Source organism: Bacillus siamensis KCTC 13613, from assembly GCF_000262045.1.
GTDB classification, from domain to species: domain Bacteria; phylum Bacillota; class Bacilli; order Bacillales; family Bacillaceae; genus Bacillus; species Bacillus siamensis.
In genome coordinates this window covers 1-54,657 of sequence record NZ_AJVF01000001.1, presented here as the reverse complement: position 1 = coordinate 54,657, position 54,657 = coordinate 1, and the positions used below count along the sequence as shown (strand labels likewise).

Below are 54,657 nucleotides of genomic sequence, written 5' to 3'. Positions count from 1 at the left end.
TACATCAATTGAAACATCAGAAGAACCCCGTGTTCAAACCAAGCTCGAAGAATTTAACAGAGTGCTTGGCGGCGGCGTTGTAAAGGGCTCGTTAGTATTAATCGGCGGCGACCCCGGCATCGGGAAATCAACGCTCCTTCTTCAAGTATCCGCACAATTAGCAGACACGGCCGGCAGCGTGCTTTACATTTCCGGGGAAGAATCCGTGAAGCAAACGAAGCTGCGCGCTGACAGGCTTGGAATCAACAGCCAATTGTTACATGTTTTATCTGAAACCGATATGGAGTATATTTCGTCTGCTATACAAGAGATGAAACCCGCATTTGTTGTCGTAGACTCCATTCAGACCGTTTACCAAAGCGACATTACCTCAGCTCCCGGCAGTGTATCACAAGTAAGAGAGTGTACGGCTGAATTGATGAAAATCGCGAAAACAAACGGCATTCCGATTTTTATCGTCGGACACGTCACAAAAGAAGGATCGATCGCAGGGCCAAGATTGCTTGAGCATATGGTCGATACCGTTCTATACTTTGAAGGAGAGCGGCACCATACATTCCGTATTTTGCGGGCTGTAAAAAACCGTTTCGGCTCAACAAATGAAATGGGCATCTTTGAAATGCGGGAAGAGGGGCTTACAGAAGTGCTGAACCCTTCGGAAATTTTCTTGGAAGAGCGTTCTGCCGGGGCTTCGGGTTCGAGTATCGTTGCGTCAATGGAAGGAACGAGACCGATCCTGGTTGAAATTCAGGCGCTCATATCACCGACCAGCTTTGGAAACCCGCGCCGCATGGCTACAGGGATTGACCACAATAGGGTGTCGTTAATCATGGCTGTGCTTGAGAAGCGGGTGGGGCTTTTGCTTCAGAATCAAGATGCATATTTAAAAGTCGCCGGCGGGGTCAAACTGGATGAACCGGCGATTGATTTGGCAGTAGCCGTCAGCATTGCTTCAAGCTTCAGAGATACACCGCCGAATCCTGCAGATTGCTTTATCGGTGAAGTGGGTCTGACAGGAGAAGTCCGCAGGGTGTCAAGAATCGAACAGCGCGTAAAAGAAGCGGCGAAACTCGGCTTCAAGCGTATGGTCATACCTGAGGCGAATGCAGGCGGATGGACAATACCAAAAGGGATTGAGGTTGTCGGAGTAGCAAATGTTGCAGAAGCGCTTCGTACTTCATTAGGAGGATCATAATAGATGGAAAAAGAGAAAAAAGGGGCGAAACAAGAGCTTGACCTGTCTGCAATTCTGCAGTTCGTTGCACCGGGCACGCCGCTCAGAGCCGGGATAGAGAATGTACTGCGGGCAAATACAGGCGGCCTGATTGTTGTCGGATACAATGATAAGGTAAAGCAAGTCGTGGATGGCGGTTTTCATATTAATACATCATTTGCGCCCGCTCACCTATACGAGCTGGCCAAAATGGACGGTGCCATTATTTTAAGCGATTCCGGCCAGAAAATTCTTTATGCGAATACACAGCTTATGCCGGAAGCGACCATTTCTTCTTCAGAAACGGGAATGAGGCACCGTACGGCGGAACGGGTGGCGAAGCAGACCGGCTGTCTCGTCATCGCCATTTCTGAACGCAGAAATGTTATTACGTTATACCAGGACAGCATGAAATACACACTGAAGGACATAGGATTTATTTTAACAAAAGCAAACCAGGCGATTCAAACGCTTGAGAAGTATAAAACCATTTTAGACAAAACGATTACGGCTTTAAACGCTTTAGAGTTTGAGGAGCTCGTGACATTCAGTGACGTGCTGTCCGTCATGCACCGCTATGAAATGGTGCTCCGTATAAAAAATGAAATCAACATGTATATTAAAGAACTCGGAACGGAAGGCCACTTAATCCGTCTGCAGGTGATTGAGCTGATTACGGATATGGAAGAAGAAGCGGCTCTTTTCATCAAAGACTATGTGAAAGAAAAAATCAAAGATCCGTTCGTGCTGTTAAAAGAGCTTCAGGATATGTCCAGCTATGATCTGCTTGATGATTCCATTCTGTTTAAGCTGCTTGGATATCCCGCTTCTACCAACCTTGATGATTATGTGCTGCCGAGAGGGTACAGGCTGCTGAATAAAATTCCGCGTCTGCCGATGCCGATTGTTGAAAATGTAGTTGAGGCGTTCGGATTTTTACCAAGCATAACGGAAGCCACTGTTGAAGAGCTGGATGATGTTGAAGGCATCGGTGAGGTGCGCGCCCAAAAAATCAAAAAAGGTTTAAAACGTCTTCAAGAAAAACACTATATAGATAGACAGCTTTAAGTATCGCTTAAACCTGTCAGAATCCGGGTATATTATTGTTAGTTTTTGTTTATTCTGATATTTGTAGGCTTTGACAGCCTGCTGAAAAATGTTACTTAAAAGGAGGTGGAGGTATGTTAAAACGAATAGTTCAGGCGTTCTTCATTATTGTGGGCGGCGTTGTCGGTATCTTTTTAATACCTGAATTGTTTGTACTGTCAAATATACAGGACATACCTTTAATAACAAACGCATATACGTCTGCTGCAATTGGTGCTATTATCTTTTTTCTCATCAGTATATGGACGACAGAATATGTGATTAATTGGGTGAAATGGATTGAAGATTCTTTGCTGAGAGCTCCGGTGCCGGATCTGTTATTCGGAAGTCTCGGATTGGTTTTTGGACTTATCATCGCATATCTCATTGTAAACGTGATTCCGCTGGACAATATTCCGTACCGTATATTCAGCACCATCATCCCGGTCTTTCTGGCTTTCTTTCTCGGTTACCTGGGCTTCCAGGTCGGATTTAAGAAAAAGGATGAACTGATCGGTCTGTTCTCCATTTCTGCAAGAATGCAGAAGAAAAAAGGAAGTGCCGATGAGGAGCAGGAGGAACAGGAGAAAAGGCTGAAAATCTTGGATACAAGTGTTATTATTGATGGGAGAATTGCAGATATTTGTCAGACGGGCTTTTTAGAAGGAGTCATTGTAATTCCTCAATTTGTGCTTGAGGAATTACAGCATATCGCTGATTCTTCAGATGTTTTAAAACGCAACAGAGGACGCCGCGGACTGGATATTTTGAATCGCATTCAAAAGGAACTGGATATTACGGTTGAAATTTATGAAGGCGACTTCGAAGACATTCAAGAGGTTGACAGCAAGCTTGTCAAACTTGCGAAGCTGACATCCGGTGTCGTTGTGACGAATGATTTTAATTTAAATAAAGTATGTGAGCTTCAGAAGGTTGCGGTACTGAATATTAATGACCTTGCAAACGCGGTGAAGCCGGTTGTGCTCCCGGGTGAAGAAATGAATGTGCAGGTGATTAAGGACGGGAAAGAGCATAATCAAGGTGTGGCTTACTTGGATGACGGAACAATGATCGTTGTGGAAGAAGGCCGCAATTATATAGGGAAACATATTGATGTGCTCGTAACCAGCGTGCTGCAGACAGCGGCGGGGCGAATGATTTTTGCCAAGCCTAAGCTGCTTGAGAAGGCTCTTTAAGAGGGAGTTAATGATGGAGTATGTCGTAGTCATTCCGGCTGCCGGACAAGGGAAACGGATGAAAGCCGGGAAAAATAAGCTGTTCATCGGCTTAAAGGGTGCGCCTGTTATTATACACACACTGCGGGTTTTTGAAAGCCACGCGCCTTGTCAGAAAATAATCCTGGTGATAAACGAGAGTGAACGGGAAGATTTTCACCAGCTGCTTGCCCAGTTTCCGGTTAAAGCGGAAATTGAGCTTGTCATCGGCGGAGCGGAGCGTCAGCATAGTGTATACGAAGGACTGAAAGTGATTGATGAGGAGTCCGTCGTTCTTGTTCATGACGGGGCGCGCCCGTTTGTCACGCATCAGCATATCGATAAACTCGCTGAAACAGCAGAAGAGACGGGAGCGGCTGTCCTGGCTGTTCCTGTGAAAGACACGATAAAACGGGCGGAAGGCTCCCGGGTTGCGGAGACCTTTGACCGTTCAAGCTTGTGGGCCGTTCAAACGCCGCAGGCTTTTCGTCTTTCTTTATTGAAAAAGGCGCATAGGGAAGCGGCAAACAAAGGCTTCTTAGGTACAGATGACGCCAGTCTCGTTGAGCGTCTTGATGGCTATCAGGTGAGTATCGTTGAAGGCAGCTATACCAATATTAAGCTGACAACGCCCGATGATCTGATATCAGCGGAAGCAATCATGAAAGCGGAAAGTGGGAATCATAATGTTTAGAATCGGACAAGGATTTGACGTGCATCAACTAACGGAAGGCCGTCCTCTTATCATCGGCGGAATTGAAATTCCTTATGAAAAAGGGCTGCTCGGGCATTCCGATGCGGATGTATTGCTGCACACGGTTGCAGATGCGTGCCTCGGAGCGGTAGGTGAAGGAGATATCGGCAAGCATTTCCCGGATACTGATCCGGAATTCAAGGATGCGGATTCTTTTAAGCTGCTTCAGCATGTCTGGAACATTGTCAAAGAAAAAGGGTACGTACTCGGAAATATAGACTGCACGATTATTGCGCAAAAGCCGAAAATGGCGCCGCATATTGATGCGATGAGAAAACGAATAGCGGAAGGCCTTGAGGCAGACGTCTCCCAAGTAAATGTAAAAGCAACAACGACAGAAAAGCTCGGGTTTACCGGAAGAGCCGAAGGAATTGCCGCTCAGGCTACCGTTCTGATCCAAAAAGCCTGATCATTATTTTGATGCCCGGTCTATTTGGTGGTAGAATAGATACATATATTCGGCTAGAGGCTACAGACGAGATGAAAGGAAGTATTTGAACATGGGAAATGAAGTACGCGTCCGCTATGCACCGAGTCCGACCGGACATTTGCATATCGGTAACGCCAGAACGGCGCTTTTTAACTATTTATTTGCCCGCAGCCAAGGCGGAAAGTTTATTATCCGGATTGAGGATACGGACAAAAAGCGAAATATTGAAGGCGGAGAGCAAAGCCAGCTTAACTATCTGAAATGGCTCGGCATAGACTGGGATGAAAGTGTGGATGTCGGCGGAGAATACGGCCCGTACCGCCAGTCTGAACGGAATGACATTTACAAAGAGTACTATGAAGCGCTGCTTGAAAAAGGGCTTGCTTATAAATGTTTCTGTACGGAAGAAGAACTTGAGAAAGAACGTGAAGAGCAGATCGCCCGCGGGGAAATGCCGCGCTATTCAGGCAAACACAGAAACCTGACTCAGGAAGAGCAGGAGCAGTTTTTAGCCGAAGGAAGACAGCCGAGCATCCGTTTCCGCGTGCCGGAAGGAAAAATCATCACTTTTAACGATATCGTAAAAGGCGAGATTTCTTTTGAATCAGACGGTATCGGCGACTTCGTCATCGTTAAAAAAGACGGTACACCGACGTATAACTTTGCCGTCGCAATTGACGATTACCTAATGAAAATGACGCACGTGCTCCGCGGTGAGGACCATATTTCAAATACACCGAAACAAATCATGATTTTCCAGGCGTTCGGCTGGGATATTCCTGAATTCGGACATATGACGCTTATCGTGAACGAAAGCCGCAAAAAATTAAGTAAACGTGATGAATCAATTATCCAGTTTATTGAGCAGTATGATGAGCTGGGTTACCTGCCTGAAGCGCTGTTTAACTTTATCGGACTTCTCGGCTGGTCTCCTGTCGGTGAAGAAGAGCTCTTCACAAGAGAACAATTTATTGAAATTTTTGATGTGAATCGTTTATCTAAGTCACCGGCTCTGTTTGATATGCATAAACTGAAATGGGTCAACAACCAATATGTCAAAGCGCTGGATCTTGATCAAGTTGTTGAACTGACTCTGCCTCACCTGCAAAAAGCAGGAAAAGTCGGCACTGAGCTTTCTGCCGAAGAGCGGGAATGGGTGCGTAAGTTAATCTCTCTTTACCACGAGCAATTGAGCTACGGTGCTGAAATTGTCGAGCTGACTGATTTGTTCTTTAATGATGAAATCGAGTATAATCAAGAGGCAAAAGCCGTTCTGGCGGAAGAACAGGTGCCTGAAGTGCTCAGCGCATTTGCTGCGAAGCTTGAAGAGCTTGAAGAATTCACGCCAGAGCAGATCAAAGCCTCAATTAAAGCCGTTCAGAAAGAAACAGGCCATAAAGGCAAAAAGCTGTTCATGCCGATTCGTGTAGCGGTTACCGGCCAGACGCACGGTCCGGAGCTTCCGCAGGCTATTGAGCTGATCGGCAGAGAAACAGCCGTAAAACGCCTGAAAAGCATTTAAATATACGATTGTTGACAGGGAAGAGTATAAAACAATGACCATTACAGAAAGAATCTTCATCGGCTGAGAGAGATTCATGCGTTATGTTTTAGAAGTGCGCCCTTAAGACCTTTGAAGAACATTTCTGCGGAAATCAGTATTTAAAGGCGGCCGCCGCCGTTACCGGCTTTAAAGTTGGGAAAACACGTTTTGTTTTTCAAACAGAGTGGAACCGCGCGGTAAAAGCGTCTCTGTCATGTTTACATGCAGAGACGCTTTTTTTATAGGCGGAAAAACAGACTGGAGCGGGGAGAGAATGGGGGGAAGCATGTGTTTTTTAAAATGCTAAAAGAAGACATAGATACAGTGTTCGATCAAGATCCGGCAGCAAGAAGCTATTTTGAAGTTGTTTTAACTTATTCTGGTTTACATGCTATATGGGCGCATCGGATTGCACATGCTTTATATAAACGGAGATTTTTCTTCCTTGCGCGCCTGATATCACAGATTGCCCGTTTCTTTACCGGAATTGAAATCCATCCCGGCGCGACCATCGGGAGAAGGTTTTTCATTGATCACGGTATGGGGGTCGTCATAGGGGAAACATGTGAAATCGGCAATAACGTGACGGTATTCCAAGGTGTCACTCTCGGGGGAACGGGAAAAGAAAAGGGAAAGCGGCATCCGACCATTAAAGATGATGCTTTAATTGCAACGGGGGCGAAGGTGCTCGGCTCTATAACAGTCGGGCAAGGCTCTAAAGTAGGGGCCGGCTCCGTTGTGCTGCGTGATGTTCCCGACTTTTCAACCGTTGTCGGCATACCTGGAAAAGTCGTCATTCAGAACGGAAGAAAGATCAAACGCGATCTCAATCACCAAGACTTGCCCGATCCGGTTGCTGACCGGTTAAGAGCATTGGAGCAGCAGATTTTTGAGCTGCAGGCTGAACTGGAAGATAAAAAAGAAAGGATCAACCAAAAATGACCATTACACTTTATAATACATTGACACGGAAAAAGGAAACATTCGTTCCTCTTGAGGAAGGAAAAGTAAAAATGTACGTGTGCGGACCCACTGTATACAACTATATTCATATCGGAAACGCCCGTCCGGCGATTGTGTATGATACCGTACGCAACTATTTGGAGTATAAGGGATACGATGTTCAATACGTATCGAATTTCACAGATGTTGATGACAAATTGATTAAGGCGGCTAATGAGCTCGGCGAGGACGTTCCGACCGTTTCTGAGCGGTTTATTAAAGCTTATTTTGAAGATGTGGGCGCCCTCGGATGCCGGAAAGCGGATCTTCACCCTCGAGTCATGGAGAACATGGACGCCATTATTGAATTTGTCAGCGAGCTGATTAAAAAAGGCTACGCTTATGAATCGGAAGGCGACGTCTATTTCAAAACAAGAGCCTTCGAAGGCTACGGCAAGCTTTCACAGCAATCAATTGATGAACTCAGATCGGGCGCTCGTATCCGTGTCGGTGAGAAGAAAGAGGATGCGCTGGACTTTGCTCTTTGGAAAGCCGCCAAAGACGGAGAAATTTCATGGGATAGCCCTTGGGGAAAAGGCCGCCCGGGCTGGCACATTGAATGCTCCGCAATGGTGAAAAAATATTTGGGTGACGAAATCGATATTCATGCCGGCGGTCAGGACCTGACATTCCCGCACCATGAGAACGAAATCGCCCAATCTGAAGCATTAACAGGCAAGACATTCGCAAAATACTGGCTTCACAACGGTTACATCAATATAGATAATGAAAAAATGTCAAAATCGCTCGGCAACTTTGTTTTGGTGCACGATATCATTAAGCAGTATGACCCGCAGCTTTTGAGATTTTTCATGCTGTCCGTTCATTACCGCCACCCGATCAACTATTCGGAAGAGCTGCTTGAGAAAACAAAAAACGCGTTTAACCGCCTGAAGACGGCCTACAGTAATTTAAACCATCGTTTGATTAGCAGCACGAATCTGACTGACAATGATGATGAATGGCTCGCTAAAATAGAAGAGCACCGCGCTGCATTTGAAGAAGCGATGGATGATGATTTTAATACGGCGAATGCGATTTCCGTTTGGTTTGATTTGGCGAAGCTTGCCAACTACTACATGCAGGAGGACAATACGGCGGATCACGTCATTAAAGCCTTTATCAGCATGTTTGACCGAATCGGATCCGTTCTCGGACTTACGCTCGGCGAAGAAGAGCTTGTCGATGAAGAGATTGAAGAATTGATCGAGAAGAGAAATGAAGCCCGCCGCAATCGCGATTTTGCTTTGTCAGACCAAATTCGCGATCAGCTGAAAAGCATGAATATCATTCTTGAAGATACGGCTCAGGGAACTCGCTGGAAGCGGGGAGAGTAAGCGGATGCTTCAATTTGAACAAATCAAAGATTCAAAGCAGTTAAACGGTCTTGCGCTCGCTTATATGGGTGATGCCATTTTTGAAATATATGTCCGGCATCACCTGCTTAAGCAGGGCCATACGAAACCGAATGACCTTCATAAGAAGGCGAGCCGGATCGTATCGGCAAAATCACAGGCAGACATTCTGTTCCGCCTTCAGGAAGAATCCTTTTTCACGGAGGAAGAGGAAGCCGTGGTGAGAAGGGGAAGAAACGCGAAATCAGGGACGACGCCTAAAAACACAGATGTACAGACGTACCGCCATAGTACAGCTTTTGAGGCTTTGCTCGGATATCTTTTTCTTGAGAAAAGAGAAGAAAGACTGAATCAGCTGATTACAGAAGCTATACAAGTCGGGACGTCAGGGAGGAAAACAAATGAGTCAGCAACATGATTACGTCATAGGAAAAAACGCGGTAATTGAGACGTTAAAGTCGGATCGCAAACTCTATAAGTTATGGATGGCGGAAAACACAGTAAAAGGACAGGCGCAGCAAGTTATGGAGCTTGCTAAAAAGCGCGGCGTCACCATTCAATTTGTGCCGAGAAAAAAACTCGATCAGATGGTGGAGGGGCAGCATCAGGGAGTTGTCGCTCAGGTGGCGGCATATGAATATGCACAATTAGACGAATTATATAAAAGAGCGGAACAGAGAAACGAACAGCCTTTCTTTCTCATATTGGACGAGCTGGAAGACCCTCATAATCTCGGTTCCATCATGAGAACGGCTGACGCTGTCGGCGCGCATGGCATCGTGATTCCGAAACGCAGAGCGGTCGGACTGACTTCGACGGTCGCAAAAGCATCGACCGGTGCCATTGAACATATTCCCGTCGTGAAGGTGACCAATCTTGCCCGGACACTTGATGAAATGAAGGAGCGGGGCATTTGGGTCGTGGGAACGGATGCATCCGCCCGGGAAGACTACCGCTCTATGGACGGCAACATGCCTTTGGCGCTCGTTATCGGAAGCGAAGGCAAAGGAATGGGCCGTCTTGTGAAAGAGAAATGTGATTTTCTCATTAAACTTCCGATGGCCGGAAAAGTCACGTCTCTGAATGCATCGGTAGCGGCCGGCCTTCTGATGTATGAAGTCTACCGGAAACGCAATCCTTTAGGGGAATAAAGACAAATGGACATCCTATTAGTAGACGGATACAACATGATAGGAGCTTGGCCGCAGCTAAAGGATTTAAAAGCGAACAGTTTTGAAGAAGCGAGAGATGTGCTGATTCAGAAGATGGCGGAGTATCAGTCGTACACGGGAATTAAAGTCATTGTGGTGTTTGACGCACATCTGGTAAAAGGCATAGAGAAAAAACACACGAATCACAGAGTCGAAGTGATTTTCACACGGGAGAATGAAACGGCGGATGAGCGGATTGAGAAGCTTGCACAGGCGCTGAATAATATTGCGACACAGATTCATGTCGCAACCTCTGATTACACGGAGCAGTGGGCGATTTTCGGACAAGGGGCTCTCCGCAAATCCGCCCGGGAGCTGCTGAGGGAAGTGGATGCGATAGAACGACGGATTCAAAGACGGGTTTCGAAGATCACTTCCGAAAAACCCCCGGGTAAAATCGAGCTGTCCGAAGAGGTTTTGAAAACGTTTGAAAAGTGGCGGCGCGGCGGCCTGGATTAGGTTGACGCTTTTTCGCCCATTAATGTATAATATTTCTATCTACGTGCGCCGGGGGGATCGCAGTGAATCTACAGAACAGCAAGGGAAAATTCAACAAAGTGCAGTTTTGCCAGTTGGAGGACGAGCAGGTCATTGAAAAGGTTCATGTTGGGGATAGTGATGCGTTAGATTACTTGATTACGAAGTACCGTAATTTTGTACGGGCGAAAGCCAGGTCTTATTTTTTAATAGGGGCCGACAGAGAAGATATTGTACAGGAAGGGATGATAGGCTTATATAAGTCTATCCGAGACTTTAGGGAGGACAAGCTTACTTCATTTAAAGCTTTTGCAGAATTATGCATTACCCGCCAGATTATTACCGCAATAAAGACAGCTACCCGTCAGAAACACATTCCTTTAAATTCTTATGTTTCTTTAGACAAGCCAATTTTTGATGAAGAATCAGACAGAACACTGCTTGATGTCATTTCAGGCGCAAAAACGTTAAACCCTGAAGAAATGATTATTAATCAGGAAGAATTCGATGATATTGAGATGAAAATGGGAGAACTGCTGAGTGATCTGGAGAGAAAGGTGCTTGTTTTGTACTTGGACGGAAGAAGTTACCAAGAAATTTCAGATGACTTAAACCGACACGTAAAATCAATTGATAATGCCCTGCAGCGCGTGAAGCGCAAGCTTGAGAAGTATTTAGAAATAAGAGAAATCAGCCTGTAGCGGGTTTCTATGTCATATTGACAGAATTTTTCTGACTGTGCTATTTTATTAAGATAAATGAATGTCTATTTAGGAAAAGGTGTATCGACATGAGAAAAAAGATTACGCTGGCATGCAAAACATGCGGAAATCGTAATTATACGACAATGAAAAGCTCTGCATCAGCGGCTGAGCGGTTAGAAGTTAAGAAGTACTGCAGCACTTGCAATTCACATACAGCTCATTTAGAAACAAAATAGTGTTCGCTTTTTAAATTGTGGAGGTCTTTTACATGCGCATGATGAGTTTCTTTAAAGATGTTGGGAAAGAAATGAAAAAGGTTAGCTGGCCTAAAGGCAAAGAGTTAACGCGCTATACGATCACGGTGATTTCAACGGTTATCTTTTTTGTTATCTTTTTTGCCCTCCTTGATACAGGAATTTCTCAATTAATTCGTTTAATAGTTGAATAATGATCAGCAATACGTGCTATAATAGATCATAATATCGTTTGCCAAAACCCGTTCAGCGGGTTTTTTATTGTGTTGAAAAAAGGATTCATAGGCTCTGAGCCTATTTTTTGTTTTACACTTCATTTTTAAATGCGGGGAGGGAAGGACTGCAGAGTCCTGATAGAATGGAAAAGAATTGGTATGTTGTTCATACGTATTCCGGTTATGAAAACAAAGTAAAAGCAAACCTTGAAAAACGTGTGGAATCAATGGGAATGCAGGATAAAATTTTCCGCGTGGTCGTTCCTGAAGAAGAAGAGACTGATATTAAGAACGGCAAGAAAAAAGTAGTCAAAAAGAAAGTGTTCCCGGGTTATGTGCTTGTTGAAATCGTCATGACTGATGATTCTTGGTATGTAGTCCGCAACACGCCGGGCGTTACCGGTTTCGTCGGATCAGCCGGTTCAGGCTCAAAGCCGACTCCGCTTCTTCCTGGCGAAGCGGAAACCATTTTAAAACGGATGGGCATGGATGAGCGGAAAACCGACATTGATTTTGAATTGAATGAGACAGTCAAAGTCATAGACGGGCCATTCGCCAACTTTACAGGATCAATTGAAGAGATTGATTATGATAAGAGCAAAGTGAAGGTATTCGTTAACATGTTCGGCCGTGAAACGCCGGTTGAACTGGAATTTACCCAGATCGACAAATTGTAATGTGAAAAAACTTGAAATTGCTATATATTAATGATAATATAGCAAAGGTACGTCTTGGACTAATCCAAGGCAGCTAGCTTGATATTTCGTCATTCATATAAAGAATGAAACCTTGAGTGGGAGGGTTTACCCTATTACCACATCACGGACTTAAGGAGGTGTGTCTCGTGGCTAAAAAAGTAGTAAAAGTTGTAAAATTGCAAATTCCTGCTGGAAAAGCTAACCCAGCGCCGCCAGTTGGACCTGCACTAGGTCAAGCCGGTGTAAATATCATGGGATTCTGTAAGGAGTTTAACGCTCGTACAGCTGACCAAGCTGGTTTAATCATTCCTGTTGAAATTTCGGTTTACGAAGACCGTTCATTTACATTTATTACAAAAACTCCGCCTGCTGCAGTATTGCTTAAAAAAGCAGCTGGAATTGAGTCTGGTTCTGGTGAACCAAACCGTAATAAAGTGGCAACCGTTAAGCGCGATAAGGTTCGCGAAATCGCTGAAACGAAAATGCCTGACTTAAACGCAGCAGACGTTGAAGCGGCAATGCGCATGGTTGAAGGTACTGCCCGCAGTATGGGTATCGTTATCGAGGATTAATTTGTTTCTTGTCGGGTTGCGAGTTTTCACAAGTTCGCAACCCTTATTCGTGGGAGGTTATTCCGCTATAACCACATAAGGAGGAAATTTTAAAATGGCTAAAAAAGGTAAAAAGTACGTTGAAGCTGCGAAGCTTGTAGACCGTGCAAAAGCTTACGACGTCGCTGAAGCAGTGGCGCTTACTAAAAAAACAAACACAGCTAAATTCGACGCTACAGTTGAAGTTGCTTTTCGTTTAGGGGTTGACACTCGTAAAAACGATCAGCAAATCCGCGGAGCAGTCGTGCTTCCAAACGGAACTGGTAAAACTCAGCGCGTTCTCGTTTTCGCAAAAGGCGAAAAAGCGAAAGAAGCTGAAGCTGCTGGTGCAGATTTCGTTGGCGATACTGACTACATCAACAAAATTCAACAAGGCTGGTTCGATTTCGATGTAATCGTAGCTACACCTGACATGATGGGTGAGGTTGGTAAAATCGGTCGTGTACTTGGACCAAAAGGTTTAATGCCAAACCCTAAAACTGGTACAGTTACTTTCGAAGTTGAAAAAGCAATCGGCGAAATCAAAGCTGGTAAAGTTGAATACCGTGCTGATAAAGCTGGCAACATTCATGTTCCTATCGGTAAAGTTTCTTTCGAGGACGAAAAACTTGTTGAGAACTTCACAACAATGTACGATACAATCCTGAAAGCTAAACCTGCTGCAGCTAAAGGCGTTTACGTGAAAAACGTTGCTGTAACATCTACTATGGGACCTGGTGTCAAAGTAGACGCTTCAACTTTCAACGTAAAATAATATTTGACTTTAGATCAGCATTCTGATATAATTCAAAATGTTGTAAAATATAATATGTCATTTATACCGTAGACAGCAGGGGCCGCTGAGGCTTAATATCCTGCCGAGGTGTATATATATCACAGCTATTACGTTACGTATGCTTGTATATACAGCCTCCATGTCCACATGGAGGCTTTTTATATGAAATCGTCGTCACAGTCGTGATCACCTAGCGGTATAAGTGTTACACAAAATCTACAGGAGGTGTAACCATGAGCAGCGCAATTGATACAAAAAAAGTTGTTGTTGAAGAGATTGCTTCTAAACTGAAAGAAAGCAAATCAACGATCATCGTTGACTACCGCGGACTTAACGTTTCTGAAGTAACTGAACTCCGTAAACAGCTTCGCGAAGCTAACGTAGAGTTCAAAGTGTACAAAAACACAATGACTCGCCGTGCGGTTGAACAAGCTGAACTTGATGGTTTGAATGATGTCTTAACTGGACCGAATGCGATCGCATTCAGTACTGAAGATGTTGTCGCTCCGGCGAAAGTTCTTAACGAGTTCGCGAAAAACCACGAAGCTCTGGAAATCAAAGCGGGCGTTATCGAAGGTAAAGTATCTTCTGTTGAAGAAGTGAAAGCTCTTGCTGAACTTCCTTCACGCGATGGCTTACTTTCTATGTTGCTTAGCGTACTTCAAGCTCCAGTTCGCAACCTTGCACTTGCAGCTAAAGCAGTTGCAGACCAAAAGGAAGAACAAGGCGCTTAATCTGATTTTACCCTAAAATAAAACAAATGGAGGAATTTCAAATGGCTTTAAATATCGAAGAAATCATTGCTTCCGTTAAAGAAGCAACTGTACTTGAATTGAACGACCTAGTAAAAGCAATCGAAGAAGAATTTGGCGTAACTGCTGCTGCTCCTGTAGCTGTAGCTGGCGGAGCTGCTGCTGGCGGCGCTGCTGAAGAGCAAAGCGAATTCGACCTTATCCTTGCTGGTGCAGGTTCTCAGAAAATCAAAGTTATCAAAGTTGTTCGTGAAATCACTGGTCTTGGCTTGAAAGAAGCTAAAGAACTTGTTGACAACACTCCAAAACCACTTAAAGAAGGTATTGCGAAAGAAGAAGCTGAAGAGCTTAAAGCTAAACTTGAAGAAGTTGGCGCTTCTGTAGAAGTTAAGTAATCTTCACTTGCCTGTAGGGGAAGCTCGCTTTTATGAGGCGGGCTTTTTCTTTGCTTTTCTTTAAGCGCCATTAAAAAAGGAGGTTCTAATAATGAGTGAACACTATTATTCAGAAAAACCTTCAGTCAAAAGCGATAAACAGACATGGTCATTTACACTGCGGAACAGATCTTATACATTCACAAGTGACAGCGGCGTTTTCTCAAAAAAGGAAGTTGATTTCGGTTCGCGTGTCTTAATTGAAGCGTTTGAAGAGCCTGAGGTTGATGGTGACTTCCTGGATGCAGGCTGCGGCTACGGCCCGATCGGTCTGTCGCTCGCCGGTGAATTTACAGACCGGACCGTGCACATGATTGACGTGAATGAAAGAGCCGTAGAGCTGTCAAATGAAAATGCAGAAAAAAACGGAATAAAAAACGTTCGGATTTATCAGAGTGATTTATTTTCAAATATTGATTCTGCTCAAACATTTGCTTCTATTATTACAAACCCCCCAATCCGCGCCGGAAAAAAAGTTGTCCATGCCATTTTTGAAAAAAGCGCTGAGCATTTAAGGGCTTCAGGTGAGTTGTGGATCGTTATACAGAAAAAACAGGGCGGGCCTTCTGCCATTGAAAAACTGAAGGAGCTTTTTGACGAAGTTTCCGTCGTTCAAAAAAAGAAAGGCTATTATATCATAAAAGCAAAAAAAGTTTGACTTGAATTTTCAGCTATGTTAATATTGTAAAATGCCAATGTATATATTTTGCATGATATGCTGAATAATCATAGTGCATGTATAAATTATACAAACATGGAAATGCTAATAAAATCGGTATTTGTTTTTGGATGTGGTTTTCTTAATTAGAAACCCTTTTTTCTTTTGTCTTGTAAAAGTATTTCTTCATCGTAAGGAATGCTTATTACACATATAATACGCATGATTTGAGGGGTGAATCAGTTGACAGGTCAACTAGTTCAGTATGGACGACACCGCCAGCGCAGAAGCTATGCTCGCATTAGCGAAGTGTTAGAATTACCAAATCTCATTGAAATTCAAACCTCTTCTTATCAGTGGTTTCTTGATGAGGGTCTTAGAGAGATGTTTCAAGACATATCACCAATTGAGGATTTCACTGGTAACCTCTCTCTTGAGTTCATTGACTACAGTTTAGGAGATCCTAAGTATCCCGTTGAAGAGTCAAAAGAACGTGATGTGACTTACTCAGCTCCGCTAAGAGTGAAGGTTCGTTTAATTAACAAAGAAACTGGAGAGGTAAAAGACCAGGATGTCTTCATGGGTGATTTCCCTATTATGACAGATACCGGTACTTTTATCATCAACGGTGCAGAACGTGTTATCGTATCTCAGCTTGTTCGGTCTCCAAGTGTATATTTCAGTGGTAAAGTAGACAAAAACGGTAAGAAAGGTTTTACCGCGACTGTCATTCCAAACCGTGGCGCATGGTTAGAATACGAAACTGATGCGAAAGATGTTGTGTATGTCCGCATTGATCGCACACGTAAGTTGCCGGTTACGGTTCTTTTGCGTGCTCTCGGCTTCGGTTCCGACCAAGAGATTCTCGATCTCATTGGTGAGAACGAATATCTCCGCAATACACTGGATAAGGACAACACTGAAAACAGTGACAAAGCGCTTCTTGAAATCTATGAGCGCCTTCGTCCGGGAGAGCCGCCTACAGTAGAAAACGCAAAAAGTTTGCTGGATTCCCGTTTCTTTGATCCTAAGCGATACGACCTTGCGAATGTAGGACGCTATAAAATTAATAAAAAGCTTCATATCAAGAACCGTCTGTTTAACCAGCGCCTTGCAGAAACACTGGTGGATCCTGAAACAGGTGAAATCCTCGCTGAAAAAGGGCAGATTCTTGACAGAAGAACACTTGATAAAGTACTGCCATACTTAGAAAATGGAATCGGCTTCAGAAAACTTTATCCTAACGGCGGCGTTGTCGAGGATGAAGTGATGCTTCAATCCATTAAAATCTATGCTCCTACTGATGCAGAAGGAGAGCAGACGATCAATGTGATCGGCAATGCTTACATTGAAGAGGCGATTAAAAATATTACGCCTGCTGATATTATTTCTTCTATCAGCTACTTCTTCAATCTCCTGCACGGAGTGGGTGACACTGACGATATCGACCATCTCGGAAACCGCCGCCTGCGTTCTGTAGGAGAGCTCCTGCAAAACCAATTCCGTATCGGTTTAAGCCGGATGGAACGTGTCGTACGTGAAAGAATGTCTATTCAAGACACAAATACAATCACGCCGCAGCAGCTGATTAACATCAGACCTGTTATTGCGTCTATTAAAGAGTTCTTCGGAAGCTCACAGCTTTCTCAATTCATGGATCAGACGAACCCGCTTGCTGAATTGACGCACAAACGCCGTCTGTCAGCTCTCGGACCGGGCGGTTTGACGCGTGAGCGTGCAGGTATGGAAGTACGTGACGTTCACTACTCTCACTATGGCCGTATGTGTCCGATCGAAACGCCTGAGGGCCCGAACATCGGTTTGATCAACTCATTGTCATCATTTGCGAAAGTAAACCGCTTTGGTTTCATTGAGACGCCATACCGCCGCGTTGATCCTGAAACAGGAAAAGTAACGCCTAGAATCGACTACTTGACTGCTGATGAAGAGGATAACTATGTCGTAGCCCAAGCGAACGCTAAGCTGAGCGATGACGGTTCTTTCTTGGATGACAGCATTGTAGCCCGTTTCAGAGGGGAAAACACCGTTGTAGCCCGCAACCGCGTGGATTACATGGACGTATCTCCTAAACAGGTTGTATCTGCTGCGACAGCATGTATTCCGTTCTTGGAAAACGATGACTCGAACCGTGCCCTTATGGGAGCGAACATGCAGCGTCAGGCTGTGCCTTTGATGCAGCCGGAAGCTCCGATCGTCGGAACGGGTATGGAATACGTATCCGGTAAAGACTCCGGTGCAGCCGTTATTTGTAAACACCCTGGTATCGTTGAACGGGTGGAAGCGAAAAACGTATGGGTGCGCCGCTATGAAGAAATTGACGGCCAAAAAGTAAAAGGCAACCTGGATAAGTACAGCTTGCTGAAATTTGTCCGCTCCAACCAAGGTACGTGCTACAACCAGCGTCCGATCGTCAGTGTCGGCGATGAAGTAGTAAAAGGAGAAATCCTTGCTGACGGCCCTTCAATGGAGCTTGGTGAACTTGCTCTCGGCCGCAACGTAATGGTCGGCTTCATGACATGGGATGGCTACAACTATGAGGATGCCATCATCATGAGTGAACGCCTTGTGAAAGATGATGTATACACATCTATTCACATTGAAGAATATGAATCAGAAGCACGTGATACAAAGCTTGGACCGGAAGAGATCACCCGCGATATTCCAAACGTAGGGGAAGACGCGCTTCGCAACCTCGATGACCGCGGAATTATCCGTATCGGCGCGGAAGTCAACGACGGAGACCTTCTCGTGGGTAAAGTAACGCCTAAAGGCGTAACTGAGCTTACGGCTGAAGAACGCCTTCTGCACGCAATCTTTGGAGAAAAAGCGCGTGAAGTCCGTGATACTTCCCTCCGTGTGCCTCATGGCGGCGGCGGAATTATCCACGACGTAAAAGTCTTCAACCGTGAAGACGGAGACGAACTTCCTCCGGGAGTGAACCAGCTTGTACGCGTATATATCGTTCAGAAACGTAAGATTTCTGAAGGTGATAAAATGGCCGGACGTCACGGAAACAAAGGGGTTATCTCGAAGATTCTTCCTGAAGAAGATATGCCTTACCTTCCTGACGGCACGCCGATCGATATCATGCTTAACCCGCTGGGTGTACCATCACGTATGAATATCGGTCAGGTATTAGAACTTCACATGGGTATGGCTGCCCGCTACCTCGGCATTCACATCGCGTCACCTGTATTTGACGGCGCGCGTGAAGAAGATGTGTGGGAAACACTTGAAGAAGCAGGTATGTCAAGAGACGCTAAAACAGTTCTTTATGACGGCCGTACGGGAGAACCGTTCGACAACCGTGTATCTGTCGGAATCATGTACATGATCAAACTGGCACACATGGTTGATGATAAACTTCATGCCCGTTCTACAGGTCCTTACTCACTTGTTACGCAGCAGCCTCTCGGCGGTAAAGCCCAATTCGGCGGACAGCGTTTCGGTGAGATGGAGGTTTGGGCGCTTGAAGCTTACGGCGCAGCTTACACGCTTCAAGAAATCCTGACTGTGAAGTCCGATGACGTGGTCGGACGTGTGAAAACATATGAAGCCATCGTCAAAGGCGACAATGTTCCAGAGCCTGGTGTTCCGGAATCATTCAAAGTATTGATCAAAGAGCTTCAAAGCTTAGGTATGGACGTGAAAATCCTTTCAGGCGATGAAGAAGAAATAGAAATGAGAGATCTAGAAGACGAGGAAGATGCGAAACAAGCTGACGGCCTTGCATTATCAGGTGATGAAGCGCCGGAAGAAACAGCATCTCCAGACGTTGAACGTGACGCAGTAACGAAAGAATAGTCTGTGATTGATAAAGGCAAGTGACATCGGTTAATCCGAAGATAAAAAGGGAGGTAGGCCCCTTGCTAGATGTGAACAATTTTGAGTATATGAACATCGGTCTTGCTTCACCGGATAAAATCCGTTCATGGTCTTTTGGTGAAGTGAAAAAGCCTGAAACGATAAACTATCGTACATTGAAACCTGAAAAGGACGGCCTGTTCTGCGAACGCATTTTCGGACCGACTAAGGACTGGGAATGTCATTGCGGCAAGTACAAGCGGGTTCGTTATAAAGGCGTAGTTTGTGACCGTTGCGGAGTTGAAGTAACGCGGGCTAAAGTCCGTCGTGAGAGAATGGGGCATATTGAACTGGCTGCCCCGGTTTCTCACATTTGGTATTTCAAAGGTATTCCGAGCCGTATGGGTCTTGTATTGGATATGTCACCGCGTGCGCTGGAAGAAGTCATCTACTTTGCTTCTTACGTCGTAACTGACCCGGCCAATACACCGCTCGAAAAGAAACAGCTTTTATCCGAAAAGGAATACCGTGCGTATCTGGATAAGTACGGAAACAAATTCCAAGCCTCTATGGGTGCGGAAGCCATTAATAAACTTCTGCAGGACATCGACCTTGTCAAAGAAGTTGATATGTTAAAAGAAGAGCTGAAAACTTCTCAAGGCCAGCGCCGCACACGTGCGATCAAACGCCTTGAAGTGCTTGAAGCCTTCCGTAATTCAGGAAACAAGCCGTCTTGGATGATTCTCGACGTGCTTCCGGTTATTCCGCCTGAATTAAGACCGATGGTTCAGCTTGACGGCGGACGTTTCGCAACGTCTGACCTGAATGACCTTTACCGTCGTGTCATCAACCGTAACAACCGTTTGAAACGCCTTTTGGACCTTGGTGCGCCAAGCATCATCGTTCAGAACGAGAAACGTATGCTTCAAGAGGCTGTCGATGCTTTAATTGACAACGGCCGCCGCGGACGTCCTGTAACAGGTCCTGGTAACAGACCGTTAAAATCTCTTTCTCACATGCTGAAAGGGAAACAAGGACGTTTCCGTCAGAACCTTCTTGGTAAACGTGTAGACTACTCAGGACGTTCCGTTATCGTCGTAGGTCCGCATCTGAAAATGTATCAGTGCGGATTGCCGAAGGAAATGGCGCTTGAGCTCTTCAAGCCATTCGTTATGAAAGAGCTTGTTGAAAAAGGTCTCGCTCACAACATCAAGAGCGCAAAACGCAAAATCGAACGCGTGCAGCCAGAAGTATGGGATGTACTTGAATCTGTCATTAAGGAGCATCCGGTCTTACTGAACCGTGCCCCTACGCTTCACAGATTAGGTATCCAGGCTTTCGAACCTACGCTTGTTGAAGGACGCGCCATCCGTCTTCACCCGTTAGTATGTACAGCTTATAACGCTGACTTTGACGGTGACCAAATGGCGGTTCACGTACCTTTATCAGCTGAGGCTCAAGCTGAGGCCCGCATTCTGATGCTTGCGGCCCAAAACATCTTGAACCCTAAAGATGGTAAACCGGTTGTTACGCCGTCTCAGGATATGGTATTAGGAAACTACTACCTGACACTTGAGCGCGCCGGAGCAGTCGGCGAGGGTATGGTCTTCAAAAATACGGACGAAGCGCTTCTTGCTTATCAAAACGGTTATGTCCACCTTCATACGAGAGTAGCTGTTGCAGCGAACTCCCTGAAGAATGTGACATTTACGGATGAGCAGCGTTCAAAACTGTTAATTACAACAGTCGGTAAGTTGGTCTTCAATGAAATTCTTCCTGAGTCATTCCCTTACATGAATGAACCTACGAAGAGCAACATTGAAGAGAAAACACCTGACCGTTTCTTCTTAGATAAAGGTGCTGACGTAAAAGCTGTGATTGCAGAGCAGCCGATCAACGCACCGTTTAAAAAAGGTATTTTGGGTAAAATCATCGCGGAAATCTTTAAACGATTCCATATCACGGAAACGTCTAAGATGCTTGACCGCATGAAAAACCTCGGTTTCAGATATTCAACGAAAGCCGGTATCACGGTAGGGGTTTCTGATATCGTCGTTCTCGATGATAAGCAGGAAATCCTCGAAGAGGCACAAAGCAAAGTTGATAATGTCTTGAAACAGTTCAGACGCGGTTTAATCACCGAAGAAGAACGATATGAAAGAGTCATTTCAATTTGGAGTTCAGCGAAAGATGTTATCCAAGGCAAACTGATGAAATCATTAGACGAAGTCAACCCGATCTACATGATGAGTGACTCAGGAGCCCGTGGTAACGCATCTAACTTTACGCAGCTTGCGGGTATGCGCGGTCTGATGGCCAACCCGGCTGGACGAATCATTGAATTGCCTATCAAATCAAGTTTCCGTGAAGGTCTGACGGTATTGGAGTACTTTATCTCCACTCACGGTGCGCGTAAAGGTCTTGCCGATACCGCCCTGAAAACAGCTGACTCAGGTTACCTTACACGCCGTCTTGTTGATGTTGCGCAGGATGTTATCATTCGTGAAACAGATTGCGGAACTGACCGCGGTATTCTTGCAAAACCGCTTAAAGAAGGTACGGAAATCATCGAGCGTCTGGAAGAGCGTCTGATCGGACGTTTCGCCAGAAAACAGATCAAACATCCTGAAACGGGTGCTGTGCTCATTAACGAAAACGAATTGATCGATGAAGATAAAGCGCTGGAAATCGTTGAAGCCGGAATCGAAGAAGTGTGGATCCGTTCTGCGTTCACATGTAACACTCCTCATGGTGTATGTAAACGATGCTACGGACGAAACCTTGCAACCGGAACTGATGTTGAAGTCGGCGAAGCAGTAGGTATTATCGCTGCCCAATCTATCGGTGAGCCTGGAACACAGTTAACAATGCGTACGTTCCACACAGGCGGGGTTGCCGGAGACGATATCACACAAGGTCTTCCGCGTATCCAAGAGCTTTTCGAAGCGCGTAATCCTAAAGGTCAAGCGACGATTTCTGAGATTGACGGTACAATTGCCGAAATCAATGAAGTCCGCGACAAACAGCAGGAAATTGTTGTTCAAGGCGCTGTTGAGACACGTTCATACACAGCACCTTACAACTCACGTCTGAAAGTGGCTGAGGGTGATCAGATTACCCGCGGTCAAGTGCTGACAGAAGGTTCTATCGATCCGAAAGAACTTCTTAAAGTCACTGACCTGACAACGGTTCAAGAATATCTTCTGCACGAGGTTCAGAAGGTTTACCGTATGCAGGGGGTTGAAATCGGCGATAAACACGTAGAAGTAATGGTTCGCCAGATGCTTCGCAAAGTCCGTGTGATCGATGCCGGAGATACTGATGTTCTTCCTGGCACATTGCTTGATATTCACCAATTCACAGAAGCGAACAAAAAAGTGCTGCTTGAAGGCAACCGGCCTGCTACAGGGCGTCCTGTCCTTCTCGGTATCACGAAAGCTTCACTCGAGACAGATTCATTCTTGTCTGCCGCATCATTCCAAGAAACAACACGCGTTCTTACGGATGCTGCGATTAAAGGCAAGCGCGATGAGCTTCTCGGCCTGAAAGAAAATGTTATCATCGGTAAACTGGTTCCGGCCGGTACCGGTATGATGAATTACAGAAAAGTAAAACCTGTTTCAAACGTTCAGCCTTCGGAAGATATGGTTCCGGCTGAATAATAGAAACTGCTGCAGGAAAGGCTGTTTCGACAGCTTTTCCTCAGTATTACAATTATTCTGGCGGCGGACTGCACTAAAAAATGTCATACGATGTTGACATCCGTTCCGCGGAGTGATAATATAACCAAGGTGCTCGAAATAAAACCTGTTACTTTGGAGGATATGTTTATGTCTTATGATAAAGTATCACAGGCCAAATCAATTATTATTGGTACGAAGCAAACAGTGAAAGCTCTGAAACGAGGTTCAGTAAAGGAAGTCGTCGTGGCAAAAGACGCGGATACAGTTCTTACGGCTGGCGTTATCCAGCTTGCAAAGAACCGAGATATCGACGTCAGTATGGTAGATTCCATGAAAAAGCTCGGCAAAGCCTGCGGAATTGAAGTGGGAGCAGCAGCTGTTGCCATTATGTTATAGCGTACTTTTTGTTTTTATATAAGATTTCGATCTTGTGTAAAGACATTGTTTTTTGCCTAATGATGAACCACCTGGGTATGTGGGTTATAAAACGTAATGAAGGGAGGAACACAACATGCCTACAATTAATCAGCTAATTCGCAAGGGACGCGTGAGCAAAGTTGAAAACTCTAAGTCACCTGCACTAAACAAAGGATACAACAGCTTTAAAAAAGAGCACACTAACGTATCTTCTCCACAAAAACGCGGGGTATGTACTCGTGTGGGTACAATGACACCGAAAAAACCGAACTCAGCACTTCGTAAATATGCTCGTGTTCGTTTGACTAACGGAATCGAGGTTACTGCCTACATTCCTGGTATCGGCCACAACCTGCAAGAGCACAGCGTTGTACTGATCCGCGGCGGACGTGTAAAAGACTTACCGGGGGTACGCTACCACATCGTTCGTGGTGCGCTTGATACTGCCGGAGTTGAAAACCGTGCGCAAGGCCGTTCTAAGTACGGTACGAAACGCCCTAAAGCAAAGTAATTAAATAAATCATTAAAACTATGAAGGGAGGATATTCAGATGCCACGTAAAGGTCCTGTAGCAAAAAGAGATGTTTTACCTGATCCGCTTTACAACTCTAAGCTGGTATCCCGCCTGATCAACAAAATGATGATCGACGGTAAAAAAGGTAAATCTCAAACAATCCTATACAAGTCATTCGATATCATTAAAGAACGCACTGGCAATGATGCAATGGAGGTTTTCGAACAAGCATTGAAAAACATCATGCCTGTACTTGAAGTAAAAGCACGCCGTGTAGGTGGAGCTAACTACCAAGTGCCTGTAGAAGTTCGTCCAGAACGCCGTACAACTCTTGGTCTTCGCTGGTTGGTTAACTATGCGCGTCTTCGCGGAGAAAAAACAATGGAAGAGCGCCTGGCTAACGAAATTCTTGATGCAGCTAACAACACTGGTGCTGCCGTTAAGAAACGTGAAGACACTCACAAGATGGCAGAAGCGAACAAAGCATTTGCTCACTACCGCTGGTAGGATTCATATAATCAAAATAATAATTCCCTAATAAGGAAGGAGAAATTACCCAATGGCAAGAGAGTTCTCCTTAGAAAAAACTCGTAATATCGGGATCATGGCTCACATCGATGCCGGTAAAACGACGACTACAGAACGGATCTTGTTCTACACAGGCCGTATCCACAAAATTGGCGAAACTCACGAAGGTGCTTCGCAAATGGACTGGATGGAGCAGGAACAAGAACGCGGTATCACAATCACTTCTGCAGCAACAACTGCACAGTGGAAAGGTTACCGTGTAAACATCATCGATACACCGGGACACGTGGACTTCACAGTTGAAGTTGAACGTTCACTCCGTGTACTTGATGGTGCGGTTGCTGTACTTGATGCTCAATCAGGTGTTGAGCCTCAGACAGAAACTGTATGGCGCCAAGCAACAACTTACGGAGTGCCGCGTGTTGTATTTGTCAACAAAATGGACAAAATCGGCGCAGACTTCCTTTACTCTGTAGGAACTTTAAGAGACCGTCTTCAAGCTAACGCTCACGCAATTCAATTACCGATCGGTGCTGAAGACAACTTCGAAGGTATCATCGACTTAGTAGAAAACGTTGCGTATTTCTACGAAGATGACCTTGGAACTCGTTCAGATGCGAAAGAAATCCCTGAAGAGTACAAAGAACAAGCTGAAGAGCTTCGCAACAGCCTGATTGAAGCTGTAGCTGAGCTTGATGAAGAGCTTATGGAAAAGTACCTTGAAGGTGAAGAAATCACTATCCCTGAACTGAAAGCTGCAATCCGTAAAGGTACACTGAATGTTGAATTCTACCCTGTACTTGTTGGTTCTGCTTTCAAAAACAAAGGTGTTCAGCTTGTACTTGATGCTGTTCTTGACTACCTTCCTGCGCCAACTGATGTTGCTGCAATCAAAGGTGTACGTCCTGATACAGATGAAGAGATCGTTCGTCATTCTTCTGATGAAGAGCCATTCTCTGCACTTGCATTTAAAGTTATGACTGACCCTTATGTCGGTAAGCTGACGTTCTTCCGCGTATATTCCGGTACACTTGATTCCGGTTCATATGTAAAGAACTCTACAAAAGGCAAGCGTGAGCGCGTAGGACGTATCCTTCAAATGCACGCTAACAGCCGTGAAGAGATCTCTACTGTTTACGCTGGAGACATCGCAGCTGCTGTAGGTCTAAAAGATACTTCTACTGGAGATACTCTTTGTGATGAGAAGGATCTTGTAATCCTTGAATCCATGGAATTCCCAGAGCCAGTTATCGACGTAGCGATTGAGCCTAAATCAAAAGCTGACCAAGATAAAATGGGTATCGCTTTAGCAAAACTTGCTGAAGAAGATCCTACATTCCGTACACAAACAAACCCTGAAACGGGTCAAACAATCATCTCTGGTATGGGTGAGCTTCACCTTGATATCATTGTTGATCGTATGAAGCGTGAGTTCAAAGTTGAAGCTAACGTTGGTGCTCCTCAAGTTGCGTACCGTGAGACATTCCGTAGCGGTGCAAAAGTTGAAGGTAAATTCGTACGTCAATCAGGCGGACGCGGTCAGTTCGGTCACGTTTGGATCGAATTTGAACCGAACGAAGAAGGCGCAGGCTTTGAATTCGAAAACGCAATCGTCGGTGGTGTTGTTCCTCGTGAATACATCCCAGCCGTACAAGCAGGTCTCGAAGACTCTCTTGAAAATGGTGTCCTAGCAGGATTCCCGCTAATCGACATCAAGGCGAAACTTTTTGATGGATCTTACCATGATGTTGACTCAAACGAAATGGCGTTTAAAGTCGCTGCTTCTATGGCATTGAAAAATGCAGTCAGCAAATGTAACCCAGTTCTTCTTGAACCAGTCATGAAAGTTGAAGTGGTTATTCCTGAAGAATACATGGGAGACATCATGGGCGATATTACTTCTCGCCGCGGACGCGTAGAAGGTATGGAAGCGCGCGGTAACGCTCAAGTTGTGCGTGCGATGGTACCTCTTGCTGAAATGTTCGGTTACGCTACTGCCCTTCGTTCTAACACGCAAGGTCGCGGTACGTTCACTATGTTCATGGATCACTACGAAGAAGTGCCGAAGAGCATTGCTGAAGAAATTATCAAAAAAAATAAAGGCGAATAATTGATTTTGCCACTTAACTCAAGTATAACTACTATTGTAAGATGAGGAAGTGAAAGCTTGCTTTCACTTTCTATCACTCTATACATCACTAATTAAAAGCTCTTAAGGAGGATTTTAGAATGGCTAAAGAAAAATTCGACCGTTCCAAATCACATGCCAATATCGGTACAATTGGACACGTTGACCATGGTAAAACAACATTAACTGCTGCTATCTCAACAGTACTTCATAAGAAATCTGGTAAAGGTACAGCTATGGCGTACGATCAAATTGATGGTGCTCCAGAAGAACGTGAGCGCGGTATCACAATCTCTACTGCACACGTTGAGTACGAAACTGACACTCGTCACTATGCACACGTTGACTGCCCAGGACACGCTGACTATGTTAAAAACATGATCACTGGTGCTGCGCAAATGGACGGAGCTATCCTTGTAGTATCTGCTGCTGATGGCCCAATGCCACAAACTCGTGAGCACATCCTTCTTTCTAAAAACGTTGGTGTACCATACATCGTTGTATTCCTTAACAAATGCGACATGGTAGACGACGAAGAGCTTCTTGAGCTTGTTGAAATGGAAGTTCGCGATCTTCTTAGCGAATACGACTTCCCTGGTGACGATGTACCAGTTGTTAAAGGTTCTGCTCTTAAAGCTCTTGAAGGCGACGCTGAGTACGAAGAAAAAATTCTTGAACTTATGGCTGCAGTTGACGAGTACATCCCAACTCCAGAACGCGACACTGAAAAACCATTCATGATGCCAGTTGAGGACGTATTCTCAATCACTGGTCGTGGTACAGTTGCTACTGGCCGTGTAGAACGCGGACAAGTTAAAGTCGGTGACGAAGTTGAAATCATCGGTCTTCAAGAAGAAAACAGCAAAACAACTGTTACAGGTGTTGAAATGTTCCGTAAGCTTCTTGATTACGCTGAAGCTGGAGACAACATCGGTGCACTTCTTCGCGGTGTAGCTCGTGAAGACATCCAACGTGGGCAAGTACTTGCTAAACCAGGTACAATCACTCCACACAGCAAATTCAAAGCTGAAGTTTACGTTCTTTCTAAAGAAGAGGGTGGACGTCATACTCCATTCTTCTCTAACTACCGTCCTCAGTTCTACTTCCGTACAACTGACGTAACTGGTATCATCAATCTTCCAGAAGGCGTAGAAATGGTTATGCCTGGAGATAACACTGAAATGATCGTTGAACTTATCTCTACAATCGCTATCGAAGAAGGAACTCGTTTCTCTATTCGTGAAGGCGGACGTACAGTTGGTTCAGGCGTTGTTTCTACAATCACTGAGTAATCGACTCGTTCATACATGCGGGGTCCCTTATGGGGCCTCGTTTTTTTGTTTCCCGGCTGATTCAATGTATAATAGAGATTATACAAATTTTAGGAGCAGTGCGATGAATGATAACTTCAAGACAAACAAACGGATTTCAATGCTTCAGCAATTGCTGATTAACGACAGCGAACAGACCATTATGATTAATGGCGACGACAGGGATAATCCGCTGCTTCTGTTTTTGCATGGCGGCCCCGGCACCCCTCAAATCGGCTATGCGAGAAAATACCAAAACAAGCTGGAAAAGCATTTCACTGTTGTGAACTGGGATCAGAGAGGGGCGGGACTCTCGTATTCAAAAGATATTCCGGAATCATCTATGACTTTGGATCAGCTGACGGCCGACACCATTCATTTGACCGAACGTTTATGTAAGCAATTCGGCAGGCAAAAAGTATATATCGCAGGCTACTCGTGGGGATCAGTTTTGGCGCTTCACGCTCTCCAAAAGAGATCTGATTTGTATTATGCGTATATCGGTATCAGTCAAGTGGTTAATATTCAAAAAGAGGAAGCAGAAGCTTACCGGCAGCTGGCAGCATGGAGCAGGGAGCGTAAACACCGCCTGATGCAAAAGACACTGGAATTTATCGGTGCCCCTCCATGGAACGGACAGCTGCAGCGGTCGCTGTTTCTGCTTTGTATCGAGATGAAGGGAGGAGGCTTCACCCACAATCCGATCGGCGCTCTCAAAGCAGGCGGACGAATGCTGTTTGGGGAACCGTACGGTGTGAGAGGGAGCTTTTTGGCTGCGCGGGGACAAATGTTCAGCCTGAAACATCTGTGGGAGGATCTCATTTTCTTTGATGCCGGGGAATCAGTTTCTTCTATTGAAATACCATGCTGTTTTATGTCAGGCAAATTCGATTTGACGGTTCCGGGAACGACATCTTACGAATATTATCAGAAGGTTGAAGCGCCGTATAAAGAATGGCACTGGTTTGAAAACTCAGCCCATTCGCCTCACTTGGAGGAGCCTGACCGCTTTGCCGAAGTTCTCAGCCGGTTCGCATCTTTCCATCTCTGAAAGAAAACAGGCATATCCTTGATTAATCAAGACATCACCTGTATAATAATCAAAGTGTGAAAACCACAAGGTTCTTCAAATAAACCTTGCAACATACGTCTATTTTCTGTATAATAGTATATGTTGGTCTTTGACTGCGATGAAGTGAGAGGTTGCTGACACACCCGGCCGCTTTGCCATGGCAAGGTGATCAGGTTTTTCTCACGGAGAACTGTCTAACGTGATGTAGGCGAAAAGGAGGGAAAATAATGGCAAAACAAAAAATTCGTATTCGTTTAAAAGCATATGATCATAGAATCCTTGATCAATCTGCAGAGAAGATTGTTGAAACGGCAAAACGTTCTGGTGCCAGCGTATCTGGTCCGATTCCGTTGCCAACTGAAAAATCAGTTTACACAATCCTTCGTGCGGTGCACAAATACAAAGATTCTCGTGAGCAATTTGAAATGCGTACACATAAACGTTTAATCGACATTGTGAACCCAACACCACAAACTGTTGATGCTCTCATGCGATTAGACTTACCATCTGGTGTCGATATCGAAATCAAACTTTAATTCAAAAATATAGAATGATCTTAATAGGAGGTGTGACGAATGACCAAAGGAATCTTAGGAAGAAAAATTGGTATGACGCAAGTATTCGCAGAGAACGGTGATCTTATCCCGGTAACTGTTATTGAAGCAGCTCCAAACGTTGTTCTTCAAAAGAAAACAGCTGAAAACGATGGCTATGAAGCGATCCAGCTTGGTTTTGACGATAAGCGTGAAAAGCTTTCAAACAAACCGGAAAAAGGACACGTTGCAAAAGCGGAAACTGCTCCTAAGCGCTTCGTTAAAGAATTACGCGGCGTGGATATGGATGCGTATGAAATTGGTCAGGAAGTCAAGGTTGAAATTTTCTCTGCAGGAGAAATCGTAGATGTAACAGGAGTATCTAAAGGTAAAGGTTTCCAAGGTGCAATCAAGCGCCACGGACAATCTCGCGGACCTATGTCTCACGGTTCACGCTACCACCGTCGTCCTGGTTCAATGGGACCTGTAGATCCTAACCGTGTATTCAAAGGTAAACTATTACCTGGACGCATGGGCGGAGATCAAATCACTGTCCAAAACCTTGAAATCGTAAAAGTTGATGCTGAGCGCAATCTTCTTTTGATTAAAGGTAACGTACCTGGTGCGAGAAAAACTTTAATCACTGTAAAAAGTGCTGTTAAATCTAAATAAGTCTCTTAGGAAAGGAGGAAATTGATCATGCCAAAAGTAGCATTATACAACCAAAACGGTTCTACTGCTGGTGATATCGAATTAAACGCTTCTGTATTTGGAATTGAGCCAAATGAGAGCGTAGTATTCGACGCTATTCTTATGCAAAGAGCTTCCTTACGTCAAGGATCTCACAAAGTAAAAAATCGTTCTGAAGTACGCGGCGGAGGTCGCAAACCATGGCGTCAAAAAGGTACAGGTCGTGCCCGTCAAGGTTCAATCCGTTCACCGCAATGGCGCGGAGGTGGTGTCGTATTCGGCCCAACACCACGCAGCTATTCTTACAAATTACCTAAAAAAGTTCGCCGCTTGGCAATCAAATCAGTATTGTCTTCTAAAGTGAACGACAACAACATTATTGTTCTTGAAGATCTTACTCTTGATACGGTTAAAACAAAAGAAATGACAGCTATCCTTAAAGGATTGTCTGTTGAGAAAAAAGCTTTAATCGTAACTGCGGATGCAAACGAAGCAGTATCTCTTTCTGCACGCAACATCCCTGGAGTTACAGTTGTTCAAGCTAACGGAATCAACGTGTTAGACGTTGTCAACCACGAGAAGCTTCTGATTACAAAAGCTGCGGTTGAAAAAGTAGAGGAGGTGCTTGCATAATGAAAGATCCTCGTGATGTTCTTAAGCGCCCCGTCATTACTGAACGTTCTGCTGATTTAATGACTGAAAAGAAATATACTTTTGAAGTTGATGTAAGAGCTAATAAAACAGAAGTGAAAGATGCAGTTGAAAGTATCTTTGGAGTGAAAGTTGACAAAGTCAACATCATGAACTACAAAGGGAAATCAAAACGTGTCGGCCGCTATACTGGTATGACTAGCCGTCGCAGAAAAGCGATCGTAAAACTTACTGCAGACAGCAAAGAAATCGAAATTTTTGAAGCTTAATTATCTGTAAAAAGAAGGAGGGAAATTCAAAATGGCGATTAAAAAGTATAAACCGACCTCTAACGGACGTCGTGGCATGACAACTTCAGATTTTGCTGAAATCACGACTGACCAGCCGGAAAAATCCTTGCTTGCTCCCCTTCACAAAAAAGGCGGACGTAACAACCAAGGTAAATTGACTGTACGTCACCAAGGTGGCGGACACAAACGCCAATACCGTGTTATCGACTTCAAACGCGATAAAGATGGTATACCTGGACGCGTTGCTACAGTTGAATACGATCCAAACCGTTCAGCTAACATCGCACTAATCAACTATGTAGACGGAGAAAAACGTTACATTCTTGCACCAAAAGGAATTCAAGTAGGTACTGAAATCATGTCCGGCCCTGAAGCTGACATCAAAGTAGGTAACGCACTTCCGCTTATCAACATCCCTGTTGGTACTGTTGTGCATAACATTGAATTAAAACCTGGTAAAGGCGGACAGCTTGTACGTTCAGCTGGTACATCTGCTCAGGTTCTTGGTAAAGAAGGCAAATACGTTCTTGTACGTCTTAACTCTGGTGAAGTTCGCATGATCCTTTCTGCTTGCCGCGCTTCTATCGGTCAAGTAGGTAACGAGCAGCACGAACTTATCAACGTTGGTAAAGCAGGACGCTCTCGCTGGAAAGGCATCCGCCCTACAGTCCGCGGTTCTGTAATGAACCCTAACGATCACCCGCACGGTGGTGGTGAAGGTCGCGCGCCAATCGGACGTAAATCACCAATGTCTCCTTGGGGCAAACCGACTCTTGGATTCAAGACACGTAAGAAAAAGAACAAATCTGATAAATTTATCGTACGTCGTCGTAAAAATAAATAACGGGGTTGTCTACGGTTCATTTCGGACCGTAGTGCAATCACGAAGGGAGGTTCCAAAATGGCTCGCAGCTTGAAAAAAGGACCATTTGTCGATGGACACTTGATGACAAAAATCGAGAAATTAAATGAAACGGACAAGAAACAAGTTGTAAAAACTTGGTCTCGCCGTTCAACTATTTTCCCACAATTTATCGGTCACACAATCGCAGTATATGACGGACGTAAACACGTGCCTGTATTCATTTCTGAAGACATGGTAGGCCACAAGTTGGGCGAATTCGCACCGACTCGTACTTACAAAGGCCACGCCAGTGACGATAAAAAAACAAGACGCTAAGAGAGGAGGCTTTTAAATGCAAGCTAAAGCTGTTGCAAGAACAGTCCGTATTGCTCCTCGTAAAGCACGTCTAGTAATGGACCTGATTCGAGGTAAGCAAGTAGGCGAAGCAGTATCTATCTTGAACCTAACTCCGAGAGCTGCTTCTCCAATCATCGAAAAAGTTTTAAAATCTGCTATCGCAAATGCTGAGCACAACTACGAGATGGACGCTAACAATCTGGTTATTTCTCAGGCATTTGTTGACGAAGGCCCAACGTTAAAAAGATTCCGCCCGCGTGCTATGGGACGTGCGAGCCAAATCAACAAACGTACGAGCCACATTACAATCGTTGTATCAGAAAAGAAGGAGGGATAAGTAGTGGGTCAAAAGGTAAATCCAGTCGGTCTTCGTATCGGAGTCATTCGTGATTGGGAATCTAAGTGGTACGCTGGTAAAGATTACGCTGACTTCCTGCACGAAGATTTAAAAATTCGTGAATTCATTAGCAAACGCCTTTCTGACGCTTCTGTTTCTAAAGTAGAAATCGAGCGCGCAGCAAACCGCGTTAACATTACGATCCACACTGCTAAGCCTGGTATGGTAATCGGTAAAGGCGGTTCTGAAGTTGAAGCACTTCGTAAAGCCCTTAACAGCCTAACTGGCAAGCGTGTACACATTAACATTCTTGAAATCAAAAGAGCAGATCTTGATGCTCAGCTTGTAGCTGACAACATCGCTCGTCAACTAGAAAACCGTATTTCTTTCCGCCGTGCGCAGAAACAACAAATCCAACGCACTATGCGTGCTGGAGCACAAGGTGTGAAAACAATGGTTTCCGGCCGTCTTGGCGGAGCTGACATCGCTCGTTCTGAATACTACAGTGAAGGAACTGTTCCATTGCACACTTTACGTGCTGACATCGACTATGCAACATCTGAAGCTGACACAACTTACGGTAAGCTCGGTGTAAAAGTCTGGATCTATCGTGGAGAGGTTCTTCCTACTAAGAAGAAAACTGAGGAAGGAGGAAAATAATATGTTATTACCAAAACGCGTTAAATATCGCAGAGAGCATCGCGGAAAAATGCGCGGTCGCGCTAAAGGCGGTACTGAAGTACATTTTGGTGAGTACGGTATCCAGGCTCTTGAAGCTTCTTGGATCACGAACCGCCAAATCGAAGCTGCACGTATTGCGATGACTCGTTACATGAAACGTGGCGGTAAAGTTTGGATTAAAATTTTCCCTTCAAAACCTTACACTGCTAAACCGCTTGAGGTACGGATGGGTTCCGGTAAAGGGGCTCCTGAAGGCTGGGTAGCTGTTGTAAAACCGGGCAAAGTTTTATTTGAGATTTCTGGTGTGTCTGAAGAGGTAGCTCGTGAAGCGCTTCGTCTTGCATCTCACAAATTGCCAATTAAAACGAAGTTCGTAAAACGTGAAGAAATTGGTGGTGAATCAAATGAAAGCTAATGAAATTCGTGACCTTACCACTGCTGAAATTGAACAAAAAGTAAAGTCTCTTAAAGAAGAACTTTTCAATCTTCGCTTTCAATTAGCGACAGGACAACTTGAAAATACTGCTCGCATTCGTGAAGTGCGCAAAGCTATCGCGCGCATGAAAACTGTGATTCGTGAAAGAGAAATTGCTGCTAACAAATAATCACTGAGGGGAGGTCGTGAGCATGAGCGAACGTAACCAACGCAAGGTTTACCAAGGCCGTGTTGTTTCTGACAAAATGGATAAAACCATCACTGTTGTTGTTGAAACATACAAAAAGGATCCTATTTACGGTAAACGCGTAAAATACTCAAAGAAATTAAAAGCACATGATGAAAATAATCAAGCTAAAATCGGAGACATCGTGAAGATCATGGAAACTCGTCCATTATCTGCAACTAAACGTTTTCGTCTAGTAGAAGTTGTCGAAGAAGCTGTTATTATCTAATAAAGTTCGGAATTCTTTTTCCGAAGGGAGGTAACAAATAATGATTCAACAAGAGACTCGTTTAAAAGTTGCTGACAACTCCGGTGCGCGTGAGGTACTTACTATTAAAGTTCTTGGCGGTTCTGGACGTAAAACGGCTAACATTGGTGATGTAATTGTTTGCACGGTTAAACAAGCAACACCAGGAGGCGTTGTCAAAAAAGGTGAAGTCGTAAGAGCTGTTATCGTTCGCACAAAAAGCGGAGCACGCAGAACTGACGGATCATACATCAGCTTCGATGAGAATGCATGTGTTATCATCCGTGACGACAAGAGCCCGCGTGGAACTCGTATCTTCGGACCGGTTGCTCGTGAATTACGTGAAAACAACTTCATGAAAATTGTTTCTCTGGCTCCAGAAGTTATCTAATGAAATAAATGCCTTACTCAAGGAGGTGCGATCAGGATGCATGTGAAAAAAGGCGATAAAGTTATGGTTATCTCTGGTAAAGATAAAGGCAAACAAGGTACGATCCTTGCTGCTTTCCCTAAAAAGGACCGCGTTCTAGTTGAGGGCGTGAACATGGTGAAGAAACACTCTAAACCGACTCAAACAAACCCTCAAGGCGGTATTTCTAATCAAGAGGCGCCAATTCATGTATCAAACGTTATGCCGCTCGATCCTAAAACAGGTGAAGTGACTCGCGTAGGATACAAAGTGGAAGATGGCAAAAAAGTTCGTATTGCTAAAAAATCTGGGCAAGTTTTAGATAAATAGTAATTAAAGGAAGGGAGGTCTATCTCATGAACCGCCTTAAAGAAAAGTACAATAAAGAAATTTCACCTGCTTTAATGACGAAGTTCAACTACGACTCTGTTATGCAGGTGCCAAAAATCGAAAAAATCGTAATCAACATGGGTGTTGGTGATGCTGTTCAAAATGCGAAAGCAATTGACAGTGCTGTTGAAGAATTAACGTTTATCGCAGGTCAAAAACCTGTCGTTACTCGTGCGAAGAAATCAATTGCTGGATTCCGTCTTCGTGAGGGAATGCCTATCGGTGCGAAAGTAACTCTTCGCGGAGAGCGCATGTATGATTTCCTTGATAAACTTATTTCTGTATCTTTACCGCGTGTACGTGACTTCCGCGGGATTTCTAAGAAATCTTTCGACGGTCGCGGAAACTACACTCTTGGTATCAAAGAACAGTTAATCTTCCCTGAAATTGACTACGATAAAGTAACAAAGGTTCGCGGAATGGACATCGTTATCGTAACGACTGCTAACTCTGATGAAGAGGCTCGTGAGCTATTAACTCAAGTAGGTATGCCGTTCCAGAAATAATCAATGAAAGGGAGGCGAAATCGTGGCTAAAAAGTCAATGATTGCGAAACAACAACGTACACCAAAGTTTAAAGTGCAAGAGTACACTCGCTGTGAACGCTGCGGACGTCCGCACTCAGTCATTCGTAAATTTAAACTTTGCCGTATTTGTTTCCGTGAGCTTGCATATAAAGGACAAATTCCTGGCGTGAAAAAAGCCAGCTGGTAATCCCCAAGAATGGGAAGGAGGTAATTATATAATGGTTATGACAGATCCAATTGCAGATATGCTGACTCGTATTCGCAATGCAAACATGGTACGTCATGAGAAGCTTGAAATTCCTGCTTCTAAATTGAAAAGAGAAATTGCTGACATTTTAAAGCGTGAAGGTTTCATTCGTGACGTTGAGTTCGTAGAAGACAGCAAACAAGGTATCATCCGCGTTTTCTTGAAATACGGACAAAACAACGAGCGCGTTATCACTGGTCTTAAAAGAATCAGCAAACCAGGTTTGCGTGTATACGCTAAATCAAATGAAGTACCTCGCGTACTTAACGGTCTTGGAATCGCGATTATTTCTACATCACAAGGTGTTTTAACGGACAAAGAAGCCCGTGCAAAACAAGCTGGTGGAGAAGTTCTAGCATACGTTTGGTAAGAAGTTTAACAAGAATGGAGGTGTTTTAGTATGTCTCGTGTAGGTAAAAAACTGCTTGAGATTCCTTCTGGAGTTACAGTAACGCTGAACGAAGGCAACACTGTATCTGTAAAAGGACCAAAAGGAGAATTAACTCGTACTTTCCATCCTGATATGGAAATCAAAATTGAGGACAACGTGCTTACAGTCACTCGTCCATCTGATCATAAAGAGCACCGTGCATTGCATGGTACGACTCGCAGTCTGCTTGGAAACATGGTTGAAGGCGTATCTAAAGGATTTGAAAGAGGTTTGGAATTAGTCGGTGTCGGTTATCGTGCGGCTAAATCCGGTAACAAACTTGTTTTAAACGTTGGATACTCTCACCCTGTTGAGATGGTTCCTGAAGAGGGCATCGAAATCGAAGTTCCTTCTCAAACGAAAGTAGTTGTAAAAGGTACAGACAAAGAGCGTGTAGGAGCTACTGCTGCTAACATCCGCGCTGTACGTTCTCCAGAGCCTTACAAAGGTAAAGGAATCCGCTACGAAGGTGAAGTTGTTCGCCGTAAAGAAGGTAAATCTGCTAAGTAAGACCGCTTAAAGTGAAGAAAGGAGTGACCAAGGATGATTACGAAAACTAGCAAAAATGCTGCTCGTCAAAAAAGACATGCTCGTGTTCGTGCTAAACTTTCAGGCACAGCTGAAAGACCTCGTCTGAATGTGTTCCGTTCAAACAAACACATTTATGCTCAAATCATCGATGATGTAAATGGCGTTACACTTGTTAGTGCCTCTACTCTCGACAAAGATTTGAACGTGGAAAGCACTGGTGACAGCGCTGCTGCTGCTAAAGTCGGTGAACTCGTTGCGAAACGCGCTTCTGAGAAAGGTGTTTCTGACGTAGTATTTGACCGCGGCGGATACTTATACCATGGACGTGTAAAAGCTCTGGCCGATGCAGCTCGTGAAGCCGGACTGAAATTTTAATAAAAAAAGGAGGGACACATGATTATGCGTCGTATTGACCCAAGCAAATTAGAGTTAGAAGAACGCTTAGTTACGGTTAACCGCGTAGCGAAAGTTGTTAAAGGTGGTCGTCGTTTCCGTTTCGCAGCTCTAGTCGTTGTCGGTGACAAAAACGGTCACGTAGGTTTCGGTACTGGTAAAGCACAAGAAGTACCTGAAGCAATCCGCAAAGCTGTTGAAGATGCGAAAAAGAATTTGATTGAAGTACCAATGGTTGGAACTACGATTCCACACGAAATCATCGGACGTTTCGGTGCAGGCAATATCTTGTTGAAACCTGCTTCTGAAGGTACTGGAGTTATCGCTGGAGGCCCTGTACGTGCGGTACTTGAGCTTGCTGGCGTTGCTGATATCCTTTCTAAGTCTTTAGGTTCTAACACACCGATCAACATGATCCGTGCAACACTTCAAGGTTTAAGTGAGCTTAAACGTGCCGAAGATGTTGCGAAGCTTCGTGGAAAATCTGTAGAAGAACTGTTAGGATAAGGAGGGAACATTAATGGCTAAATTAGAAATTACCCTCAAACGCAGTGTAATCGGTCGCCCGGAAGATCAGCGCGTTACTGTCAGAACACTTGGTTTAAAGAAAACGAACCAAACTGTTGTTCATGAAGATAACGCTGCGATCCGCGGTATGATTAATAAAGTATCTCATCTAGTTTCTGTTAAAGAACAATAAAAATAAATTATAGGCTAAGGAGGTGTCCTAATGAAACTTCATGAATTAAAGCCTTCAGAAGGTTCACGCAAAGTGCGCAATCGCGTAGGTCGTGGTATTGGTTCTGGTAACGGTAAAACAGCTGGTAAAGGTCACAAAGGTCAAAACGCTCGTTCCGGCGGCGGTGTGCGCCCTGGATTCGAGGGGGGACAAATGCCTTTATTCCAACGTCTTCCTAAGCGTGGTTTTACAAACATCAACCGTAAGGAATACGCTATTGTGAACGTAGACAAATTGAACGGTTTTGCGGAAGGAACGGAAGTCACTCCTGAACTTCTTCTTGAGACTGGTGTTATTAGCAAACTAAATGCAGGAGTAAAGATTCTTGGCAACGGTAAATTAGAGAAAAAATTAACTGTAAAAGCCAATAAATTCTCTGCTTCTGCGAAAGAAGCTGTTGAAGCTGCTGGCGGTACAGCTGAGGTGATCTAACTTGTTTAAGACAATCTCCAACTTTATGCGTGTGAGTGATATTCGGAATAAAATCATTTTCACATTACTCATGCTTATCGTCTTTCGCATAGGTGCGTTTATCCCTGTGCCATATGTTAATGCTCAGGCGTTACAGACACAAAGTTCGATGGGGGTTTTTGATCTCCTTAATACATTTGGCGGCGGTGCGCTTTATCAGTTCTCCATCTTTGCGATGGGAATTACGCCTTACATCACTGCTTCGATCATCATTCAGCTGCTTCAGATGGATGTTGTGCCGAAGTTTACCGAGTGGTCTAAGCAAGGTGAAGTCGGCCGCCGTAAATTAGCTCAGTTCACGAGATATTCTACGATTGTGCTTGGTTTTATCCAGGCATTAGGTATGTCTTACGGGTTTAACAACCTGGCAAATGGTATGCTGATTGAGAAATCCGGCATATCGACATATCTGATTATTGCTTTAGTACTCACTGGAGGAACTGCTTTTTTAATGTGGCTGGGAGAACAAATTACTTCCAATGGAGTAGGAAACGGAATTTCGATCATCATCTTCGCGGGGATTGTGGCTAGTATTCCGAAAACTGTTGGGCAGATTTATGAGACTCAATTTGTCGGCAGCAGCGATCAGCTGTTTATTCATATTGTAAAAATCGCCTTACTGGTGATTGCGATTTTGGCCGTAATTGTTGGTGTTATTTTCATTCAGCAGGCCGTACGCAAAATCGCGATTCAATATGCAAAAGGGCAAGGTCGTTCACCTGCTGGCGGAGGCCAGTCAACTCACCTTCCGCTTAAAGTGAATCCGGCAGGGGTTATTCCGGTAATCTTTGCGGTTGCGTTTCTTATAACGCCGCGTACTATCGCGTCATTTTTCGGAACAAACGATGTGACAAAGTGGATTCAAGCCAACTTTGACAATACACATCCGGTGGGCATGACGGTTTATGTCGCATTAATTATCGCCTTTACGTACTTCTATGCTTTTGTGCAGGTAAACCCTGAACAAATGGCAGATAACCTTAAAAAACAGGGTGGCTATATCCCGGGGGTTCGTCCAGGGAAAATGACTCAAGATAGAATTACGAGCATTTTGTATCGACTTACGTTTGTGGGTTCTATATTCTTAGCCGTGATTTCCATTCTTCCTATCTTTTTCATTCAATTCGCTGGATTGCCTCAAAGTGCACAGATTGGCGGAACATCTTTGTTAATTGTCGTGGGGGTAGCCTTGGAGACAATGAAGCAGCTGGAGAGCCAGTTAGTGAAACGTAATTACCGAGGATTTATGAAAAATTAGAGGACTGGTTTTAACCATTCCTCTAAATAAGAGAGGACGGGGGAAATCCGAATGAACTTAGTCTTAATGGGACTTCCTGGAGCCGGTAAAGGCACACAGGGAGAACGAATTGTTGAGGATTATGGGATACCTCATATCTCAACGGGAGATATGTTCCGTGCTGCTATGAAAGAAGAAACACCACTCGGACTCGAAGCAAAGTCTTATATCGATAAAGGCGAGCTCGTACCGGACGAAGTCACAATCGGTATTGTCAAAGAAAGACTCGGCAAAGATGATTGTGAAAGAGGTTTTCTTCTGGACGGATTTCCGCGAACAGTCGCTCAGGCTGAAGCTCTTGAAAACATTCTTGAGGAATACGGCAAGCCGATTGATTATGTCATCAACATTAAAGTAGACAAAGACTCTTTAATGGAACGTTTGACTGGACGCAGAATTTGCAGTGTTTGCGGCACAACCTATCATTTGGTTTTCAATCCGCCGAAAACGCCGGGTGTTTGTGATAAAGACGGAGGAGACCTTTATCAACGGGCAGATGATAATGAGGAAACCGTCTCAAAACGGCTTGAGGTCAACATGAAGCAGACTCAGCCTTTACTGGATTTTTATTCCAGGAAAGGATATCTTGTCAACGTCAATGGCCAGCAGGACATTAATGACGTGTACAAAGATGTGAAAGAGCTTCTTGGAGGATTGAGCAAATGATTATCTGTAAGACCCCTCGTGAGCTTAGCATCATGCGGGAAGCAGGGCGAATCGTGGCTTTGACTCATGAAGAGATGAAAAAGCACATTAAACCAGGAATCTCGACAAAAGAATTGGATCAAATTGCCGAACGTTTTATTGAGAAGCAGGGTGCAATCCCATCTTTTAAGGGGTATAATGGGTTTCGCGGGAGCATCTGTGTATCAGTTAATGAAGAACTCGTTCATGGAATTCCCGGTAAAAGGGTTTTGCGTGACGGTGACATTATCAGCATTGATATCGGTGCTAAATTAAATGGTTATCATGGTGACTCTGCTTGGACATATCCGGTAGGAAACATCAGTGATGATGATAAACGACTGCTGGAAGTGACAGAGGAGTCTTTATATAAAGGCTTGAAGGAAGCAAAACCAGGTGAACGTTTGTCGAATATTTCCCACGCAATACAAACGTATGTCGAAAATGAGCAGTTTTCAGTTGTTAGGGAGTATGTCGGACATGGTGTTGGTCAAGACTTGCATGAGGATCCGCAAATTCCTCATTACGGTCCGCCAAACAAAGGACCTAGGCTGAAGCCTGGTATGGTTCTCGCTATAGAACCGATGGTTAACGCTGGAAGCCGGTATGTGAAAACATTGGCTGATAACTGGACGGTTGTAACGGTAGATGGGAAAAAGTGTGCTCATTTTGAACATACGATTGCGATTACGGAAACGGGTTTTGATATACTGACAAAAGTCTAGATGATGAAATGAATTTCGTGACACATGTTTTTCATTCCGCACCTGGGCAGATTGTAGGTTTACAATTGGTCGGAGGAAAAACCGGCTAGCTGCTGTTATCGGAATGACGATTCATCATCATGTACTAAAGCAGACGGAGAAAAGCGTACATTTCATTCTCCTTAGAAAAAGAATATCAATCATTCACCCTTTATGATTGCGTATCTCCGGAAGTTCAGAACAGTATAAACGAAACAGGGCGTGTGACAAACGGATAACTGAGATTTTCTCTTTTGAAATTTGTCAGAGAGCAAGTTACTGATTTGAAGAAGGGAGAACACTTGAATGGCGAAAGACGATGTAATTGAAGTGGAAGGTACGATAGTCGAAACTCTGCCAAACGCGATGTTCAAAGTTGAACTCGAAAATGGCCATACGGTTTTGGCTCACGTATCTGGTAAAATCCGCATGCACTTCATTCGCATTTTACCTGGAGACAAAGTTACGGTAGAATTATCTCCATATGACTTAACTCGTGGCAGGATTACGTACCGTTACAAATAAAGCACTCCGGAAACTGAAGGAGGTTGGAAACACATGAAAGTGAGACCATCAGTTAAACCAATCTGCGAGAAATGTAAAGTTATTCGCAGAAAAGGAAAAGTAATGGTGATCTGTGAAAATCCAAAGCATAAACAAAAACAAGGATAATTAATAAGGAGGTGCCCAGAGAATGGCTCGTATTGCTGGTGTAGATATCCCACGTGACAAACGTGTTGTTATTTCTTTAACATATGTCTTCGGAATTGGCCGCACAACGGCTCAGCAAGTCTTGAAAGAGGCTGGTGTTTCTGAAGATACTCGTGTGCGTGATCTTACTGAAGAAGAACTTGGTAAAATCCGTGATGTTATTGACAAACTGAAAGTAGAAGGTGACCTTCGCCGTGAAGTTTCTCTTAACATCAAGCGTCTGATCGAAATCGGAAGCTACCGCGGAATCCGCCATCGCAGAGGTTTGCCTGTTCGCGGACAAAACTCTAAAAACAATGCGCGTACTCGTAAAGGTCCGCGTCGTACTGTAGCTAACAAGAAAAAATAAGTAAGGGAGGTACCTAAACAATGGCTGCTGCTCGTAAACAAAACACGCGTAAACGTCGCGTGAAAAAGAATATTGAGTCAGGAATCGCTCATATTCGTTCAACTTTCAATAACACGATCGTTACGATCACTGATACTCATGGTAATGCTCTTTCTTGGTCAAGTGCCGGAGCTCTAGGATTCAGAGGTTCTCGTAAATCTACTCCTTTTGCTGCGCAAATGGCTGCTGAAACAGCTGCTAAAGGTTCAATCGAACACGGACTTAAAACTCTTGAAGTAACTGTTAAAGGACCAGGTTCTGGCCGTGAAGCTGCAATCCGCGCTTTACAAGCTGCCGGACTTGAAGTTACAGCTATCAGAGACGTAACTCCTGTTCCTCATAATGGATGCCGTCCACCAAAACGTCGCCGCGTGTAATTTGTTTGTATAGATTTTGTGTCCCTGTCAATAATGGGTTATGATACAGTTATTTATGAAACGAATGCACCGACTCGTTGCCTGAGCACATACGGGACTAAACAATGGGGAATTTCGGATGGAATCTCATATGATTCTATTCGAGGTTTCGACGTTTTGAAGGAGGGTTTTAAGTAATGATCGAGATTGAAAAACCAAAAATCGAAACGGTTGAAATCAGCGACGATGCCAAATTTGGTAAGTTTGTCGTAGAGCCGCTTGAGCGTGGATATGGTACAACTCTGGGTAACTCCTTACGTCGTATCCTCTTATCCTCACTCCCTGGTGCCGCTGTAACATCGATCCAGATAGATGGTGTACTGCACGAATTCTCGACAATCGAAGGCGTTGTGGAAGATGTTACAACGATAATCTTGCACATTAAAAAGCTTGCATTGAAAATCTACTCTGATGAAGAGAAGACGCTCGAAATTGATGTACAGGGTGAAGGAACTGTCACAGCAGCTGATATTACACACGACAGCGATGTTGAAATCCTTAATCCGGATCTTCATATCGCGACTCTTGGTGAGAATGCGAGTTTCCGAGTTCGCCTTACTGCACAAAGAGGACGTGGGTATACACCTGCTGATTCGAACAAAAGAGACGATCAGCCAATCGGCGTGATTCCGATCGATTCAATCTTTACGCCAGTTTCTCGTTTATCTTATCAGGTAGAAAACACTCGTGTAGGCCAGGTTGCAAACTATGACAAACTTACACTTGATGTTTGGACTGACGGAAGCACTGGACCGAAGGAAGCAATTGCTCTCGGTTCTAAGATTTTAACTGAACACCTTAATATATTCGTTGGTTTAACTGACGAAGCTCAGCATGCTGAAATCATGGTTGAAAAAGAAGAGGATCAAAAGGAAAAAGTTCTTGAAATGACGATTGAGGAACTTGATCTTTCTGTCCGTTCTTACAACTGCTTGAAGCGTGCGGGCATTAACACGGTTCAAGAACTTGCGAACAAGACGGAAGAAGATATGATGAAAGTTCGCAACCTGGGACGCAAATCACTTGAAGAAGTGAAAGCGAAACTAGAAGAACTTGGACTCGGCCTTCGCAAAGACGATTGATCTAGTTTCCATGTGAACTAGGATTTTCGTGTGTTTTTTATTTAGAAACAGCATTCCATTAAAGGAGGGGACATCACATGTCATACAGAAAACTAGGACGTACGAGTTCACAGCGTAAAGCTATGCTTCGTGATCTTACAACAGATTTGATCATCAACGAAAGAATTGAAACAACTGAAACACGTGCGAAAGAACTTCGCTCTGTTGTTGAAAAGATGATCACTCTTGGTAAGCGCGGTGACTTGCATGCTCGTCGTCAAGCTGCTGCATACATTCGCAACGAGGTTGCAAATGAAGAAAATAACCAAGATGCACTTCAAAAATTATTCTCTGACATTGCAACTCGTTACGAGGAGCGCCAAGGCGGATACACACGTATTATGAAGCTTGGTCCTCGCCGTGGTGACGGTGCACCAATGGCAATCATCGAATTGGTTTAATCACATATTTTTGTGTATCTAAAGAAGGGCGGGACAGTTTCTAACTGGATCTATGCCCTTTTTTTAGATATCAGAACTTTTTATTATGAGACAGAAAAGCAGAGCTATAGCTGAGAGGAGGCCAGGCACCCGTGGATCAAAAACAGCTTATATCCGTAAAAGACATCTTATTTCGATACCGCAAAGATGCAGAAAGACCGGCGCTGGACGGTGTGAGTCTGGAGGTATACGAAGGAGAATGGCTTGCTATCGTAGGCCACAATGGTTCAGGGAAGTCGACTTTGGCCAGAGCGCTGAACGGACTGATTTTGCCTGAGGCCGGAGATATTGAAGTCGGCGGCATCAAACTGACTGAAGATACCGTGTGGGATGTGCGAAAAAAAATAGGGATGGTCTTTCAGAATCCCGATAACCAATTTGTCGGAACAACGGTTCGCGATGATGTGGCTTTTGGTTTAGAAAACAATGGTGTTCCGCGCGAAGAAATGATCGAGAGAGTAGATTGGGCTGTCAAACAAGTCAATATGCAGGATTTTCTTGATCAAGAGCCGCACCATCTCTCCGGAGGTCAAAAACAAAGAGTGGCGATCGCAGGGATTATTGCTGCGCGTCCTGATATTATGATTTTGGATGAAGCGACATCCATGCTTGACCCAATCGGGAGAGAAGAAGTCCTTGATACTGTCAGACGCTTGAAAGATCAGGGCACGGCCACCGTCATTTCGATTACACATGACCTGGAAGAAGCCGCAAGGGCGGACAGAATCATTGTAATGAACGGCGGCAGGAAGTATGCAGAAGGCCCGCCTGAAGAGATCTTTAAATTAAATGAAGACTTGGTTCGCATCGGTCTTGATTTGCCTTTCTCATTCCAGCTCAGCCTGCTTTTGAAAGAAAGCGGACTGGCGTTAACGAAAAACCATCTGACTCAGGAAGGGCTGGTGAATGAGCTGTGGACATTAAAATCCAAGATGTAGAACACCGCTATCAAATGAAGACACCATTTGAACGGCTTGCTCTGTATGATATCAATGCCGTGATAAAAGAGGGCAGCTATGTGGCCGTCATCGGGCATACAGGGTCGGGCAAATCAACGCTCTTACAGCATTTAAACGGTTTGCTGAGACCTACTAAAGGACAGCTGGAACTCGGCAGCACGATTTTGGCAGCCGGTAAAAAGAATAAAAATCTTAAGATTTTGCGGAAAAAAGTCGGAATCGTTTTCCAATTTCCCGAACATCAGCTGTTTGAGGAGACTGTGCTGAAGGACATCTCATTCGGACCGATGAATTTCGGTGTGAAAAAAGAAGACGCTGAACGAAAGGCGAAAGAGATGCTGGAGCTTGTGGGCCTCCCGGAAGACATTTTGGATCGTTCGCCGTTTGAGCTCAGCGGCGGTCAGATGCGCAGAGTGGCGATTGCCGGCGTTCTCGCGATGGAGCCGGAAGTGCTGGTTTTGGATGAACCGACGGCCGGCCTTGATCCCAGAGGGCGCCAGGACATTATGGACATGTTCTATGCGCTTCATAAACGCGGGAACCTGACTACCGTTCTCGTCACTCACAGCATGGAGGATGCCGCCCGCTATGCCGACGAGATGATCGTCATGCACAAAGGAACCATTAAAGCGACGGGAAGTCCGCGCGACTTGTTTGCAAAAGGTGAAGAGATGGCCGAAATGGGCCTGGATCTTCCTGAATCGGTGAAGTTTCAGAGACGGCTTGAGGCGGCTCTCGGCGTCAAGTATGAGAAACCCATGCTGACCCTGCAGGATGCCGCCAGCGAAATTAAGGCTTTCTTTCAGGAGGAAAAGGACCAATGATGGACAGCATGATTATCGGAAAGTATGTTCCCGGTTCATCGCTTATTCACCGGTTGGACCCGCGAACAAAACTTGTCAGCATCTTTCTTTTTGTATGTATCGTCTTTTTGGCAAACAACGTGCAGACGTACGCTTTGCTCGGTTTATTTACATTCGGGGTGATCGCCTTAACGCGAGTGCCTTTCAGCTTTTTACTGAAGGGGCTTAAGCCGATTATCTGGATTGTGGCGTTTACGTTTTTACTGCACATCTTCATGACGCATGAAGGGTCTGTCATTTTTCAGCTTGGCTGGTTTAAAGTGTATGAGGGCGGACTTGTACAGGGGATTTTTATCTCTCTCCGTTTCGTCTACCTCATCTTTATGACGACGCTGCTGACGCTGACGACAACGCCGATTGAAATAACGGATGGAATGGAGCAGCTCTTGAATCCATTTAAAAAGGTGAAGCTGCCCGTACACGAACTCGCGTTGATGATGTCGATTTCGCTGCGCTTTATTCCGACGCTGATGGAGGAGACGGATAAAATCATGAAGGCGCAAATGGCGAGGGGGGCGGATTTTACAAGCGGCCCGGTGAAAGACAGAATCAAAGCTGTTGTTCCGCTGCTTGTTCCGCTGTTTGTCAGCGCCTTTAAACGCGCGGAAGAGCTCGCGGTCGCCATGGAGGCGAGAGGCTACCAGGGCGGTGAGGGGAGAACGAAATACAGAAAGCTTGTCTGGACCGGCAAGGATACCGGAGCTATTCTGCTCATCATCGTATTAGCCGTATTATTGTTTTTCTTAAGAAGTTAGAGGTGCTGCTGAATGAGAATGAAATGTACCATTGCTTATGACGGGCATTTGTTTAACGGATATCAGGTTCAGCCTGGAAAACGGACCGTTCAAAGTGAATTGGAAAAGGCGCTCGCCGTCATCCACAAAACGGACGGCAGGGTGCCTGTCATCTCATCGGGCCGCACTGACAGCGATGTTCATGCTGCCGGGCAGGTCATTCATTTTGATACGCCGCTGTCCATTCCGGCTGAAAAATGGCCGTTTGCGCTCAATGCCCTGCTGCCTGATGATATTGCCGTCAAAACAGCAGAGATTGCGGATGATGGGTTCCATGCACGATTTAGCGCAGTCCAAAAGGAATATCGCTACTTTGTATATACGGAGAAACACCCGGACGTATTTAAACGACATTACGCTTACCATTTTGCATATCAGCTTAATGTGCAGAAAATGAGGGAAGCTTCAAGGCACCTTATTGGGACACATGATTTCACAAGTTTTTGCGCGGCTGATACCGCGGTTCAGGATAAAGTCAGAACAGTTTACGAACTGGATTGGACTGAGACCGGAGACGGTCTGCAAATGCGGATCACCGGAAACGGATTTCTGTATAATATGGTCAGAATCATTGCCGGAACGTTATTGGACACAGGAACTGGAAAATTTTCTCCTGATGATGTAAAAGCAATGCTGGAAGCGAAGGATCGCGAAGCCGCGGGGCGCACCGCACCGGGGCACGGGCTGTATTTATGGAGCGTTTGCTATGACAACTAAACCAGGTGTAACATTTTCTTGACAGAGTCTGCATAAAGTTATAAGATATCATATGGTATGTATTTCAACCCCACGATAAGCCCCGGAACTTATTGTGTTGTGAAATAGAACGTAACAGAAGTTTATTGAAAATGACAGATCATTTAGGAGGGAATTAAATGCGTACAACACCTATGGCTAACGCAAGTACTATTGAACGCAAGTGGTTAGTTGTTGATGCAGCAGGCAAGACTTTAGGACGTCTTTCTACAGAAGTTGCATCTATCCTTCGCGGAAAACACAAACCGACTTACACACCGCACGTTGATACTGGAGATCATGTGATCATCATCAACGCTGAAAAAATCGAGTTAACTGGTAAAAAGTTAACTGATAAAATCTACTACCGTCACACAATGCACCCAGGCGGTCTGAAATCAAGAACTGCTCTTGAAATGCGTACAAACTACCCTGAGAAAATGCTTGAGCTTGCTATCAAAGGCATGCTTCCAAAAGGTTCTCTAGGTCGTCAAATGTTCAAAAAATTGAACGTATACCGTGGTTCTGAGCATCCACACCAAGCACAACAACCTGAAGTTTACGAACTTCGCGGTTAATTAAAAAGGAGGTTACCAATTTGGCACAGGTTCAATATTACGGTACTGGCCGTCGTAAAAGTTCTGTAGCGCGTGTGCGCTTAGTTCCAGGAGAAGGTCGTATCGTCGTTAATAATCGTGAAATCAGCGAGCACATTCCATCTCCAGCTCTAATCGAAGATATCAAACAACCATTAACTTTAACTGAAACAGCTGGTACTTATGATGTTTTAGTAAACGTACATGGAGGCGGCTTATCTGGTCAAGCTGGAGCAATCCGTCATGGTATCGCTCGTGCTTTGCTTGAAGCAGATCCAGAATACCGTGCAACACTTAAACGTGCTGGTCTTCTGACTCGTGACGCTCGTATGAAAGAACGTAAAAAATACGGTCTTAAAGGCGCTCGTCGTGCACCTCAGTTCTCAAAACGTTAATCGTTTTGGATTGCGCAAAAACCACAACTTCTTGGTTGTGGTTTTTTTGTATTTTTTTCTCATATCGAAGAGGTTATCCAATGTTTTTCTAGAATTGTTTTGTTATACTCTATTCATTACCAATAAGGAGCGCAGTTATAATGAATCAGTTAGCCATACATAACAGCAAGGCATGGGATAAAAAAGTTGAAACGGGCAATGAATGGACGGTTGCGGTTGATTCCCATACGATTGGTGAAGCGAAAAAAGGCAATTGGAGCATCAGAATGACCCCCGCAAAAGACGTGCCGGAGGATTGGTTCCCATCCATAGACGGTTTGAAGGTTCTTTGTCTCGCTTCAGGAGGAGGACAGCAAGGCCCGGTGCTGGCTGCTGCAGGAGCTGATGTCACCGTCTTTGACAATTCGGAAAAGCAGCTTGCGCAAGACAGAATGGTTGCAGAACGGGATCACCTTACACTTCGGACTGTCAAAGGCAGTATGAATGATCTGAGCTGTTTTGATGATGAGTCATTTGATTTTATCGTGCATCCGGTATCGAATTGCTTTGTTGATTCAGTTCTTCCGGTATGGAAAGAAGCCTATCGCGTATTAAAAAAGGGCGGATCGTTAGTCTCCGGTTTTGTAAATCCCGTCGTGTTCTTATTTGATATGGATTTAGAGCAGGAGGGCGTCCTAAAAGTAAAGTATTCCATTCCGTTTTCGGATGAAAAAGATCTGAGCAAGAAAAAAGTAAAGGAACTCATTGAGAATCATGAAGCATTTGAATTCGGCCATACGTTAGAGGATCAAATTAAAGGCCAGATTGACGCAGGCTTCATGGTTGCCGGCTTTTATGAGGACAAGGGCGGCCTCGTTCTGGATGAATACATTAATACATACTCCGTCACAAGAAGCATCAAAATATAAAAACAGCATCCCGTCACCGGTGCTGTTTTTTTGCGGCTTTTTACTGCGGGCGGCTGATCACATTAGCTGAAACCGGTTCTATTCCAATTTCTCTGGCCCAAACCGATAGTTGTCCCATATGGTGAATCTCATGCGCAAGGATGTGGCGGAGAATATCATCTTTATGAAAGGTTTGGTCCATCCAGCCCGGCTTAACAAGATCCGCTCCTTTGCCGGAGACCGCTTGAATGACATCCTCCCGATACTGTTCAGAGAGCTTCCGGAGATCCTGTATGCTGGCATAATCAGACTCAGCAGGCAAAACATCAGCTTTACCTAAAATGGCACGAGCCCAGCTGATCTCGACATCAATGATATGAAATAAAGTCCGCAAGATGCTCTCCATTCCGCCCGTCCGGGATTTCGTCAGTTCCTCTCGGCTCAGCTTCTCACATATCGCAAACCACTCATCACGCACCGTCCAATTGTATTGAAACAGCTTTTTCATAACGTCACCTCTGCTCTTTATTCTCCCAGTTAACATGAAACCCCTTCATTTGGGAGGATTTCCACTATCAACAAAGCATGCTTTTTCCTTATTCCTTTCAAAATAACAGTAAAAAGGAGAGTGAAATGGCAATGGCAGAGGTTTTATCTTTTTCAGACGTGAAACGGCAGAAGGATTATGAGCTTGAGAAAAATTTACTCAAGGAGCTGTCACTGACGCAAATCATTCAATCCGTAAAAGCGTGTCTTACCCCCTTGTTTCCCTTTTTTCAGGACGAAAACGGCATTCTCAGTGAAGGATGCATAGATTTTGCAATAGAAGCGTATTTATTAGGCGGCCGGTTCGGCGTCTTTGGCTATTATGGCGAGTCCCTGCAGAGGGCAAACGCGCGTTCGGCTGAAGAAGAGGAAGAACTGACGGTCGATTTTTTTGAATATCTTTGCAATTGGACGCATGAGCAATATTCTTCCGTAGAACAAAAAGAAATCTATGAAGCGTCCTGCCGGTTTATCAACAGCTGGTGGACGGAAGGATTCCTGCAAAGAGAAAAACAATGTAAGCTCCGCATGAGGTAATCATAATTTCTTCCCTTGTCCCATACTTATTAATAACGGGGACAAGCGGGAGGGAAAAGTATGAGAAAAAAACTGAAATGGCTCGGTTTTTTACTTGGCTTTATCATATTATTGTGTTTATTCCGGTTTCAGTTTCATAATGATGATTCCTGGCGGCCGTGGAGCCTGCCGCTGAGCGGGAAAATCATCTATCTCGATCCGGGACACGGCGGACCGGACGGCGGCGCCACGGGAGGCAGTCATCTTGAAAAAGATATTACTCTTGAGGTGGCCTCCAGGGTGAGAGACTATTTACAGGAGCAAGGGGCTTTGGTCATCATGACGCGGGAGACGGATACCGACTTGGCGCCTGAAGGGACGAAAGGCTACAGCAGACGCAAAGCGGAAGACCTTAGAAAGCGTGTGGAACTCATCAACCGTTCAGAGGCGGAGCTTTATATCAGCATTCATCTGAACGCCATACCGTCACCGAGATGGAGCGGCGCCCAAAGTTTCTACTATGGAAAATACGAAGAGAATGAAAAAGTGGCAAAGTATATACAAGATGAACTGAGAATTAACCTGGAGAATACGACGAGAAAGGCGAAACGGATACACGGCATATATTTAATGCAGAATGTAACCAAACCGGGCGCGCTGGTGGAGATCGGATTTTTATCCAATCCGGCAGAAGCGAAGAGGCTCGGCCAGCCTAAATATCAGGATATCATCGCTTCTTCCGTGTATAAGGGCGTATTGAGATACTTCACAGAGAAAGGCGACCCTCCCGAATAAGGAGGGTTTTTCGCCGATTCTATAATTAATATATGGTATAATACCACTTGTAAACGAATACACAAAGGGTGAGGGTTCGATGATAAGAGAAGATGAAGTAAGAAATATAATCGGAAAAATGCGCGAACCTTTTCTTCATAGACCGCTGGGAGAATTGGATGCCGTTAAGGAAGTAAAGATCAAGCCGGAAAAACGGCATGTCAGTGTGAAAATTGCATTGGCAAAAACGGGGACGGCTGAGCAAATGAGCATTCAGCAGGAAATGGTATCCGTTCTGAAAGAAGCAGGAGCGGAAACTGTCGGTCTTCGGTTTGAAGAGCTGCCGGAAGAGACATTGGCGAAATTCAGCCAGCCGGCGTCTGAAAGCGAAACCCTGCTGAATAGGAAACATCCGCCGGTCTTTCTGGCAGTGGCAAGCGGAAAAGGCGGGGTCGGCAAATCAACGGTTTCCGTCAATCTGGCCATTTCTCTTGCTCGGCTCGGCAAAAAAGTCGGCCTGATCGATGCGGATATATACGGATTCAGCGTGCCTGACATGATGGGTATTACAGTTCGTCCGACAGTAGAAGGAGAAAAACTGCTTCCTGTCGAAAGATTTGGAGTAAAGGTCATGTCTATGGGCTTTTTCGTCGAAGAGAACGCTCCGGTTGTTTGGAGAGGGCCTATGCTCGGTAAGATGCTGAACAACTTCTTCCATGAGGTTGACTGGGGAGAGGTTGACTATATCGTTCTTGATCTGCCGCCGGGCACGGGGGATGTTGCGCTCGATGTACATACGATGCTTCCGAGCTGCAAAGAGATTATCGTATCAACGCCGCATCCTACAGCTGCATTTGTAGCGGCGCGAGCGGGTTCTATGGCGATTAAGACAGATCATGAAGTGGTAGGGGTCATTGAAAATATGGCTTACTATGAAAGTGCAAAAACCGGCGAGAAAGAATACGTGTTCGGCCAAGGCGGAGGGGATAAGCTTGCAGAGGAATTGCAGGTGCCGCTGCTTGGCAGAATTCCTTTAAAACAGCCTGATTGGGACAAAGACCAGTTTGCGCCTTCTGTTTATGACAGAAGCCATCCGATCGGAGAAATTTATATGGGGATCGCCCAAAAAGTTATTGAAAAAAACGGCTGAATAAAAAAGGGGCCGGGATCAATACGGCCCGGCCTTTTATTAGCTTTCTTTTTCAGAGCTTGAAGCCGCTTTTTTCAGTTCATCCTCAAATTGCTTTTTGAAAAGCGGGCTGGAAAGTGTCTCTGTAATCACATCTTCTAAGTAACTGCGGAATTTTTGGCTTTTCACCAGCTCGTAGTATTTTTTATCCATGCCGGGATCCTGCATGATCTGCATAAAACTTTTCTGATAATCAGGGTCTTTCATCAGTTTTTTTATGATTTTTTCGTGCTCGGGCTGAAGTGTCTTTGCAAAGCTCTCGGCGAACTTTGAGTCTTCAAAGATGGTTTTCCAGAACTCCGCCCCTTTTTTAGAGGTGAGGGTTTTCTCTATTGTGCCTTTAATGGCATTCTGATCAATCACCAATGCCTCATTCATCGCATCGTCATTTAATATTTCCTTAATTGCTTTTTTTCCATCATCTGTTTTTAATATATCGACAACCATTTTTTTAGTCTGGTCATAATCCATATCCGCTGCTTGGTCTTTTGGAGCGCAAGCTGTTACAGATAATACAACAAAACAGCTTATCAATAGCGTTTTGGCTTTTGACATGCGTAAGCTCCTTCCTTACTTGTTCTTACTTTTAATATGATTCACCGGAATGGATTTATACATAACAAAATATCGCTGAACGCGATTGTCAGGAGGATGAATAAGAGATGAAAAGCCGCGGGCTTGTTCGATTTTTCTTTTCGATTTTAGCTGTGGGCGCTCTTATTACAAGCGTCGTGGGATTTGCACTGAAGTGGGGGGAGTACAAGGGGTTCTTTCTGAATTTTGAGGCCGGTCAGTTTTTCTCCGTTCTGATCTGGTTTATCGGAGTAGGCATGATCTTCAGTGTGATCAGTCAAATGGGATTTTTCGTATTTTTGACAGTGCACCGTTTCGCCCTTGAAATCCTCAGATCAAGCTCGCTTTGGAATCTGCTTCAGCTGTTTATCATTCTGTTTGTTGCTTTTGATTTAATGTATGTGAGATTTTTGTTTTTTGGTGAGCGGGATGACTCGATTGCAGGGTTTGTCTGGCTTCCGCTTGTCCTTCTTGCCGTCGGCCTGTTAACGGCATATATAAAACAAAAGCAGTCCTCAAAAAATACGTTCGTTTCATCGTTATTTTTAATGGTTGTTATTACAGCGCTTGAATGGGTTCCTGCGTTAAGGGTGAATAATGAGGACTGGCTTTATTTGATGCTGATTCCGCTGATGGGCTGCAACGCATTTCAGCTGTTAATGCTGCCGAAGTTTGCCCAGAGGTAGCCTATTTCACTTCTGATGACTTGACGTCAGTATTTGCGATCAGATCACCGACAGTCACGTTTTTAAGACCCTTTTGCTTTAAATTGTGAATGATGGCGGGGAGCGCTTCTTCCGTTTGTGTTGCTGAATCAGAGGCATGCAGCAGAACAATGTCGCCGCCTTTTATATGACTGTTTACATTTTCAATGATTTTATCAGGGCCGGGATTTCTCCAATCCTGTGAGTTAATGCTGTAATGAACCACTGAATAGCGGTACTGCTGTGCAATGGTAAGAACCTTTTTATTAAATTGTCCGGTCGGCGGGCGGAGTAAATGAACATTCTTCACACCCATTTTCTTAAATGCTGTCTGGGCTCTGAGGATATCCTTCTTGATGTCTTGATCCTCTAGACTGGTATAGTTCTTATACGCATAGCCCATGCTTCCGATTTGATGCCCGTCTTTAATCATACGTTCGACTGTGTCCGGGTGCCGTTCCGCCCAAGAAGCTGACAGAAAAAAAGTGGCGTTTTTAATGCCGTTTGCCTTCAGCGCGTTCAGAATCGGAACCGCCTTTTCATCACCCCAGCTGATATCGAATGTTAATGCCACTTCGTCTGATTTCGTCTCCCCTTTAGAAATCGCTTTTGGACCGTTATCAGTCAAAAATACAGGAAGGGGGACAGCTCTCTGTATATAAAAAAAGCTGGCTGCTGCAAATGCGGCAATAATAATAATAAGCAGCTGTTTTATCCTTTTGATGTGCCACACGTAGAAGTGGTTCACTGATGACGCCTCCTTATCTTGTCCATGCTTGATTACATCGTATGCCGCAGCGGAGATGAATATAACGAATTATAGTTTTAAAAAAAGATGAAAAAAACACTTGCTATATTTAGCGGATGCATGGTATATTATTATTCGTCGCTGATGAACAGCAGACAACAACAAAAAGCTTCGAAAACGACTTGAAAAAAGTTGTTGACATAAAAGAAGCTGAGTGGTAAGATAATAAAGCTGCTTCAACAAGCGGTAATGATCTTTGAAAACTAAACAAGACAAAACGTACCTG

The 54,657-nt window shown here is 44.6% G+C and carries 72 protein-coding genes, 1 pseudogene and 2 other annotated features (1 of these 75 only partly in view); of the genes and pseudogenes, 70 read left to right on the top strand and 3 right to left on the bottom strand.

Translation table 11 applies throughout. The features are described from left to right. The 66 genes and pseudogenes from radA to Y79_RS0100040 form a co-directional block, all read left to right on the top strand. Positions 1 to 1,195: the 3' portion of a DNA repair protein RadA gene (gene radA, locus Y79_RS0100360; RefSeq protein ID WP_016935915.1), read on the top strand. 185 nt of this gene lie to the left of the window's left edge; the window shows 1,195 of its 1,380 coding nt (coding positions 186-1,380); the start codon falls outside the window, past its left edge; the stop codon is at positions 1,193 to 1,195. 3 nt (positions 1,196 to 1,198) lie between these two features. Continuing rightward, positions 1,199 to 2,281, top strand: a complete 1,083-nt coding sequence (disA, locus tag Y79_RS0100355) for a DNA integrity scanning diadenylate cyclase DisA (protein ID WP_003156401.1) — start codon at positions 1,199 to 1,201, stop codon at positions 2,279 to 2,281. A 113-nt stretch (positions 2,282 to 2,394) separates the two neighbouring features. Beyond that, the gene (locus Y79_RS0100350) at positions 2,395 to 3,495 is read left to right on the top strand and encodes a PIN/TRAM domain-containing protein (RefSeq protein ID WP_016935914.1); all 1,101 of its coding nucleotides are present in this window, start codon (positions 2,395 to 2,397) and stop codon (positions 3,493 to 3,495) included. 13 nt (positions 3,496 to 3,508) lie between these two features. Continuing rightward, positions 3,509 to 4,207, top strand: a complete 699-nt coding sequence (ispD, locus tag Y79_RS0100345) for a 2-C-methyl-D-erythritol 4-phosphate cytidylyltransferase (RefSeq protein WP_029575199.1) — start codon at positions 3,509 to 3,511, stop codon at positions 4,205 to 4,207. Beyond that, on the top strand, positions 4,200 to 4,676 hold the full coding sequence (gene ispF, locus Y79_RS0100340) for a 2-C-methyl-D-erythritol 2,4-cyclodiphosphate synthase (protein WP_016935912.1): 477 nt from the start codon (positions 4,200 to 4,202) through the stop codon (positions 4,674 to 4,676). Before ispD ends, ispF begins: the two co-directional genes overlap by 8 nt. Positions 4,677 to 4,767: 91 nt before the next feature. Continuing rightward, positions 4,768 to 6,219: a glutamate--tRNA ligase gene (gltX, locus tag Y79_RS0100335; protein WP_016935911.1), complete on the top strand. Its 1,452-nt coding sequence runs from the start codon at positions 4,768 to 4,770 to the stop codon at positions 6,217 to 6,219. Between the two features lie 2 nt (positions 6,220 to 6,221). Next, positions 6,222 to 6,454 (top strand) — a binding site (T-box leader). A 74-nt stretch (positions 6,455 to 6,528) separates the two neighbouring features. Next, positions 6,529 to 7,182 (top strand): serine O-acetyltransferase, encoded by a 654-nt coding sequence (cysE, locus tag Y79_RS0100330; RefSeq protein WP_007410393.1) that lies wholly within the window; start codon positions 6,529 to 6,531, stop codon positions 7,180 to 7,182. Then, positions 7,179 to 8,579: a cysteine--tRNA ligase gene (gene cysS / locus Y79_RS0100325; protein WP_016935910.1), complete on the top strand. Its 1,401-nt coding sequence runs from the start codon at positions 7,179 to 7,181 to the stop codon at positions 8,577 to 8,579. Before cysE ends, cysS begins: the two co-directional genes overlap by 4 nt. Before the next feature lie 4 nt (positions 8,580 to 8,583). Continuing rightward, on the top strand, positions 8,584 to 9,015 hold the full coding sequence (locus tag Y79_RS0100320) for a Mini-ribonuclease 3 (protein WP_016935909.1): 432 nt from the start codon (positions 8,584 to 8,586) through the stop codon (positions 9,013 to 9,015). Next, entirely contained in the window at positions 8,999 to 9,748 is a 750-nt protein-coding gene (gene rlmB / locus Y79_RS0100315) for a 23S rRNA (guanosine(2251)-2'-O)-methyltransferase RlmB (protein WP_016935908.1), read from the top strand. The genes Y79_RS0100320 and rlmB overlap by 17 nt, the downstream gene beginning before the upstream one ends. Positions 9,749 to 9,754: 6 nt before the next feature. Beyond that, on the top strand, positions 9,755 to 10,267 hold the full coding sequence (gene rae1, locus Y79_RS0100310) for a ribosome-dependent mRNA decay endonuclease Rae1/YacP (RefSeq protein WP_013350802.1): 513 nt from the start codon (positions 9,755 to 9,757) through the stop codon (positions 10,265 to 10,267). Positions 10,268 to 10,329: 62 nt separating this feature from the next. Next, entirely contained in the window at positions 10,330 to 10,986 is a 657-nt protein-coding gene (gene sigH, locus Y79_RS0100305; RefSeq protein ID WP_003156415.1) for an RNA polymerase sporulation sigma factor SigH, read from the top strand. Positions 10,987 to 11,075: 89 nt separating this feature from the next. Then, on the top strand, positions 11,076 to 11,225 hold the full coding sequence (rpmG, locus tag Y79_RS0100300; protein ID WP_003156421.1) for a 50S ribosomal protein L33: 150 nt from the start codon (positions 11,076 to 11,078) through the stop codon (positions 11,223 to 11,225). A gap of 32 nt (positions 11,226 to 11,257) precedes the next feature. Beyond that, a complete protein-coding gene (secE, locus tag Y79_RS0100295) occupies positions 11,258 to 11,437 on the top strand; it encodes a preprotein translocase subunit SecE (RefSeq protein ID WP_003156422.1) in 180 nt (59 codons plus the stop codon). 164 nt (positions 11,438 to 11,601) lie between these two features. After that, positions 11,602 to 12,135 (top strand): transcription termination/antitermination protein NusG, encoded by a 534-nt coding sequence (gene nusG / locus Y79_RS0100290; RefSeq protein WP_003156423.1) that lies wholly within the window; start codon positions 11,602 to 11,604, stop codon positions 12,133 to 12,135. A 167-nt stretch (positions 12,136 to 12,302) separates the two neighbouring features. Further along, complete coding sequence (gene rplK, locus Y79_RS0100285) at positions 12,303 to 12,728, top strand: 50S ribosomal protein L11 (RefSeq protein ID WP_003156430.1); 426 nt, start codon at positions 12,303 to 12,305, stop codon at positions 12,726 to 12,728. Between the two features lie 94 nt (positions 12,729 to 12,822). Next, on the top strand, positions 12,823 to 13,521 hold the full coding sequence (gene rplA, locus Y79_RS0100280) for a 50S ribosomal protein L1 (RefSeq protein WP_016935907.1): 699 nt from the start codon (positions 12,823 to 12,825) through the stop codon (positions 13,519 to 13,521). 48 nt (positions 13,522 to 13,569) lie between these two features. Next, positions 13,570 to 13,712, top strand: a sequence feature (ribosomal protein L10 leader region). A gap of 63 nt (positions 13,713 to 13,775) precedes the next feature. After that, positions 13,776 to 14,276, top strand: coding sequence for a 50S ribosomal protein L10 (gene rplJ, locus Y79_RS0100275; RefSeq protein ID WP_003156433.1), 501 nt, complete (start codon positions 13,776 to 13,778; stop codon positions 14,274 to 14,276). A gap of 41 nt (positions 14,277 to 14,317) precedes the next feature. After that, positions 14,318 to 14,689 carry a 50S ribosomal protein L7/L12 gene (gene rplL, locus Y79_RS0100270; protein ID WP_003156436.1) on the top strand — a complete coding sequence of 124 codons (372 nt, stop codon included), beginning with the start codon at positions 14,318 to 14,320 and terminating at the stop codon, positions 14,687 to 14,689. Between the two features lie 91 nt (positions 14,690 to 14,780). Beyond that, complete coding sequence (locus Y79_RS0100265; RefSeq protein WP_016935906.1) at positions 14,781 to 15,386, top strand: class I SAM-dependent methyltransferase; 606 nt, start codon at positions 14,781 to 14,783, stop codon at positions 15,384 to 15,386. A 243-nt stretch (positions 15,387 to 15,629) separates the two neighbouring features. Beyond that, positions 15,630 to 19,211: a DNA-directed RNA polymerase subunit beta gene (gene rpoB, locus Y79_RS0100260; RefSeq protein WP_003156440.1), complete on the top strand. Its 3,582-nt coding sequence runs from the start codon at positions 15,630 to 15,632 to the stop codon at positions 19,209 to 19,211. Between the two features lie 62 nt (positions 19,212 to 19,273). Then, positions 19,274 to 22,873, top strand: a complete 3,600-nt coding sequence (rpoC, locus tag Y79_RS0100255; RefSeq protein WP_016935905.1) for a DNA-directed RNA polymerase subunit beta' — start codon at positions 19,274 to 19,276, stop codon at positions 22,871 to 22,873. 168 nt (positions 22,874 to 23,041) lie between these two features. Next, entirely contained in the window at positions 23,042 to 23,290 is a 249-nt protein-coding gene (locus tag Y79_RS0100250) for a 50S ribosomal protein L7ae-like protein (RefSeq protein ID WP_016935904.1), read from the top strand. 115 nt (positions 23,291 to 23,405) lie between these two features. Next, a complete protein-coding gene (gene rpsL / locus Y79_RS0100245) occupies positions 23,406 to 23,822 on the top strand; it encodes a 30S ribosomal protein S12 (RefSeq protein WP_003156445.1) in 417 nt (138 codons plus the stop codon). A gap of 39 nt (positions 23,823 to 23,861) precedes the next feature. Beyond that, complete coding sequence (gene rpsG, locus Y79_RS0100240) at positions 23,862 to 24,332, top strand: 30S ribosomal protein S7 (RefSeq protein WP_003156447.1); 471 nt, start codon at positions 23,862 to 23,864, stop codon at positions 24,330 to 24,332. A 52-nt stretch (positions 24,333 to 24,384) separates the two neighbouring features. Continuing rightward, positions 24,385 to 26,463, top strand: coding sequence for an elongation factor G (fusA, locus tag Y79_RS0100235; protein WP_016935903.1), 2,079 nt, complete (start codon positions 24,385 to 24,387; stop codon positions 26,461 to 26,463). A gap of 119 nt (positions 26,464 to 26,582) precedes the next feature. Further along, entirely contained in the window at positions 26,583 to 27,773 is a 1,191-nt protein-coding gene (gene tuf / locus Y79_RS0100230; protein WP_003156451.1) for an elongation factor Tu, read from the top strand. A 103-nt stretch (positions 27,774 to 27,876) separates the two neighbouring features. Continuing rightward, positions 27,877 to 28,842 (top strand): alpha/beta fold hydrolase, encoded by a 966-nt coding sequence (locus Y79_RS0100225; RefSeq protein WP_016935902.1) that lies wholly within the window; start codon positions 27,877 to 27,879, stop codon positions 28,840 to 28,842. 248 nt (positions 28,843 to 29,090) lie between these two features. After that, entirely contained in the window at positions 29,091 to 29,399 is a 309-nt protein-coding gene (gene rpsJ, locus Y79_RS0100220; RefSeq protein ID WP_003156464.1) for a 30S ribosomal protein S10, read from the top strand. Positions 29,400 to 29,438: 39 nt separating this feature from the next. Then, the gene (gene rplC, locus Y79_RS0100215) at positions 29,439 to 30,068 is read left to right on the top strand and encodes a 50S ribosomal protein L3 (RefSeq protein ID WP_007410402.1); all 630 of its coding nucleotides are present in this window, start codon (positions 29,439 to 29,441) and stop codon (positions 30,066 to 30,068) included. 27 nt (positions 30,069 to 30,095) lie between these two features. Then, complete coding sequence (gene rplD / locus Y79_RS0100210) at positions 30,096 to 30,719, top strand: 50S ribosomal protein L4 (RefSeq protein ID WP_016935901.1); 624 nt, start codon at positions 30,096 to 30,098, stop codon at positions 30,717 to 30,719. Beyond that, the gene (gene rplW / locus Y79_RS0100205) at positions 30,719 to 31,006 is read left to right on the top strand and encodes a 50S ribosomal protein L23 (protein ID WP_003156467.1); all 288 of its coding nucleotides are present in this window, start codon (positions 30,719 to 30,721) and stop codon (positions 31,004 to 31,006) included. Before rplD ends, rplW begins: the two co-directional genes overlap by 1 nt. Positions 31,007 to 31,037: 31 nt before the next feature. Beyond that, on the top strand, positions 31,038 to 31,871 hold the full coding sequence (gene rplB / locus Y79_RS0100200) for a 50S ribosomal protein L2 (RefSeq protein ID WP_003156470.1): 834 nt from the start codon (positions 31,038 to 31,040) through the stop codon (positions 31,869 to 31,871). Between the two features lie 57 nt (positions 31,872 to 31,928). Further along, entirely contained in the window at positions 31,929 to 32,207 is a 279-nt protein-coding gene (gene rpsS / locus Y79_RS0100195) for a 30S ribosomal protein S19 (protein WP_003156472.1), read from the top strand. 16 nt (positions 32,208 to 32,223) lie between these two features. Further along, complete coding sequence (rplV, locus tag Y79_RS0100190) at positions 32,224 to 32,565, top strand: 50S ribosomal protein L22 (RefSeq protein ID WP_003156475.1); 342 nt, start codon at positions 32,224 to 32,226, stop codon at positions 32,563 to 32,565. 3 nt (positions 32,566 to 32,568) lie between these two features. Then, the gene (gene rpsC / locus Y79_RS0100185) at positions 32,569 to 33,225 is read left to right on the top strand and encodes a 30S ribosomal protein S3 (RefSeq protein WP_003156476.1); all 657 of its coding nucleotides are present in this window, start codon (positions 32,569 to 32,571) and stop codon (positions 33,223 to 33,225) included. Position 33,226: 1 nt separating this feature from the next. Next, positions 33,227 to 33,661: a 50S ribosomal protein L16 gene (rplP, locus tag Y79_RS0100180; RefSeq protein ID WP_003156478.1), complete on the top strand. Its 435-nt coding sequence runs from the start codon at positions 33,227 to 33,229 to the stop codon at positions 33,659 to 33,661. After that, positions 33,651 to 33,851: a 50S ribosomal protein L29 gene (gene rpmC, locus Y79_RS0100175; protein WP_003156482.1), complete on the top strand. Its 201-nt coding sequence runs from the start codon at positions 33,651 to 33,653 to the stop codon at positions 33,849 to 33,851. The genes rplP and rpmC overlap by 11 nt, the downstream gene beginning before the upstream one ends. A 22-nt stretch (positions 33,852 to 33,873) precedes the next feature. Continuing rightward, entirely contained in the window at positions 33,874 to 34,137 is a 264-nt protein-coding gene (gene rpsQ, locus Y79_RS0100170) for a 30S ribosomal protein S17 (RefSeq protein ID WP_016935900.1), read from the top strand. A 40-nt stretch (positions 34,138 to 34,177) separates the two neighbouring features. Further along, on the top strand, positions 34,178 to 34,546 hold the full coding sequence (gene rplN / locus Y79_RS0100165; RefSeq protein ID WP_007410404.1) for a 50S ribosomal protein L14: 369 nt from the start codon (positions 34,178 to 34,180) through the stop codon (positions 34,544 to 34,546). 36 nt (positions 34,547 to 34,582) lie between these two features. Continuing rightward, on the top strand, positions 34,583 to 34,894 hold the full coding sequence (gene rplX / locus Y79_RS0100160) for a 50S ribosomal protein L24 (RefSeq protein ID WP_014469620.1): 312 nt from the start codon (positions 34,583 to 34,585) through the stop codon (positions 34,892 to 34,894). A gap of 26 nt (positions 34,895 to 34,920) precedes the next feature. After that, positions 34,921 to 35,460: a 50S ribosomal protein L5 gene (gene rplE, locus Y79_RS0100155; RefSeq protein ID WP_003156487.1), complete on the top strand. Its 540-nt coding sequence runs from the start codon at positions 34,921 to 34,923 to the stop codon at positions 35,458 to 35,460. 22 nt (positions 35,461 to 35,482) lie between these two features. Continuing rightward, positions 35,483 to 35,668: a 30S ribosomal protein S14 gene (gene rpsN, locus Y79_RS1000000120490; RefSeq protein WP_003156488.1), complete on the top strand. Its 186-nt coding sequence runs from the start codon at positions 35,483 to 35,485 to the stop codon at positions 35,666 to 35,668. 31 nt (positions 35,669 to 35,699) lie between these two features. Further along, positions 35,700 to 36,098 (top strand): 30S ribosomal protein S8, encoded by a 399-nt coding sequence (gene rpsH / locus Y79_RS0100145; protein ID WP_003156489.1) that lies wholly within the window; start codon positions 35,700 to 35,702, stop codon positions 36,096 to 36,098. 30 nt (positions 36,099 to 36,128) lie between these two features. Further along, the gene (gene rplF, locus Y79_RS0100140) at positions 36,129 to 36,668 is read left to right on the top strand and encodes a 50S ribosomal protein L6 (RefSeq protein WP_016935899.1); all 540 of its coding nucleotides are present in this window, start codon (positions 36,129 to 36,131) and stop codon (positions 36,666 to 36,668) included. A 33-nt stretch (positions 36,669 to 36,701) separates the two neighbouring features. Continuing rightward, a complete protein-coding gene (gene rplR / locus Y79_RS0100135; protein ID WP_013350816.1) occupies positions 36,702 to 37,064 on the top strand; it encodes a 50S ribosomal protein L18 in 363 nt (120 codons plus the stop codon). A 24-nt stretch (positions 37,065 to 37,088) separates the two neighbouring features. Beyond that, positions 37,089 to 37,589, top strand: coding sequence for a 30S ribosomal protein S5 (gene rpsE, locus Y79_RS0100130; protein WP_003328273.1), 501 nt, complete (start codon positions 37,089 to 37,091; stop codon positions 37,587 to 37,589). Between the two features lie 13 nt (positions 37,590 to 37,602). After that, the gene (gene rpmD / locus Y79_RS0100125; RefSeq protein WP_003156497.1) at positions 37,603 to 37,782 is read left to right on the top strand and encodes a 50S ribosomal protein L30; all 180 of its coding nucleotides are present in this window, start codon (positions 37,603 to 37,605) and stop codon (positions 37,780 to 37,782) included. Positions 37,783 to 37,812: 30 nt separating this feature from the next. After that, positions 37,813 to 38,253, top strand: a complete 441-nt coding sequence (gene rplO, locus Y79_RS0100120) for a 50S ribosomal protein L15 (RefSeq protein WP_003156499.1) — start codon at positions 37,813 to 37,815, stop codon at positions 38,251 to 38,253. A 1-nt stretch (position 38,254) separates the two neighbouring features. Further along, positions 38,255 to 39,550, top strand: a complete 1,296-nt coding sequence (gene secY / locus Y79_RS0100115) for a preprotein translocase subunit SecY (RefSeq protein WP_016935898.1) — start codon at positions 38,255 to 38,257, stop codon at positions 39,548 to 39,550. Positions 39,551 to 39,601: 51 nt separating this feature from the next. Beyond that, positions 39,602 to 40,255 (top strand): adenylate kinase, encoded by a 654-nt coding sequence (locus Y79_RS0100110; RefSeq protein ID WP_016935897.1) that lies wholly within the window; start codon positions 39,602 to 39,604, stop codon positions 40,253 to 40,255. Continuing rightward, on the top strand, positions 40,252 to 40,998 hold the full coding sequence (gene map, locus Y79_RS0100105) for a type I methionyl aminopeptidase (RefSeq protein ID WP_003156505.1): 747 nt from the start codon (positions 40,252 to 40,254) through the stop codon (positions 40,996 to 40,998). The genes Y79_RS0100110 and map overlap by 4 nt, the downstream gene beginning before the upstream one ends. A gap of 64 nt (positions 40,999 to 41,062) precedes the next feature. Then, positions 41,063 to 41,345: pseudogene (locus tag Y79_RS1000000121605) on the top strand (KOW domain-containing RNA-binding protein). Next, entirely contained in the window at positions 41,323 to 41,541 is a 219-nt protein-coding gene (gene infA / locus Y79_RS0100100) for a translation initiation factor IF-1 (RefSeq protein WP_003156508.1), read from the top strand. The pseudogene Y79_RS1000000121605 and the gene infA overlap by 23 nt, the downstream one beginning before the upstream one ends. Positions 41,542 to 41,574: 33 nt before the next feature. Beyond that, positions 41,575 to 41,688, top strand: coding sequence for a 50S ribosomal protein L36 (gene rpmJ, locus Y79_RS0100095; RefSeq protein WP_003156543.1), 114 nt, complete (start codon positions 41,575 to 41,577; stop codon positions 41,686 to 41,688). A 22-nt stretch (positions 41,689 to 41,710) separates the two neighbouring features. After that, on the top strand, positions 41,711 to 42,076 hold the full coding sequence (gene rpsM, locus Y79_RS0100090; RefSeq protein WP_003156545.1) for a 30S ribosomal protein S13: 366 nt from the start codon (positions 41,711 to 41,713) through the stop codon (positions 42,074 to 42,076). Positions 42,077 to 42,096: 20 nt separating this feature from the next. Then, positions 42,097 to 42,492, top strand: a complete 396-nt coding sequence (rpsK, locus tag Y79_RS0100085) for a 30S ribosomal protein S11 (protein WP_007410409.1) — start codon at positions 42,097 to 42,099, stop codon at positions 42,490 to 42,492. A 176-nt stretch (positions 42,493 to 42,668) separates the two neighbouring features. Beyond that, positions 42,669 to 43,613 carry a DNA-directed RNA polymerase subunit alpha gene (locus tag Y79_RS0100080; RefSeq protein WP_003156549.1) on the top strand — a complete coding sequence of 315 codons (945 nt, stop codon included), beginning with the start codon at positions 42,669 to 42,671 and terminating at the stop codon, positions 43,611 to 43,613. 77 nt (positions 43,614 to 43,690) lie between these two features. Further along, positions 43,691 to 44,053 carry a 50S ribosomal protein L17 gene (gene rplQ, locus Y79_RS0100075; RefSeq protein ID WP_003156550.1) on the top strand — a complete coding sequence of 121 codons (363 nt, stop codon included), beginning with the start codon at positions 43,691 to 43,693 and terminating at the stop codon, positions 44,051 to 44,053. A 131-nt stretch (positions 44,054 to 44,184) separates the two neighbouring features. Then, positions 44,185 to 45,030: an energy-coupling factor ABC transporter ATP-binding protein gene (locus tag Y79_RS0100070; RefSeq protein ID WP_016935896.1), complete on the top strand. Its 846-nt coding sequence runs from the start codon at positions 44,185 to 44,187 to the stop codon at positions 45,028 to 45,030. Beyond that, positions 45,006 to 45,875, top strand: a complete 870-nt coding sequence (locus Y79_RS0100065) for an energy-coupling factor ABC transporter ATP-binding protein (protein WP_016935895.1) — start codon at positions 45,006 to 45,008, stop codon at positions 45,873 to 45,875. Before Y79_RS0100070 ends, Y79_RS0100065 begins: the two co-directional genes overlap by 25 nt. After that, positions 45,872 to 46,669, top strand: coding sequence for an energy-coupling factor transporter transmembrane component T family protein (locus Y79_RS0100060; protein WP_016935894.1), 798 nt, complete (start codon positions 45,872 to 45,874; stop codon positions 46,667 to 46,669). The genes Y79_RS0100065 and Y79_RS0100060 overlap by 4 nt, the downstream gene beginning before the upstream one ends. Positions 46,670 to 46,681: 12 nt before the next feature. After that, positions 46,682 to 47,425, top strand: coding sequence for a tRNA pseudouridine(38-40) synthase TruA (truA, locus tag Y79_RS0100055; RefSeq protein WP_016935893.1), 744 nt, complete (start codon positions 46,682 to 46,684; stop codon positions 47,423 to 47,425). Between the two features lie 158 nt (positions 47,426 to 47,583). After that, the gene (gene rplM / locus Y79_RS0100050; RefSeq protein WP_013350824.1) at positions 47,584 to 48,021 is read left to right on the top strand and encodes a 50S ribosomal protein L13; all 438 of its coding nucleotides are present in this window, start codon (positions 47,584 to 47,586) and stop codon (positions 48,019 to 48,021) included. A 20-nt stretch (positions 48,022 to 48,041) separates the two neighbouring features. Next, positions 48,042 to 48,434: a 30S ribosomal protein S9 gene (gene rpsI, locus Y79_RS0100045; RefSeq protein ID WP_003225846.1), complete on the top strand. Its 393-nt coding sequence runs from the start codon at positions 48,042 to 48,044 to the stop codon at positions 48,432 to 48,434. A 140-nt stretch (positions 48,435 to 48,574) separates the two neighbouring features. Further along, on the top strand, positions 48,575 to 49,342 hold the full coding sequence (locus tag Y79_RS0100040; protein WP_016935892.1) for a class I SAM-dependent methyltransferase: 768 nt from the start codon (positions 48,575 to 48,577) through the stop codon (positions 49,340 to 49,342). Positions 49,343 to 49,382: 40 nt separating this feature from the next. Here the strand turns inward: Y79_RS0100040 and Y79_RS0100035 are convergent, their stop codons facing one another. Next, complete coding sequence (locus tag Y79_RS0100035) at positions 49,383 to 49,829, bottom strand: DinB family protein (protein ID WP_016935891.1); 447 nt, start codon at positions 49,827 to 49,829, stop codon at positions 49,383 to 49,385. A 131-nt stretch (positions 49,830 to 49,960) separates the two neighbouring features. Between Y79_RS0100035 and Y79_RS0100030 the strand changes: the two genes are divergently transcribed. The 3 genes from Y79_RS0100030 (at position 49,961) to Y79_RS0100020 (ending at position 52,307) form a co-directional block, all read left to right on the top strand. Then, a complete protein-coding gene (locus Y79_RS0100030) occupies positions 49,961 to 50,404 on the top strand; it encodes a DUF2521 family protein (RefSeq protein ID WP_029575198.1) in 444 nt (147 codons plus the stop codon). A gap of 60 nt (positions 50,405 to 50,464) precedes the next feature. Further along, the gene (gene cwlD / locus Y79_RS0100025; RefSeq protein WP_016935889.1) at positions 50,465 to 51,178 is read left to right on the top strand and encodes an N-acetylmuramoyl-L-alanine amidase CwlD; all 714 of its coding nucleotides are present in this window, start codon (positions 50,465 to 50,467) and stop codon (positions 51,176 to 51,178) included. 79 nt (positions 51,179 to 51,257) lie between these two features. Next, entirely contained in the window at positions 51,258 to 52,307 is a 1,050-nt protein-coding gene (locus tag Y79_RS0100020; RefSeq protein WP_016935888.1) for an Mrp/NBP35 family ATP-binding protein, read from the top strand. Positions 52,308 to 52,346: 39 nt separating this feature from the next. Here Y79_RS0100020 and gerD read toward each other — a convergent pair whose 3' ends face one another. Then, a complete protein-coding gene (gene gerD / locus Y79_RS0100015) occupies positions 52,347 to 52,901 on the bottom strand; it encodes a spore germination lipoprotein GerD (protein WP_016935887.1) in 555 nt (184 codons plus the stop codon). A 107-nt stretch (positions 52,902 to 53,008) separates the two neighbouring features. Between gerD and kbaA the strand changes: the two genes are divergently transcribed. After that, on the top strand, positions 53,009 to 53,605 hold the full coding sequence (gene kbaA, locus Y79_RS0100010; RefSeq protein WP_016935886.1) for a KinB-signaling pathway activation protein: 597 nt from the start codon (positions 53,009 to 53,011) through the stop codon (positions 53,603 to 53,605). A 1-nt stretch (position 53,606) separates the two neighbouring features. Here kbaA and pdaB read toward each other — a convergent pair whose 3' ends face one another. Continuing rightward, positions 53,607 to 54,371 (bottom strand): polysaccharide deacetylase family sporulation protein PdaB, encoded by a 765-nt coding sequence (pdaB, locus tag Y79_RS0100005; protein WP_016935885.1) that lies wholly within the window; start codon positions 54,369 to 54,371, stop codon positions 53,607 to 53,609. Between the last annotated feature and the right edge of the window lie 286 nt (positions 54,372 to 54,657).

Excerpts from the sequence above, each read along its gene's own strand:
- disA (WP_003156401.1), top strand. The coding sequence starts at position 1,199 with ATGGAAAAAGAGAAAAAAGGGGCGAAACAAGAGCTTGACCTGTCTGCA.
- Y79_RS0100350 (WP_016935914.1), top strand. The coding sequence starts at position 2,395 with ATGTTAAAACGAATAGTTCAGGCGTTCTTCATTATTGTGGGCGGCGTT.
- ispD (WP_029575199.1), top strand. The coding sequence starts at position 3,509 with ATGGAGTATGTCGTAGTCATTCCGGCTGCCGGACAAGGGAAACGGATG.
- ispF (WP_016935912.1), top strand. The coding sequence starts at position 4,200 with ATGTTTAGAATCGGACAAGGATTTGACGTGCATCAACTAACGGAAGGC.
- gltX (WP_016935911.1), top strand. The coding sequence starts at position 4,768 with ATGGGAAATGAAGTACGCGTCCGCTATGCACCGAGTCCGACCGGACAT.
- cysS (WP_016935910.1), top strand. The coding sequence starts at position 7,179 with ATGACCATTACACTTTATAATACATTGACACGGAAAAAGGAAACATTC.
- Y79_RS0100320 (WP_016935909.1), top strand. The coding sequence starts at position 8,584 with ATGCTTCAATTTGAACAAATCAAAGATTCAAAGCAGTTAAACGGTCTT.
- rlmB (WP_016935908.1), top strand. The coding sequence starts at position 8,999 with ATGAGTCAGCAACATGATTACGTCATAGGAAAAAACGCGGTAATTGAG.
- rae1 (WP_013350802.1), top strand. The coding sequence starts at position 9,755 with ATGGACATCCTATTAGTAGACGGATACAACATGATAGGAGCTTGGCCG.
- rpmG (WP_003156421.1), top strand. The coding sequence starts at position 11,076 with ATGAGAAAAAAGATTACGCTGGCATGCAAAACATGCGGAAATCGTAAT.
- secE (WP_003156422.1), top strand. The coding sequence starts at position 11,258 with ATGCGCATGATGAGTTTCTTTAAAGATGTTGGGAAAGAAATGAAAAAG.
- nusG (WP_003156423.1), top strand. The coding sequence starts at position 11,602 with ATGGAAAAGAATTGGTATGTTGTTCATACGTATTCCGGTTATGAAAAC.
- rplA (WP_016935907.1), top strand. The coding sequence starts at position 12,823 with ATGGCTAAAAAAGGTAAAAAGTACGTTGAAGCTGCGAAGCTTGTAGAC.
- rplJ (WP_003156433.1), top strand. The coding sequence starts at position 13,776 with ATGAGCAGCGCAATTGATACAAAAAAAGTTGTTGTTGAAGAGATTGCT.
- rplL (WP_003156436.1), top strand. The coding sequence starts at position 14,318 with ATGGCTTTAAATATCGAAGAAATCATTGCTTCCGTTAAAGAAGCAACT.
- Y79_RS0100265 (WP_016935906.1), top strand. The coding sequence starts at position 14,781 with ATGAGTGAACACTATTATTCAGAAAAACCTTCAGTCAAAAGCGATAAA.
- Y79_RS0100250 (WP_016935904.1), top strand. The coding sequence starts at position 23,042 with ATGTCTTATGATAAAGTATCACAGGCCAAATCAATTATTATTGGTACG.
- rpsL (WP_003156445.1), top strand. The coding sequence starts at position 23,406 with ATGCCTACAATTAATCAGCTAATTCGCAAGGGACGCGTGAGCAAAGTT.
- rpsG (WP_003156447.1), top strand. The coding sequence starts at position 23,862 with ATGCCACGTAAAGGTCCTGTAGCAAAAAGAGATGTTTTACCTGATCCG.
- fusA (WP_016935903.1), top strand. The coding sequence starts at position 24,385 with ATGGCAAGAGAGTTCTCCTTAGAAAAAACTCGTAATATCGGGATCATG.
- tuf (WP_003156451.1), top strand. The coding sequence starts at position 26,583 with ATGGCTAAAGAAAAATTCGACCGTTCCAAATCACATGCCAATATCGGT.
- Y79_RS0100225 (WP_016935902.1), top strand. The coding sequence starts at position 27,877 with ATGAATGATAACTTCAAGACAAACAAACGGATTTCAATGCTTCAGCAA.
- rpsJ (WP_003156464.1), top strand. The coding sequence starts at position 29,091 with ATGGCAAAACAAAAAATTCGTATTCGTTTAAAAGCATATGATCATAGA.
- rplC (WP_007410402.1), top strand. The coding sequence starts at position 29,439 with ATGACCAAAGGAATCTTAGGAAGAAAAATTGGTATGACGCAAGTATTC.
- rplD (WP_016935901.1), top strand. The coding sequence starts at position 30,096 with ATGCCAAAAGTAGCATTATACAACCAAAACGGTTCTACTGCTGGTGAT.
- rplW (WP_003156467.1), top strand. The coding sequence starts at position 30,719 with ATGAAAGATCCTCGTGATGTTCTTAAGCGCCCCGTCATTACTGAACGT.
- rplB (WP_003156470.1), top strand. The coding sequence starts at position 31,038 with ATGGCGATTAAAAAGTATAAACCGACCTCTAACGGACGTCGTGGCATG.
- rpsS (WP_003156472.1), top strand. The coding sequence starts at position 31,929 with ATGGCTCGCAGCTTGAAAAAAGGACCATTTGTCGATGGACACTTGATG.
- rplV (WP_003156475.1), top strand. The coding sequence starts at position 32,224 with ATGCAAGCTAAAGCTGTTGCAAGAACAGTCCGTATTGCTCCTCGTAAA.
- rplP (WP_003156478.1), top strand. The coding sequence starts at position 33,227 with ATGTTATTACCAAAACGCGTTAAATATCGCAGAGAGCATCGCGGAAAA.
- rpmC (WP_003156482.1), top strand. The coding sequence starts at position 33,651 with ATGAAAGCTAATGAAATTCGTGACCTTACCACTGCTGAAATTGAACAA.
- rpsQ (WP_016935900.1), top strand. The coding sequence starts at position 33,874 with ATGAGCGAACGTAACCAACGCAAGGTTTACCAAGGCCGTGTTGTTTCT.
- rplN (WP_007410404.1), top strand. The coding sequence starts at position 34,178 with ATGATTCAACAAGAGACTCGTTTAAAAGTTGCTGACAACTCCGGTGCG.
- rplX (WP_014469620.1), top strand. The coding sequence starts at position 34,583 with ATGCATGTGAAAAAAGGCGATAAAGTTATGGTTATCTCTGGTAAAGAT.
- rplE (WP_003156487.1), top strand. The coding sequence starts at position 34,921 with ATGAACCGCCTTAAAGAAAAGTACAATAAAGAAATTTCACCTGCTTTA.
- rpsH (WP_003156489.1), top strand. The coding sequence starts at position 35,700 with ATGGTTATGACAGATCCAATTGCAGATATGCTGACTCGTATTCGCAAT.
- rplF (WP_016935899.1), top strand. The coding sequence starts at position 36,129 with ATGTCTCGTGTAGGTAAAAAACTGCTTGAGATTCCTTCTGGAGTTACA.
- rplR (WP_013350816.1), top strand. The coding sequence starts at position 36,702 with ATGATTACGAAAACTAGCAAAAATGCTGCTCGTCAAAAAAGACATGCT.
- rpsE (WP_003328273.1), top strand. The coding sequence starts at position 37,089 with ATGCGTCGTATTGACCCAAGCAAATTAGAGTTAGAAGAACGCTTAGTT.
- rpmD (WP_003156497.1), top strand. The coding sequence starts at position 37,603 with ATGGCTAAATTAGAAATTACCCTCAAACGCAGTGTAATCGGTCGCCCG.
- rplO (WP_003156499.1), top strand. The coding sequence starts at position 37,813 with ATGAAACTTCATGAATTAAAGCCTTCAGAAGGTTCACGCAAAGTGCGC.
- Y79_RS0100110 (WP_016935897.1), top strand. The coding sequence starts at position 39,602 with ATGAACTTAGTCTTAATGGGACTTCCTGGAGCCGGTAAAGGCACACAG.
- map (WP_003156505.1), top strand. The coding sequence starts at position 40,252 with ATGATTATCTGTAAGACCCCTCGTGAGCTTAGCATCATGCGGGAAGCA.
- infA (WP_003156508.1), top strand. The coding sequence starts at position 41,323 with ATGGCGAAAGACGATGTAATTGAAGTGGAAGGTACGATAGTCGAAACT.
- rpmJ (WP_003156543.1), top strand. The coding sequence starts at position 41,575 with ATGAAAGTGAGACCATCAGTTAAACCAATCTGCGAGAAATGTAAAGTT.
- rpsM (WP_003156545.1), top strand. The coding sequence starts at position 41,711 with ATGGCTCGTATTGCTGGTGTAGATATCCCACGTGACAAACGTGTTGTT.
- rpsK (WP_007410409.1), top strand. The coding sequence starts at position 42,097 with ATGGCTGCTGCTCGTAAACAAAACACGCGTAAACGTCGCGTGAAAAAG.
- Y79_RS0100080 (WP_003156549.1), top strand. The coding sequence starts at position 42,669 with ATGATCGAGATTGAAAAACCAAAAATCGAAACGGTTGAAATCAGCGAC.
- rplQ (WP_003156550.1), top strand. The coding sequence starts at position 43,691 with ATGTCATACAGAAAACTAGGACGTACGAGTTCACAGCGTAAAGCTATG.
- Y79_RS0100060 (WP_016935894.1), top strand. The coding sequence starts at position 45,872 with ATGATGGACAGCATGATTATCGGAAAGTATGTTCCCGGTTCATCGCTT.
- truA (WP_016935893.1), top strand. The coding sequence starts at position 46,682 with ATGAGAATGAAATGTACCATTGCTTATGACGGGCATTTGTTTAACGGA.
- rplM (WP_013350824.1), top strand. The coding sequence starts at position 47,584 with ATGCGTACAACACCTATGGCTAACGCAAGTACTATTGAACGCAAGTGG.
- Y79_RS0100040 (WP_016935892.1), top strand. The coding sequence starts at position 48,575 with ATGAATCAGTTAGCCATACATAACAGCAAGGCATGGGATAAAAAAGTT.
- Y79_RS0100035 (WP_016935891.1), bottom strand. The coding sequence starts at position 49,829 with ATGAAAAAGCTGTTTCAATACAATTGGACGGTGCGTGATGAGTGGTTT.
- Y79_RS0100030 (WP_029575198.1), top strand. The coding sequence starts at position 49,961 with ATGGCAGAGGTTTTATCTTTTTCAGACGTGAAACGGCAGAAGGATTAT.
- cwlD (WP_016935889.1), top strand. The coding sequence starts at position 50,465 with ATGAGAAAAAAACTGAAATGGCTCGGTTTTTTACTTGGCTTTATCATA.
- Y79_RS0100020 (WP_016935888.1), top strand. The coding sequence starts at position 51,258 with ATGATAAGAGAAGATGAAGTAAGAAATATAATCGGAAAAATGCGCGAA.
- gerD (WP_016935887.1), bottom strand. The coding sequence starts at position 52,901 with ATGTCAAAAGCCAAAACGCTATTGATAAGCTGTTTTGTTGTATTATCT.
- kbaA (WP_016935886.1), top strand. The coding sequence starts at position 53,009 with ATGAAAAGCCGCGGGCTTGTTCGATTTTTCTTTTCGATTTTAGCTGTG.